This window comes from Paraburkholderia fungorum, assembly GCF_003610895.1.
GTDB classification, from domain to species: Bacteria; Pseudomonadota; Gammaproteobacteria; order Burkholderiales; family Burkholderiaceae; genus Paraburkholderia; species Paraburkholderia fungorum_B.
The window spans coordinates 56,112-113,288 of sequence record NZ_MCAS01000056.1; the positions used below are offsets into that span (position 1 = coordinate 56,112).

Sequence of the window (57,177 nt, forward strand, 5' to 3'; positions counted from 1 at the left end):
TATCAGCGCCGATGTGTCGTGGGATCTGCAAGACCCGGCGACCGATGCGAACTACCTGAACGAACAGGAAGTGACGACGCTTATCAATCACGATGGCTATCGCTTCTGGGGTTCGCGTACCTGCTCGGACGAACCGAAGTTCAAGTTTGAGAACTACACGCGCACCGCGCAGGTTCTCAAGGATTCGATCGCACAGGCGCAAATGCCGGTCGTGGATGGCCCGCTGAATCCGTCACTGATGCGCGACATTATCGAAAGCATCAACGGCAAATTCCGCAGCCTGATTTCGCTCGGCTACCTGATCGGCGGCACGTCATGGTTTGACCCGGAGCCGAACACAACGGACGAACTGCAGGACGGTCACGCCTACGTCGATTACGACTACACGCCGGTTCCCCCGCTGGAAAACCTCACGTTGCGCCAGCGCATCACCGACCGCTATCTCGCCGATTTCGCCGCCCGCGTGAACGCGTAAGCACCGGCACAACCAGGAGAAAACAAACATGGGTATGCCTCGCAAACTCAAGGGCTTCAATCTGTTCCAGAACGGCAACAACTTTCGCGGGCAGGTAGCCGAAGTGACCTTGCCCAAGCTCACGCGAAAAATGGAGGATTACCAGGGCGGCGGCATGAGCGGCCCGATCAAGGTTGATTTCGGCCAGGAAGGTATCCAGATGGAGTGGACATGCGGCGGCATCATGGCCGACGTGCTGAAACAGTACGGCATCACCACACACGACGGCGTGCAGCTGCGTTTCGCCGGCGGCTACCAGTCCGAAGATTCCAGCACTTACGACTCGGTCGAAGTAGTCGTTAAGGGGCGTCACATGGAGATCGATCCCGGCACCGCCAAAGCGAAGGATGACACCGCGTTCAAGGTGACGACCGTCGCGAGCTATTACAAGCTGTCCATCAATGGTGAGGACATTATCGAAATCGACTTTGTCAACATGATCGAAAAGATCAACGGCACCGATCTGCTGGCCGCATTGCGTACCGCGATCGGCCTGTAACCCGGCCACCATCCCTTGCCGGCCTGCCTGATTGATCGGGCAGGCCTCACCACCATCACTCACTACAGAAGACCCGACCATGAGCAAAGCCAACACGACTCTGACCGCAAACAACATCACGCAAGCCGACGACCTCGCGGCCGCCGGCGTCACCGAAGTGCAGGAAGACCCGAACAGCTACACCCTCGACGAGCCGATCGTTCGCGGCAGTCAGACCATCACGAAAGTGACGTTGCGCCGGCCGAAGTCGGGCGAGCTGCGCGGCGTGACACTGTCGGACCTCGTCAATCTCGACGTTGCGGCGCTCTCGCGCGTGCTGCCGCGTATCAGCTCGCCGACGCTCACCGAACAGGACGTGGCAAACCTTGACCCGGCTGATCTGGTGCAACTGGGGGGCATCTTTTCCGGTTTTTTAATGACGAAGGCAATCGCCTCGAAAGTGGCATCCCTGACCGCGTAGAAGACCCGATGGCCGATATCGCCACGGTATTCGGCTGGATGCCGGCGGCGATGGATGAGTTTCACCTCGACGAGTTAATGGAGTGGCGCGAACGTGCGCGCCAACGAAGCGGAAGCGAATAACGATGGATAACGCCCTGAAACTTCGCGTCATGTTCGACATGATCGACAACATGACGAAGCCCCTTAAAAACATGCTGGCCGGTCATAAGGGGCTTGCCAACTCGCTCAAGGACACCCGGCGCGAGCTGGCCGAAATGGGCAAGACTCAGAAGGCCGTCGCCTCGTTCCGAGAAATGCGTACCGGTCTCGACGCCACCGGCACGCAGCTCGCCACGGCGCGCGGCAATGTGAAGAAGCTGGCCGACTCGCTGCGCGCGATGGGGCCGCCATCGCAAAGGATGATTGCGGACCTGCAGGGCGCACGCGAAGCGGCCCGCGCTGCCTCGCAGCAACACAAGGCGCAGACACAGGCCGTCAACGATCTGCGCACCAAACTCGAATCCGCCGGCATCAACACGCGGAACCTGTCACGGCATGAGCGCGAGCTGCGCGCCAACATGGCCGCGACCACCTCGACCATGAGCGCGCAGGCCGCAAAGCTCGAGCAAATCAGCGAGCGCGAGCGGCGCGTCGCGACCGCGCGAAAAAGCATGCAGACCATGCAGGGCGTGGCCGCCGGGATGGCGGTCGGCGGCTATGCGGCGAAAGCCACCGGCATGCACCTTTTCGGCGATCTGCGCGAGACGCTGGACGAATCGAAGAAGGCGGAAAACGAAGGGATGCGCATCAAGGCGCTCGGTCTCGGAGATCATGCCTCGGCCGACGCGGTCAAGTACGCCCGCGCCATGAAGGTGTACGGCACCAGCACGACCGACAACCTCACCATGATGCGCGATTTCCTGACGATTTTCGCGGACGAACATCACGCGCAGATGGTGATGCCGACTCTCGGCAAAATGAAGTTTGCCAATGAAGCCATGTTCGGCGCTGAGGACGCGCACGCGAACGAAGAAAAGTTCATGAACATGCTGAAGGTGATCGAGCTGCGAGGCGGCACGAAGAACGAAGCCACGTTCAAGGACGAAGCGAACATGGTGCAGAAAGTCCTGACGGCCACCGGCGGCCGCGTGGGCGGCGACGAGTGGCGCAACTTCATCCAGACTGGCGGCGTCGCGGCCAAACAGATGCGCAAGGACGCGTTCTATTACCAGATGGAGCCGCTTATTCAGGAAATGGGCGGGCACGCTGTCGGCACCGGTTTGATGTCCGCTTACAGCAACGTCTACCAGGGGAAAACAACCGTCAAGGCCGCGAAGGTCATGATGGGTCTCGATCTGCTCGATAAGAAAAAAGTTGAATACAACAAGATCGGCATGATTAAACAGATTCGACCGGGCGCGCTCGCCGGCGGCGACATGCTCAAGGCTTCGCCACTTGAATGGCTTGAGAAGGTTCTGCTGCCGAAGCTGGCGAAGAAAGGCATCACCGACCCTGACAAGGTCAAGGACATGATCGCGACGATTTTTACGAATCGCACCGCGGCGAATCTGTTCACGACGATGTACATGCAGAAGGAACAGATTCACAAGAACGAAAAGCTCAACGCCGGCGCGGATGGCATCGACGAGCTGAACACCAAGGGCCAGCAAATCACGGCCGGCCGCGAAATCGCAGCGCTCGCGCAACTGCGTAATCTGAAAATGGAGATCGGTGAGAAAGTCTCCCCGGTCTATAACGCGGGCCTGCAGGCCACGGCCGCCGCGACAGAGAAAGTCGTCGGCTTCATGCATGAACACAGTACGGCCGCGAAAGCGATCATCGTCACGCTGTCCGTGCTGGCGGCGTTGCTCGTCGTCGCTGGCACGCTGACGATTGCCCTCGCTGGCATTCTCGGCCCGATGGCGATTCTCAAATTCAGCATGACCACACTCGGCATGCAGGGCGGCATTCTCGCGCGCGTGCTTGGCCTTGGTGCGGGCGCGTTCCGCATGCTCGGCTCGGCACTCATGTTCGTTGGCCGGATGATGCTGATGAACCCGATCGGCCTGATGATTACCGGCATCGCGCTCGCCGCATTCCTGATCTATCAGTATTGGGAGCCGATCAAGGGTTTCTTTGGCGGCCTTTGGGATGGTGTCCGCTCGACGTTCGCCACGGCGGCCGCATGGTTCGGCGCACTGCCGGCACAGTTCGCGACATTCGGCTCGAACATCATTGCCGGCCTCGTAAATGGCATCACCGGCGGGCTGGGAGCGGTGAAAGACACGATCGTCGGCGTCGCTGACTCGACCGTTGGATGGTTCAAGGAAAAGCTTGGCATCCATAGCCCGAGTCGCGTTTTCGGCGAGCTGGGCGGGTTCGTCAGCCAGGGCGCGGCGATCGGCATGGAGAACGAACAGGGCAGGGTAGCCAAGGCCGCGATCGGCCTTGCTGCGGTCGCCGCGACCTCGTTCGCCTCGCCGGCGATCGCGGCCGGCGCGCAGCTCGCCAATACGGCCGCCGTGCCGCTCGTTCGGCCCACCGCGCCATTTGATGCCCGGCCACCCCTCAGAACGGCGCCAGCGGGCGGTAATGCGGCCGGCGCTGGCGCTGCAGGGCAAACCATCATCAATATCTATCCGGCGCCAGGCGATGACCCGGCCGCGATCGCGCGCGCGGTAGAGGCTGCGCTGGATCGCCGCGATCGTGCGAAGCAATCGCGCATTGGCTCGCGCCTGTCTGACAAGGAGTAATCCGACATGATGCTGTCACTCGACCATTTCGTTTTCAGTCTCACGACCGTCCCGTACAAGGAGCTGCAGCGTCAGCGCAACTGGAAGCACGCCACCAGCTCACGCGTTGGCGTCCGCGCGGCGAGCCAGTATGTCGCGCCCGGTGATGACACGATCACGCTTAACGGCATGGTCGCGGCGGACAACAAAATCGGGACGCGCGCCTCGCTCGACGATCTCGCCAAAATGGGAGACGTAGGTGATGCGTACGTTCTGGTCGATGGGGTGGGAACGGTGTTCGGCGCGTTCATCATCGATGGCCTGAACGAAACGGCCACGTATCACACGCCCGAAGGCATCCCCCGCAAGATCGAATTCAGCCTGACATTGAAGCGCGTCGCCGATGAAACCCTGGCTGCACAGCAGGGCGACGGAAAGGAAACGGAGAGCGCGGCCGCAAGCCGGCTGAACGATATCAAGGCCGTTTCTCGGGTGGCATCCGATGCGGTGGACAGGGTCAAAAACCTGTCGCTCAACAGCATCAAGGCGGGCGCGATTACGGTGGCAGCAACCATGGCGCCGGGAGCCGCAGAAGCCACAATCAAGGGGCTATCCACCGGCAATGGCGCAGCGCTCGACAAGGCGCTCGGCGCGGCCAAGGATATTTCGTCTGGTAATGGCGAAGCAATTGCCGGCGTCGTTTCCTACATCCTCGAAAAATCGGGCGGCGCATGACCGACCAGACCCCCGCGATCGCGCGGCGGCAACCGCAAGCCGATTACCGTATTACGCTCGATGGCCGCGATCTGTCCCGCCTGATCGCCCCTAGCCTTATTAGCCTGTCGCTCAGGGAATCACGCAGCGAAGAAGCCGATACGATCGATCTCGTCATCGACGACTCGAAAAACACATTCGCCATTCCGAAGCGTGGTGCAAACATCAAGGTCGCGATCGGATGGATCGGCGAACCGCTAGTCGATAAAGGGACGTTTTCCGTCGACGAAGTCGAGCATAGCGGCACCCCTGATATCCTGACGATCCGCGCGCGGTCGGCGTCGATGACAAATCAGATGCACGAGCGGCGCGAACAGAGCTGGCACGCGCAGACTATCGGCTCGATCGTGCGCGCCATTGCCGGCCGCCATTCGCTCAAAGCTGCGGTGGCCGATGCGCTCGCCAAGGTCGTGATCGCGCACATCGACCAGACGCACGAAAGCGACATGTCTTTTCTGACGCGGCTCGCCAAGCGTTACGACGCCGTGATGAATGTGAAGGATTTGAACCTGCTGTTCATGCCGATCGGCAGCGGCAGGACGGCGAGCGGCAAAGCGTTGAGCGTGCTGAACCTGACGCGCGCTGACGGAGACTCACACCGCTATCACGTCGCGCAGCGTGAGAGCTATTCGGCCGTGCGGGCGCACTACCACTCAAACACCAAGGGTAAGCGTAAGTCGGTCATCATCGGCGGCGACAACAACCGCAACGTGAAAGTGCTGCCGGAAGACTATGCGACCGAAGCCGAAGCGCGGGCGGCCGCTCAGGCCGAGTTTGCACGCACGCAGCGCAGTCAGGCGACGCTGTCTTACCAGCTCGCGCTCGGTCGGCCAGAGATTTTCCCGGAACTGCCTGTGAACGTCGCCGGATTCAAGCCAGAAATCAACGAAACGCCCTGGCTTGTGAAAGAGGCAGCGCACACGCTTAACGGCGATGGCGGCCTTAGCACGTCGTTAGAAATGGAAGTGCGCGACGACCCGACCACTGACCGGCACCGATCACATTTTCGCAAGGGCGGTTAGTAAATCCTCTGGTAAATTATCGGCCATAAAATAGCAAATCGAGGCCGTTTATGCCTGTTGCATGCACCTTTCAGCTAAACGCCAAACCGACGTCTGTCCTGCAGTGCGCAGGCATTGGCAACTTTGTTGCGTTCTCTGGCCGCGATAGCGGTAGAGATAATCCGGCCGCCGTCGAAAAGGAAATGATTGGGCCTCTGCCGCCGGGGCGCTATTACATCGTTGACCGGCAATCCGGCGGCCATCTCGGCTGGCTTTACGACGTTGTCCGGAAATACGGCTATGGCACCGATCGAGATCAATGGTTTGCTCTCTGGCGAGAAAAAACCGGCGATACGACAATCATTAATGGTGTCCACCGCGGCCAGTTCCGTTTGCACCCGATCGGGCCACAAGGCTTGAGCGAAGGTTGCATCACGCTCACCAGCCCACATAGTTTTGCGCAGTTTGCGGCGTCCCTGAGGAAGCAGGGCGCAACGTGGCCAGTCCCAGGCAGCTCTCTTAAGGCGTACGGTTGGGTGGACGTGCAATGAAAAGGCTCGCGCGCGTGGCCGTTTACGTCGTGGTAACTGTGGTTCTCGGTGATCTGTTAGCCCGTTACATCGCCGGCTTGCCATATGAGATGACTCCGCTTACCGATGCGATTCAGTTTGTCTTGCGAGCTCTGGGCCTTAGACAACTGGACAATGTTGACGATATGGAAACGTTGACGCTTATTTTCATATTGCTCGCATCAATCGCATCGACTGCCGTGGTTATCTGGCTTGCGATACGTGGCGGTCGCGCGCTGTTGGCCCGTGTGGGGAAATAGTTTCTGGGTCGCATAGATGATCGACTTGAGCAACCTTGACAACGAAGCCCGCGCTGAACTGCTCTGCTATCTGGTGGCAGGGCAACTTGTCGCGCGAGCGCGTACTGGCGATTGGCTGCGAACCGACCATGTGGTGGAGCTGCTGAACATCTGGCTAAGAGGCAACGGCGCTCACACCAGCTGGCTGGATCGCGTACATCTTGGCGCCCTGTCGGAAAGGGTAGCGCTGGATTTTGCCGAGCTGCCCGAATCCGCAGATTCGAATTCGCTGGCGCAACTGTTCACTGATGGCTGGCGCATGGACTACCGGTCGCCGATTGTGCGAACGATTCATGCAGCGTGCGAACTCAAGTTGAAAGGAGGCTAGGGCGGTTTAATCTCGGTCGAACCTCAAGAGCGACACAATCAAAAATCGCCCCCGCAAAAGACGATGAGTAAACTTATAGACGATGGTCCACTGGCCCGCCGAAGGGCTCTCGCCACCGAGTTGCTGTTGAGTGGTGAAGGTATCAGCGCCGTATCCAGGAAGACCGGGCTGAGTCTTCCGACCGTAAGTAAATACAAAAAACTGTTAGAAAAAGACGGACCTGAAGCACTGGCACAGCTTCGTTTTCATGGGAGCTTTCCGCGTCTGGATGATGCTTCGCAAAGCTGGCTCGTTAGCGCGATCAAGCATTCGCCCGGCCTTCACGGCTATCCGGGGCCGACCTGGACCATAGCGCGGCTGCGTGAATTGATATTTCAACACTTCGGTGTCCAGTTTTCAGCGACGCATGTTGGCAACCTGGTTCGGGGCTACGGCCTCGCATACCGGCTCACCTATTCAACGACGGAAACAACGCCGGCCACTACCGCTCACACGTCACAGAGCGACGTCTATGCCGAGCGCCGGAAGATTGCTGCAAAAATGTTGCTGAATGGGGAAACTGTTGAGCACGTTTCGAAAGCGCTGAACATGAGCACGCGCACCATTGCAAAATACAAATCAATGGTGGTTGCTGACGGAGTCAAGGCTCTTGACCGGCTCAGGTCATCGGGGCGCAAAGCCACTCTTGGCTCAGAGGCTCTCGGGTGGTTAGGGGCAGCATTGGAAGGCTCCCCCATGGTCCACGGCTATGAAACCGAACTCTGGAGAAACGGGGATGTTCAGAAGCTGATCAAGGAAACGTTCGGTGTTTACCACTCCAACGGGCATGTGAGAACGCTCGTCGGGAAGCTCGGGTTGACCCACAGAATGCGACCGAGGAAGGAGCGCACGGAGAAGAAGCGCCTCACGATTAATGCTGAAATGCTGGTATGGATTGCCGCGACAGTCAAACAGTCGCCTCGTCTGCAAAGCATAGACGCTGACTACTGGACGAATGCACATTTGCGCGCCGCAATTCATCGGCGAGTCGGCGTCGAATATTCCAGCGGGTATATCTGGGAAGTTGCCACCCGTGCGGGGGTGGCGGATCTGCTTGCCAAACGCCGCAGATGATCAATTCATTCTGGTCCTGGCGCCTCGTCATGTGAGGCTGTAGCGGCAGCGCGGAAGCGCTGCAATGCATCGCGAACAGCGTTCAAAGCTTCGATCGACGGCAGCACTAGCAGATCAATCGAAGTCGTTTTGTCCGCTGATCGGCTGACTATGAATGAAACAGATCATCGACGATCCGCTGTGCCGCGCTGAAACCGCCCATGAGCGCATCTGCTTCACTTGGAAATGGCTTACCGTGGGACTCCCCAAAACGCATGGGGGAGAAAACGGCTACCGCGGCACCAGCCTTGCAAATCCTCACGATCGCAACGTACCCCGCCTCTCTCGTAGGGGGCTGCCTTTCCAATGGAAGTCTGGATTCAACGGCCACTTCGACGTCGAACCCCTGATAACGGTATGTGCGGCTCATGAGGGCTCAGCTCCGACTTGCTCCAATATCTGTTGCAAAGCGTCGTGTTTGACAGCGGCCATGTGTCGAAAAAGAAGCTCGACGATTTCCGTGGTCGGTATGCTTGTAGAAAGCGTCCTGATCTTGACCGGAGCGAACCATTTGCATCTGGCTATCTCATTGCTAGCTTGCGCAACCGAGTGATGCGCCACGTCGGCGAAAAATACATGGTGCAGCGTGTTAAATCCGCTGAACTGGAAAAGATACGTCAGTTCGGTTGCGACGAGTGTCGTTTCCTCCTCAAGCTCACGCAGCGCGGCTTCATGAGGCGCCTCACCTCGACGGATTCGGCCGCCCGGAAGCGCCCATCTTGACCTCAGTCTTGCAACCAAGAGGATACGGTCGTCCCGGACACATAAAACGGTTGCCCTTTCTTTCATTGGTGTCTGTCTGTTTGATCGCAAAACTCTAAATGGCCTTAGTGGTAATTTAGCTTATTGATGACGACCTTTTGACCGCGTAAGCTTTTCTCAGACCGTGCCAATGCGGAACTCGCAAGTGCGGCAACAGAAATGTCGGTGCGGGACGGGGAGTATAACGATGAAAATGTCTCACAGATTAGGAAGCTCCGATACGGCGGGGCCGGTGTGGGGGCTTATCTTTGGCATATTCATGACGACAATCGGAATAGGCCTCTGGTTCTATGCGACGTCGTCGGTACCCCACGGACGGCAAGACGAAGCGTTGGCCGTAGCTGCCTTGCTCATTGGCCTGTTTGCCGCCACATACGCAGGGCGTGAACTCCACCACAAACGGCGATAGATCGCTGTCAGGATTATGGATGCTGGCGATCAAGTCGCGCGATAGTGGCGGCCAGGCAGCTTGAGGCGCTCTCCCGGCTTCATAGTGGATTTGCCAAACTACTGTGTAAACGTGCAGTATCGCGAGTTTCGCGTAAACGCCTAGACTGATTATTCCGATATGAACGCGGAGCACACCATGGTCAGCAAGACCATCCGCCGGACGTTTTCAGGTCTGACCTTGACGTTTTCGCCAGATCCGAAAGGCAAGCAAGGGGTGGCATATACCGTTAAGGCGGCCCAGCAACGCGCCGACGAGGCTTGGATCCGCACGACACAAGCGGAGCCCCCAGCTCTCCATTCAGTAAAGATTCACAAGCGTGATTTTCGGTAACCAGAAGCAAAACCGAGCCTGTCGTCCGAATTGACTGTCATCGAAGTCGGAGACGAACTATGACTGCGCCGCAAAAACTTTACGGTGTGACACTGAAGCTCCGCGCCAGGACTCCGCGCAAGCTGATTGAAGCCCCCGCCCCTGAAGCACACCTCGACCTTCTGGAAGCCGTTCGTCGAGCCGTAGCTGAGAATCGGGAAGCAGGGGAGAGACGACTCCGAGAATAATTCGGTAGAGGAAAAGGAAAAAGCCCGCCGAAGCGGGCTTTCGTTACATCATGCCGTGCGATCTGGCGTAGTCGCGCAGGGCGTCATTCATCCGTGTCTGCCAGCCTTCACCGGTCGAGCGGAAAGCGTCGAGCACATCGCGATCGTAGCGAACACTCGTTGCAACCTTGGTCACGTCGGCCGGCGGTCGGCCGCGGCGTTTCAGCAGTTCGGCCGCAGCACCTTCGCCGATCCGCTGCGGAAGCGTCTCACGTGCTGGTCGCATGCGCCGAATTTCTTCAGTGCTCAGCTCGCGCGCATCGGGATCTGCCGCGATGCCGCGATTGATCGCCGCGTCTTCCTCATCACTCGGCATCACGATAGTGCGCTTGCTCAACATAATCATTCACCTCCCGTTTGTTTGCCTTGCGAAGGCTGATGGCTCGTAGCGTTTCGCCACGCAATGTATAGACCAGACAGTAAACGCGATCGCTGATCAAGCCGTAAGCGATGAAGCGTGGTTCTCCGTACGCATATCGGTCGTCAAGCGCATCGAGTGCGCTGTCCCATTCGAAGCTTTCGGCGAGCGCGAGTGAAACACCATGTTTGCTGCGATTGATCTGGTCTTTGGCCGGGTCGAATTCGATCCCATTTGATTTATTGTACATACGGTAAATAGCAGATGCAAGGTCAGGCGACGCGCGGCGACATTTCCTGTTCGTCCGCAGCCGGTTTGGTCGATTTGGAGTCAGTCACGAGGTTGTCACCAATCAACGGGCGTAAGCGCGAGACATTTGAGGGTGGCTCGCCAACGACGCCAAGGCGCGGAGCGAGGCGACCTATGTTCATTTGACGAAGGCGTAGGTCATGTTCCATGTCGCGGAGCCTCAAAAGCTCTGGCACCCACCAGGGCACGCGCTCCCGGCCAGACAGCCAGTCGCGCACGCTGCGCTCGGATCGGCGTAACTCACGCGCGAGATCTTTAAGGTTGCGGCCCTGCGCGTAGTACGCCATTTCGCGTGGGTTGCCATATCGGAGGTTCGGATATTTCATGGTGCTTTTCTTGTAAGAGATTGAAGAAGGCACGCCCCTGAGGTGCCCACGCATACCTTACATAAAACATACAAATACCAAGCGGAAAGAGCCGGCGTGAGCCAGCTCTCTTATTTAACTAGCCACTTAATTGTTGATAATTTATCTTATGTCAAATTAACTTAGAACAACCGCAAACAAAACCAATACACGACGGCGTCACCGACGCCGTCCACAACTCCTCTGCGCGCTGGAGCCTTCACGTTCGGCGGCTCGATGCCGGTTATGGATCGTTATCAAGTTACCAAGACGCATGCGAGCACGCAGCCAGCGCGTCGGTCCTCAGACGCGCAGCGCCGGCCCGGCGGATAAAATGTGATGGCAACCTCGATAAGCCCGAGATTCATTTTCTGCTTATGCCCAGACACACGCGAAATTCGACCAGGTTCCTGTTTTGCTCCCGACATTTTCGTCATACCGCAACACTTTAAAGGACCAGCCGCCGTGAACGCGATATCCGAAAACCAGCGCTCGATTTCCACCTTCGTACGATTGACCCTTATTGTTAGTGCTGACTGCCGCCAAATAATCGTCTAAATCTCCTGTGGTACTGGTGAACGACAATTTCCTCCTGTATTTAGGTGCACCGCGTTTTTCGGGGGCGTAACCTAGTTTGTGATATTCCGAAAGATCGCGCCGATCCTGGGTTCCAATGCCATTTTCCCTGTCCCCTCCGGCGCTCCATGCAACGTGAGCCACGCCGACATCGGTGACAACAAAACGGCATCCCGAAAACTCTGAAGTCAGGAAATAATCGAAATTATTCAGCGTCTCGAAAGTTACCTTCGTCACATCGTCAATCGCCCATGACAGAAAGTAGACCGATTTTTCTTCTAACAGATAATTCTTATTAAGATCATTCGACAAACAATAATTCTGACCATCCCAATATGTCGCCATGGTCAACCCTGCTACCCAACCGTCGTCATCTTGGGCTAGAGCCAATTTATCCCAAAGTTGTACGCCAAAACGCGTTGGGCCGATATAGCTTGCAATGTTTTGCCAAAATGACATGTCATCCTCTTGATAAAATTTCAATACGGGTTTGCAAGGTCATCGCGACGACACTACGGGGCAAGCGTTTCCCAAACGTTTCCACGCCGAACAGCGCAAGCTGCGCGTATCAAGTAGCTGTTCAATGGTCGTATCTGGATCGCTTCGATTGCAGGAGTTGCTTGCGAAGGGCTGCGGCCTTCGCTTTCGAGCATCCAGGCAAGAGGATCAGCTTTCGCTGCTACGCGGTCGGCTCCCGCGCTGTCGATCGCCGATTGGCGACGCGTCACTTCGGCCGATTCAGCGCAGTGACATCTTAAGTTTCCCGCCTCAGCGCAATAAAACTCCAGGTCACATCACCCCGGCCAAGCATATCTTCACGAGTGCTGTAATGATGTTTTTGCAAGCCGGCTTGCACACCCAGAGCGATCGTCTCGTGTGCCGACACATCGAACATTCGCCGCCCAGCCGGTACGGGACCGTGCCGAAGAGACATAACGATCAAGCCGCCAGCGCTCACTAATTCGGCTAGAGCGGACATCGCAGTCTGCCGCTCAATCTCGTCAAGATGCATCCAGACAGCAGTCAGGAGAATCAGGTCAAAGCGCTCTGATCTGCTTCGCATCGCGCGCAGCGTCGGCAAATGATCATCAACCCATTCGAGATTGGGCAATGAATGAAGTCTCTCCCCTTCGTACCTTAATTCGGGCGTTGGCTCGACTGCGACAACCCGATGTCCGCGCGCAGCGAGTGCGGCAGCATCGCGGCCAGAGCCCGCTCCTATGTCGAGAATATCGGCCTGCCTCTGTGGAAAGAGATGGATTACGTCCCGATGAACAGCTTCAAACGTAATGCTTTCGTACTGCGCAGCCAGCTCAGTTGCACGGCTGCGATACCCGGCTGTACCAGCGGGATCATTCATGAAGTCTCCTGGAGCGCAACGGACAACCAACTCGACTCGCGACTCGCCTTCCGAAGGTGTCGATCAGTCTGCACGAAACGCATTCGATAACCAACGGCTCCAACGGAAATGGCGCCGCGTTTTCGGGTGCCCGGACCGGTAGCGCTCCCCTTTCAAAATGCTTGGCTAAAGTCAGCTACCTTATACTAGCGCGAAAATATCAGCATTCGTTCGGGGAAGTTAATGGCACTGGCCAAGCGCAAAGAATTCAAAAAGGGGTTGCCAGTCGGGCAAAGGCTAAGCCGCATTGTGGGGTTCAGACTCCGGCGTGAGAAGAAGAGCACGCCCTCCTCGGCTCTGGCGGTGGTCAAACGAACCGCCCTGATGCTTCTGAGCGGTCAGCAACTTCTGATAGCCAATGATGCCCCCCAGAAAGTCCGGAAATTGCTGTGGTATTACGACTGGGCCACGATCGGGGACTCCATCATGGACCTGTCACAAAGGTTTCTGATCGACCCGCGCATCTCCATCGATCTCTGCATGCCCCACGGTCCGCTAGAACTGTTTACCGGCGACGACCGGTTCCGGCGCGTGGTCCGTTCGCTGAACGATTGCGATGCACGATATGACATGGTGATCGTGCAAAGCCTCAGCACCAAATCCATCCTCAAGAAGCTTCAATACCATCCGTTCACGCCGTGGTTTTCGATCATGGGACATCGTAGGGATGAGCATTTTTCGAGAATTCATCTCGCGTACGAGCAGATTGCCCGCGTGTTCCAGCCGAAGCACGAATCCGGCCCGATCGAACCCACGCTAAGGGTGCCGTGCCAAAGCGCTGGGCGTTCCAATGAATTCACGATTTCGATCGCGGTGGGCGGCGGCGACAAGCGCCGCAGGTTTGAAGATTGGGCGACGCTGATCCGGCTGATTGCTTCGAACTGGCCGAAACAGGTCCCGAGCCCGCGGTTCGTCCTCCTGGGTACCGGCGAAAGTGCGTTCGAGGCCGTCAAGGCGATTCGTGACGCAGCGGATTGCCAGCATATCGATTCGTACGTAGACCTACCAAATATTACGGCTGCGGCCGAGTTGATAGAACGAAGTTGCTTTTTTGTCGGAGCGGACGGAGGGCTTATGCATATTGCCGCAGCCCTGGGGAAACCGGGCGTTGCCATGTTCTGCCAGATCAAGCCCGAGTGGCGTCTCCATGCCGAATCAAAAATGCGGACCATTTTCGCTGAGCAGGATATCAACAGCATTCCGACCGAAACGATCGCGAATGAGGTGACTGATTACTGCCGCAAACTGCTGCCGTTCAGCCTGGAGTGAATCTCGACGACGCGCTCAGCAGCGCGTGCCATCCGTATCATCGACTACGTGCCGGCCGACATCGACTGGCCAAGCCAGTCCTTCACGGCGGATAACGGCTTTTACCTGTGGACGCCGCCTCCACCGGAGGACTTTGCTCACGACTATGAGGAGCGTCACTCGACGTTGACGTCTGCTCGCGAGGACCGGTTCAAATCCCTCCCCGCGCGGCGGCTGGCGACGCTCCTTTATCCGCTTCGCCCATCCATGCGGGCTGCCACGCCTGCAGCGTTAGAACACGCCCAACCGATTCATTTTCCTTGAAAAGCGGTTACCTAAAATTAGGTAAAACCGGTTATTTCATAATGCCAGTTGAACCTCTAATCTTCACTCACCGGCCGCTAATCGGGTCCAACCAGCCAAGGAGTGAATCATGGAACAACGTCTCGACTTCTACAAAGCCAGCCCCGCCGCCATCAAGACCCTGCTCGGCGTCGAAGATCGCATCAACAAATCGGCCCTCGAAAAATCGCTGACCGAACTGGTCCGTCTGCGCGCCTCGCAGATCAACGGCTGCGCGTTCTGCGTCGATATGCACACCACTGACGCCCGCAAAGGCGGCGAGTCCGAGCGGCGTCTGGCCACCGTTGTCGTGTGGCGTGAAACGCCCTTCTTCACCGACCGCGAGCGCGCTGCGCTCGAATGGACCGAAGCGCTCACGCTGGTGTCACAAGAACACGTACCCGACGCCGTATGGCAAGCCGTCCGCCCGCACTTCAGCGATGAGGAACTGGTCGATCTGACGCTGCTGGTCTCCGCCATCAACGCGTGGAACCGCTTTGCGATCGCGTTTCGCAAGCTGCCATCCTGAGTGCACAGCGGCCGTGCTGCCGCGAACTCTATTTCTGCATCAACCCTGAAGGAAAGAAGCCATGAAGATCATGCATGTCGACGCGAGCGCCAAACGCGAGCGATCCAACTCGCGCGCGTTAAGCCGATATTTTCTCGAGCGCCTGCGCGAGGACGGTGTGGATATCGAAGTCGATTATCTTGACGTCACCGTCGATACGCCGCCGCATGTGGACGAAGCATTCGCGATCGCGACCTACACGCTGCCGCATGCGCGCACACCCGCGATGAAGGCGACGCTGGCCGTATCGGATGCGCTGTGCAAGCGCCTGCTCGAGGCCGATGCGTTGGTCTTTGCGATGCCCATGTACAACTGGTCGATGCCGTCCGCGTTCAAGGCTTTCATCGACAGCATCACACGTGCCGGCGTGACCTATGTGAATACGGAAGACGGCCGCATAGAAGGCCAGCTTGTGCGGCAGAAGGTGCTCTTCATCACGAGCCGCGGTGCCGATCTGCGTGCCGGTTCACCCTACGCGTCGATGGATGCGCTGACGCCGGCGCTCAGGGCTGCCTTCGGATTTATCGGCGTGGCGGCGCCCTCTTTCGTCGACGCGCAGCCGTTGCAGTTTGCAGATCAGGAGGCTCGGCTCGAAGCGCTCGAACGCGCGCGCACCGAACTTGCAGCGGTGGCGGCGAACTGGGCCAATCAGGCGAAGTTGGAGCCGGCCTCGACAGTGGAATCGAACAACAACGTCATGGCATGAAGCCAGGAGCAATTGCATGAAAATTCGTACCCTAATCGCAACGGCGGCGCTCGCCGGTTTGTCCATCGCGGCAGTCTCTCAACCTGTGTTCGCCGCCGATCCGGCCGCTGCGCACGAGACAATCACACCTGCGTTCGCCGAGGCCATTGCCAACGTTCCGGGCAAGACGATGACGGCATTGGTCGTCGACTATGCGCCCGGGGGCAAGTCGCTACCGCATCGCCACGGACAAGCCTTTGTGGTCGGCTACGTTCTGTCCGGTGCGATCCGCAGCCGGGTCAACGACGGCGAGACGCGCGTCTTTCACGCGGGGGAACACTGGATCGAAAAGCCCGGCGCGCATCATGCGGTCAGCGAAAACGCGAGCGATACGGAACCCGCGAAGCTGCTGGCCATTTTCGTGGCCGATACGAAAGATAAAAATCTGGTCACGTTCGACAAACAGTGAGCGTCTCGCGTGAGAGGCAGGCGGTTCATGCCCCTCTCACGCGGGCTGACTCCATTTCCCCGCATCCCTAGAACTTCGGATGACATTCGAAATTCACTGACGATGCATGCTCGGTCATCATCTGCACGCCGCTCACCGTTTCGGTCGTGACACTGCTCTGCATGCCGCGGCGCTCGCAGAAATCGCGCGCCTCGCTTACCGCCTGTTCGTGCGCGCGGGCCCAAGCCATCCGGCCACCGGTCGCGCTCGCCGCCACCGTGTACGTGCCGGGCTTGTCGGTAGCGACAACGTCGGTCGCCGATGCACACCCGGCGAGACTGGTGAGACTGGCGCAGGCGGCAAACGCCGCGATGAGCGCGCGCGCCCGGCTGGACAGTGGGTTTCGGCGCTGCGGTGCTATCGAGGCCCGTTCCTGAGCGGGCACGTGATCTGAAATGTGGTTGAACCTGTTCATCTACGTTTTTTAACTATTTTCCAATCCCAGAATTATGCGCAATCAGGCGCACGAGATCAGCACCCTCAACCGAAAACACTGTTGCATACGCCCGAACAATAACCTGCAAGCCTTGTCAGGACGGGAACGCCGGGAGACCGCGGCGTAACGGGCATAACGGGCGGAGCGCGCATTCCTGCCGCCCCGGGCCGGGTTTTTCCGGCCTGCCCCTGCCATGCAATATCCGCACTCTTCTCATAAAAACAATGCACTGGCTTTATCCCGTCGGTTGGCTTGAAATTAGCACGGTCATTCCATTTTTGCCTCGACCGGTCGAGGTCGCCGGGGTCGATGAAGTCAGACCACGTTCGCCCTCGCATGAAGACTGTGCAATCAAGTCCGCAGCAGGCGGATATAAAAAGAGGAGACATGCATGCGTTTTATCAATCATGGCGTTTGCGGAGCCACGCTGATTCTTGCTGCCGGTGGCGCCGCGGCCGCCGAGTCGAGCGTGACGCTGTATGGCGTTGTCGATGCCAACATTCAGTATCTGGATAACGGCGGCGTTCATTCGTATGCCGAGAAAAGCGGCGGCTCGACCGGCTCCCTGTTTGGCCTGAAGGGCACGGAAGATCTGGGTGGTGGTCTGAAGGCGCAGTTCAACGTCGAAACGGGTTTTAACGTGAACAACGGCGGGTTGTTCGCCGACACCTCGGCGCTCTTCTATCGTCAGGCGTGGGTCGGCCTGAGCGCCGACAAATACGGTTCCTTGACCATGGGCCGTCAGTACGAACCAAGCTTCCGGGTCATCTATCCGTCCGATCCGTTTCGCGCGAACGAAGTGCTTTCGCCCTTTTCAGCCGCAGTTCTCGCAGTCGACCGGAACACGCTCTCGACGCAATACGATTCCGGCCGAGCCAGCAATTCGGTCATGTATCAATCGCCGAATCTCAAAGGCCTGCAGTTCTACGGCATGTATGCGTTCGCCGCCACGGTGAGCCAGCCCGTGCCGGCGACGACAGGCAACATGCTGAACGTCGCGGCGACGTACTCGGGCTACGGTTTCTACGCAGGTCTTGCGTACGTCAACCAGCATCCGGGACAGGAAACCATCACCGGCCTGCCTGCTTCGCTGAGCTTGCTGGGCACCGAGCATTTCATCGGCGCGCTCGCTTACCGGATCGGCATCGTGAACTTCCAGTTCAACTATTCCTATAACCGCGCGCAGGATCCGGCGCCGGGGTCGCTGGCCGCGCATCTGGGCACCGGCCATTCGTTGAGCATTGCGGAGTTGGGCGCGACGATCCAGGCCACGCCGATCGACGTGATCGAGATTGCGGGTGTTCAGCGCAACGTGCGCGGCACGCATGACAACGCGCCGGGCATCGAGCTGGGTGTCGATCATTCGATATCGCGACGCACGAGCCTGTACATGCGAGCGGGCTACGTGAAGAACAACGGCACCGCCACGGTAAGCTGGCCGGGCGTCACCGTCACGGCCCCTGGAACCAGGCAGATTCTGGCGACAGTGGGTATGACGCATCGCTTCTGAAGCGAATCGCCGCGGCCGGGTGGCGTGGGAACTTCGCTGCCTGGCGGCGGGCGCTCCTCGCGGATCCCGCGCGAATCGTGACCTGCCGCATGCCCGTCGGGCAGCGGCAGTCAGGGCGACGGTGACGGCGACGAGATCCTGGCGGGATACTCGTGAACCTCTCAGGGCGAGGCGCTCGCGCCGGCCGGTGCGCTCGGGAGTGAGCTTGCCGCGCTGCCGCCTGCATCCGGTGGCGCGATGTCGTCCGGCGTGGGTGTCGGCGCGAGAGCGGGTTCGCCGCTGCCATGCGTCTGACCGTCGACCGATCCATTCGCTGCGCCGCTCACTACCCCGCTCGCCGGCACAGGTGCCTGAAGCAGGGGCGGCTGCGCCGCGAACGGCTTCCCTTCGACATCCGCAGCGGATGCAGGCGCCTGCGCCGGTGCAGATACAGGCGCAGGCGCGGTCGCGGCAGGTGTGTGCCGCGTCGTATTGCGCGTGACGACAGGCGCTTCAGTCTTCGTGGACGACGCCGCGAACAGATGCTCGAACCACTCGCGCAACCTGCCCGAGCGTTCCGCAAACCAGCCCGGCTGCTGATCGGTCGCGAATCTGACGCGACTGTCGATCAGTTTCGAGCGTTGCGCGCGCTGGAAAAAGTCGCCGACGATCGGCAACGCGCTGTGCGCCCCCTGGCCCCAATAGTCGCTGCGCAAGGTCACCCGGCTATCGTTGAAGCCGACCCACGCGCCTGCCACGAGCTGCGGCTGGATCAGGATGAACCAGCCGTCGGCATTACCTTGCGTGGTGCCCGTCTTGCCGGCGACATCGCCGCGCACGCCAAAGCGGCTGCGAATGCTCGAGCCCGTGCCCCGGGTCACCACGTCGCGCATGACATCGACGAGCGTGCGGGCGGCGTCGACCGGCAACTCCTGTTTGGGCGCCACCGGCGCGAACTCGGCCAGCACCTCGCCGTTGCGGTTTTCGATACGCGTGACCATCACCGGCTCCACGTAAGCACCGAGGTTGGCGATCGTGCCATAGGCCGAGACCATCTCCTTGAGTGTCACCGGACTCGTGCCAAGCGCGAGCGACGGCACCGGGTCAAGTTCGCTGTCGCGCACGCCCATGGCACGCGCCAGTCTCGCGACCTTGTTCGGACCGACGGTTTCCATCAACTGGGCGGTGATCCGGTTGCGGGAATACGCGAGACCGTCGCGCAGACTGATGGCCCGCTCGCTCGGTTCATCCTCGTCGTTTGGACGCCAGACTTCGCCGCCCGCCAGCGGGATCTCGACGGGTTTGTCGACAAAGGTATCGCCAGGTTTGGCGCCGTCTTCGAAAGCCGCCGCGTAGACGAACGGCTTGAAGGTCGAGCCCGGTTGCCGCCGCGCCTGCTGGACGTGGTCGAACGGGTCCTGGCTAAAGTCACGGCTGCCGACCCATGCCTTGATCTGGCCGTTGCGCGGGTCCATCGCCAGAAAATCCGCCTGCACCCGGGTCTTGGATTCGCACACCGACTGCACCAGGCTGCGATCGGACGAAACGCGCTTGAGCGCCTCGTCGTCCGTCAGGCCCGCGTCTTTCGCGGCGCGATAGTCGGGCGTTTCGCGCAGGAAAGTCTGCAGCAGATCGCGGCCGCCCGCACAACCCGCGCGCGTGCCCCAGGCCGAGTTGGCGATGCCTTGCAACTGGTTGCCCTGCAGGGTCACGGCCTGGGTGGCCATGGTCTGCATGCGCGAATCGATGGTGGTGCGCACCACGAGCCCGTCCGAATACATGTTGTAGTCGTTGCGATCGGCCCAGGCCGCGAGCCACTTACGCAGTTGCTGTGCGAAGTGCGGTGCGGGTCCGGGCGGCTCGGTCTGCCGCTCGAAATCGATGCGCAGCGGACGGCGCGAGAGCGTCGCGTAGGCCGCGGGCGTGAGCTTGCCGTACTTGACCATTTGCGCCAGCACCGTATTGCGCCGCTGCAGGGCGCGTTCGGGGTTGAGCACCGGGTTGTAGTAGCTGTTGCCCTTGAGCATGCCCGTGAGTGTCGCGCTTTCCAGCACGTTTAGCTCGCCGGCCGATTTGTCGAAATAGGTTCGTGCCGCCATCTCGATGCCGTAGGCGTTGTAGAGGAACGGCACCGTGTTGAGGTAGGTCTCGAGGATCTCGTCCTTGGTATAGAGCGCCTCGATCTTGAAGGCCGTGATTGCCTCCTTGATCTTGCGGGTCAGCGTGGGGGCGCGGCCGATCTCGTCCGGATAGAGATTGCGGGCGAGTTGCTGGGTGATGGTCGAGCCGCCCTGACGGTCGCCGGAAAACGTGTGCAGCGCGGCCGATGCCGTGCGGCGCCAATCGAGGCCGAAATGCTGATAGAAGCGATGGTCTTCCGTGGCGATGAGCGCGTTGACTACGTTCGGCGAGATGTCCTGAAGTTTGACCCACTCACGGTTCGAGGGTTTGAATTCGGCCAGCAGTTTGCCGTCTGCGGAAAGAATCTGCGCGGGCTGCTCGATTTTCGCCTTACGGATATCGCCGATGCTCGGCGTGAATGGGATCAGCGCCAGCACGTACACGACGAAAAGCGCCGGAATCGCGGCGCAGGCCCATGCCATGCCGCGCAGCGTGGGATGGCGTAGGTGCCAGAAAGCCCGGGCGATGGGCTGGTTTGCCAGGGTTAGCCCTTTTTCAAGGGTCTCCAGGAATTTGGGGATCAGACGCTTCACTCGGGGTTACCGTTCGGGTTCTGCTTGACGAAGGCAGCATCGTAGCAGGGTGTTGAGGTGGGTTTGTTTTGTTTGCCTTCGCGGCGCTTGCTTGTCTGTATGCCTGTGGCTTTGGCCTTTCCTTGCTGTGTTAGTGGTTTATTAGCGTTGCCCCTGTGCGGGGCGGCACTTACTTTCTTTGCCGCCGCAAAGAAAGATAAGCAAAGAAAGCGGCGGCTCACCCCGCCAGCTCATAAGCGGGTCCCCCGCACAGTTGCGGTAGTGGTGCATCTGGAATCTGTGCCCTCGCACATTCCGCGCGAGTGACAAAGCACTCATTCGCTCCCACTCCGCACTGCGTGCGTCGCGGATGAGTCTGCATGGGAAACCAGAGGCTTCGTTTCGCGTAGCGGGAGCCATCGGCTTCGCCTCGGCGAGGTGCTCCCATCTCACTAGCGAACCCCACTTCAAATGAACCGTCGATGCGGTGCATTAGTTGGCGGATGGTTTTATGAAGAACCGTTCGGCGCGCGCAGCGCCGCCGGAAGAATGACGCCCTTGTCACTAACGCGGAGTGCGCGAGAACACGGATTCCAGATGCACCACTACCCCCTCCAAGCCAGGGGACCCACTTATGAGCTGGCGGTGTGAGCCGCTTTCTTTGCTTATCTTTCTTTGCGGCGGCAAAGAAAGTAAGTGCCGCCCCGCACAGGGGCAACGCTAATAAACCACTAACACAGCAAGGAAAGGCCAAAGAAGCCAGAACGAGGAAAGACCAAACCCACAAACAAAACAAAACCCGCCGAACAGGCAAAAACCCAACCCCACTATAATGTCGGCAATTCCGACAAGAGGTGCTTCATGATCATCAAACCGCGCGTGCGTGGCTTCATCTGTGTATCGACTCATCCGACCGGCTGTGAAGCCAACGTCAAGGAACAGATCGAATACGTCAAGGCACGCGGCCCCATCGCCAATGGCCCGAAGAAAGTGCTTGTGATCGGCGCCTCCACCGGCTACGGCCTCGCTGCCCGCATCAGCGCCGCATTCGGCTCCGACGCCGCCACGCTCGGCGTCTTCTTCGAGCGCGCCGGCAGCGAAACCAAAGCCGGCACGGCTGGCTGGTACAACACCGCCGCCTTCGAGAAATTCGCCACGGAAAAAGGCCTGTACGCGACCAGCATCAACGGCGACGCCTTCTCCGATGAAGTCAAGCAACGCACCATCGAAATCATCAAGCGCGATCTCGGTCAGGTCGACCTGGTCGTCTACAGCCTGGCAGCGCCCAAGCGCACGCATCCGAAAACCGGTGAAGTGTTCACCTCGACCCTGAAGCCGGTCGGCAAGGCCGTCAACCTGCGTGGCCTCGACACCGACAAGGAAGTCATCAAGGAAACCGTCCTCGAACCCGCCACGCAAGCCGAAATCGACAACACCGTCGCGGTGATGGGCGGCGAAGACTGGCAGATGTGGATCGACGCCCTCCTCGACGCCGGCGTGCTCGCGGACGGCGCGAAGACGACCGCGTTCACCTACCTCGGCGAAAAGATCACGCACGACATCTACTGGAACGGCTCGATCGGCGCGGCCAAGAAAGATCTCGATCAGAAGGTGCTCGGCATTCGCGAGAAACTCGCAGCCAAGGGCGGCGATGCGCGCGTTTCGGTGCTCAAGGCGGTCGTCACGCAAGCCAGCTCCGCGATCCCGATGATGCCGCTGTACCTGTCGCTGCTCTTCAAGGTCATGAAGGAAAAAGGCACGCACGAAGGCTGTATCGAGCAGGTCTACGGTCTCTACAAAGACAGCATGTACGGTGCGACGCCGCACATCGACGAAGAGGGCCGTCTGCGCGCCGACTACAAGGAACTCGATCCTGAAGTGCAAGCGCGGGTCCAGGCACTCTGGACCCAGGTGACCGACAACAACATTTACGAACTCACCGACTTCAGCGGCTACAAGACCGACTTCCTGCGTCTGTTCGGCTTCGAAATCGCCGGCGTGGACTATGAAGCCGACGTCAATCCGGACGTGCAAATTCCCGGGCTCGTGCAGATCTAAGCTTTCGCGGAGCCCTTCTCGCCCCGCTCGCCTGTTGTCCCGTTTGCAGAATTCGCAGGCGGTGTAGCGTCTGTAGAGCGGTTTGTGGAGCGATCGGCAGCCCATCCCCGGGCTGCATACACGAGGACTGCGCGCGATGAAGTTCGAGGCGGGCGAAGCGGCGATGTGGCAGCTCGTGCAGCGTTATACGGGCCAGGTGGGATACCGGCGCGGCGTCAAGTCCGAAGGGCTTTTCGCGAACCCGCCGGTCATCGATTGCTCCGGGTGGACCGCCCTGCTTCTCACGCAGGCGCTGCGAGCGGAGAACGAGGCCGCCGCCCGCGCGGTGTTCGCCGCCGACGACATGAAAGCGCTGCACGTATGGTCCGATCGGATCATTCACGAAATCGGACACCGCACAGGGTTCATGCTCCAGGGGGCCGACGTCACGGCCCACGCCCTGCCGCGCTGCGCAACCATTGGCTTGAAGATGGGCAACCCGGCCTGGGCGGCCAACCATCCCCGGCTGCGCGGCATCACTCATATCGTTCAGATCGTCCGCCGCCCGGACGAAGATGCGCCATTCGTTTCCGAGGCTTTCGGCGCTTCGGTTGAGCCAGGCATCAGCCTGACGCCGCTCGCGGAGTGGCTTGCCCGCTCGCAGCCGTCTATTCTCGCGAACGAGGTGTGGGCGGTGGACGCGTTTCGCCTCGCGCCTTAGCCGGTCGGCGTGTCAGCAGGGAAACGCCGACTGAAGCGAGCGCAGAATCGCGAGCCCGATCGGAAAGTCGTCTGAAATACTCGGATGATTGGCGAAAAACTGATCGAGCAACGGATAGACATTCTGGTTGCCGATAGCGAGGTTCTGCGGCGGACAGAACAACGGCGGACGCTTTTTCGACACCAGATCCCCGTTCGCCCACCCCAGCGCGTTGATCGTGCCCGTGATATAGGCCGCGTAGACCGAGTTGTTGTCGCTATGCGCCCATAGCCTGTACTGCGCAGCCGTCATTTCGGCGCTTGCGTTGAGCGTAAAACAGGCCGCCAGCACAGCCAGTGCAAATTTCAATACCCGCATGTTCAAACCTTCAATCCGTGTTGCTAAACCGGCCATTGTAGGCGAGTCAGGTCGAGCTACGCAGAAGCATCCCGCATTCTGCATTTCGTAAGTATTTCGCAGGTATTTTTGTAAGCATTCATCTGCGAACGAGCCCCATCACCTCAATATCGCCGCCGTGCGGCAGTGCCGGCCTCTCCTCCGATGTCGCTGCACGCGGCCGATGCCGCACGCCGCGCCTCAAGTTCTCCTCTTTTCCGCCGTAGTCCGTGAAGGTAGTCCTAAAACCGTGGCCCGGCTCGAGTCGTGCCGAGGTGTCGCAACCCGCGTTCCGATTCGTGCAGCACCCCTCCACTCTTCACGGAAACCATGATTTCGTCACTCCGCACCCGTATTCTGATCATTTCTTCCGCGACCGTCATCGGTGCGCTCGCGCTCTCGGGCGCCACCGCCTACGTCACGGTGCGCGCCAACACGATGGAGAGCATCGCGCAGAATCTGAACGCCATCGCCGGCGCCAACGCGCTGGCCATCGACAAGTGGGTGGCGGCCAAGGCGCAGGCCGTGAAGACGACCGCTGACGAGGTCGAACACGGCGATCCGCAAGGCTTCGTCAAGCACATGAGCCACGCGGACGGCTTCCCGATTACGACGGTCGGCTGGACCGACAAGACCTTTTTCTCGACCAGCGGCACGCCGCCGGACTACGACCCGACCGCACGCCCCTGGTACAAGGCGGCGCTCGCTGCGGGCGGACTGGTGGTCACGAAGCCTTACGGCGATGCATCGACGGGCGTGCCTTTCGTATCGTTCGCCGCGCCGATGATCCGTAACGGCCAGCCGGCCGGCGCGGTGAGCGGCGCCGTGCCGCTCGACGGGGTGCGCGAAGTGGTCGCCACCGTGCACCCCACACCGTCGAGCCTCGCCTTCGTGGTGGCGCGCGACGGTCAGGTTATCGCGCATCCGGATGCCAAGCTGATTCTCAAGCCGGCGTCCGACATCTCCGCCGCCCTCACGCCAGACGCGCTGGCTTCGCTCGCGCAAGCCGGTGCGCCGATGGAAGTCGATCTGGGCGGCGCGGCGAAACTGCTCGAGGCGCAGCCGGTGCACGGCACCGACTGGTATCTGGTGATCGCACTCGACAAGGCCGAGGCAACGGCAGGCCTCGCCAACGTCCTGCGCGCGCTCGGCGTGGCCATGGTGCTGCTGACGCTGGCGGCCGTGGGTATTGCCGCGTACTTCACCTCGCATTCGTTCCGCAGCCTCTCGCAGGTGCGCGATGCGATGGATACCATCGGCTCGGGCAGCGGCGATCTCACGCAGCGTCTGCCGGTGGTCGGCAATGACGAAGTGGCACAGATTTCCGCCTCGTTCAACGCGTTTGTCGACAAGATCGGCACGGTGCTGCTGGAAGTGCGGGCCGGCGTCGAAAACATGAAGATCGCGACCAGCGAAATCGAAATGGGCAACCGCGATCTGTCACAGCGCACGGAAACATCCGCCAGCAACTTGCAGAACACGTCGGCTGCCCTCACGCAATTGACGGCCAGCGTCAAGCAATCGGCCGAATCCGCCGTGGAGGCCACACGGCTTGCGACCTCGGCGAGCCAGGCGGCGGCGCGCGGCGGCGAAGTCGTGACGAGCGCGGTCAGCACGATGGACGACATCGCCAGATCCTCGGCGCGCATTACCGAAATCATCAGCGTGATCGACAGCATCGCGTTTCAGACCAACATCCTCGCGCTCAACGCGGCTGTCGAAGCGGCGCGCGCCGGCGAGAATGGCCGCGGATTCGCCGTAGTTGCAGGCGAAGTGCGCACGCTGGCACAGCGCTGCGCGACGGCAGCACGCGAGATCAAGGACCTGATTCAGGCATCGGAAGCGAGCGTCGGCACGGGCGCCCAGCGTGTCCAGGCGGCCGGCGCGGCGATGCAGGAAATCGTTGCGGGGATCGACCGCGTGAATCGTGTGATTGGCGAAATCGACGGCGCGATGAACGAACAGAGCGCCGGCATCAGCCAGATCGACCGCAGCGTCGCCGAGATGGACCAGGCGACACAGCAGAACGCCGCCCTCGTGGAGGAATCGACCGCCGCCTCCGCGACGCTGAACGAGCAGGCCCACGGCCTGTCGCGCATCGTGGGCCTGTTCAGGCTGGCTCACGCCGACGCTCGCGCGTAACGCGCACTGAAGACGGCACGGCGGCCACCCGGCGCCGCCACACGCCGCGGTTGCAACATGGGCCAGATCGCCGCTCCGGCACCCGTACGGACGCGCTGGATGCGCGGCTTACGGCGTGCCGTTGCGGCAGTAGTCCAGATAGCCCCGCCGTGTGGCAAGGCGCGCCATATAAGCCGTCAGCGCGGGAAAATCGGCATGATGCAGTGGCGTTTCGAGCCAGCGGTTAATCGAGAGCGCGATCGGAATGTCCGCAAGCGAGAACGATGTCCCGGCGATGAAGGCGCCGGTTGTCTCCAGTTGCCGGGCGACGATGGCAACATGCCTCGCCCAGTTCGCGCACGACAGATCGATCTGCTGAGGATCCTGATGAGCCGGCGAGTGCCGGACGAGCGCGAGAAACGCGTAGCTCCATGCCCGGTTCAACTCGCTCGCCTGCCAGTCGATCCATTGATCGCACTTCGCGCGCTCGCAAGGATCGGCCGGATAGAGCGACTCGCCGCCATAGCGTCCGGCCAGATAACGGATGATCGAGTTGGACTCCCACAACACGAATTCACCGTCCCGGATCACCGGCACCATCGCGTTGGGGTTCAAGGCGAGGAACTCCGGCACATTGGGGGTCCTGAATCCGGAACCCCAGTCCTCCCGCTCGAACGGCAGGCCGAGTTCGGCACACGTCCACAGTACTTTGCGCACGTTGATGGATGAAGCTTTGCCTAGTATCTGAAGCATGGGTCGTCGCCGCTCGTTCGGTCGCTATGGATGAGTTTCACCGGAAATCCGCTTTGAATCCTAGCGTATTCCTGTGGAGCCCGTCACACCGACTCAAAACCCGTCAGCACATTCACCGCGTTCACCCCGATCGCCGCGACCGCATAACCGCCCTCCATGACGAACAAGGTCGGTTTTCCCAATCGTCCGATCGCCTCGCCGATACGCAGATAATCGGCGCTGCGCAGCTTGAACTGCGAAATCGGATCTTCTTCGAAGGTATCGACGCCGAGCGACACGACCAACGCATCCGGGGCGTAATCGGCGACGCGCGCGCACGCCGCGTCGAGCGCCACCGCATAGTCGGCCCACGCCGTACCCGGTTGCAGCGGAAAATTCGCGTTGTAGCCGAGGCCCGCGCCCGCGCCGGTTTCGTCGGCGTGGCCGAGAAAGAACGGATACTCGGTGCGCGGATCGCCGTGCAAGGATGCGAACAGGACGTCCGGGCGCTGATAGAAAATACTTTGTGTGCCGTTGCCATGGTGATAATCGACGTCGAGAATCGCCACGCGTTTCGCGCCCGCGTCGAGGAACGACTGCGCTGCCACCGCCGCGTTGTTGATATAGCAGTAGCCGCCCATATAGTCCGCCGCCGCGTGGTGTCCGGGCGGCCGGCACAACGAGAACGCGCTGCGCGCCCCTTCCCTCACGCGGCGTGCGCCGGTGAGCGCGACGTCCACCGCGTCGCTGACCGCCGCCCAGGTGCCCGCGGTGATCGGCACGCCCGCATCCATGGCGTAGTAGCCGAGCTTGCCGTCGATATCTTCCGGCACGCGATCTTGGCGCATGCCGCGCACCGGCCACACGAGCGGCAGCGCGTCATGCGTGCGGCCGATCGCGCTCCATTCGTCCCATGCGCCGCGCAGAAACGCAATAAAGCCCTTGTCGTGCACACGATGCACCGGATCGAGCCCGAACGCCGCCGGCGCAATCACGTCGCCGAGCTTCGTTTCGCGCACCCGCTCAAGGATGAAATCGGCGCGGCTCGGCATTTCGAAGCACGGCTTCATTTCGCCGTCGATCAATTCCGCATGGCCGTGGTGCAGCCGGTGCAGATCGCTATATACAGTCAACATGCAATGTCTCCTCAGGATGCTTGCTGCTCGAATCCGCTCAGCAGGTTGGTTACGTTGAGGCCGATCGCATCGAGCGCGTAGCCGCCTTCCATCACGAAGTGCGTCGGCAGCGCCAGTGCGGCGAGCCGTTCGCCGATGCGCGAATAGTGTTCGTGGCCGAGCCTGAACTGCGCGATAGGATCGCCCTGGTAGGTGTCGACGCCCAGCGAGATCACCAGCACGTCCGGCGCGAACGCGGCGAGGCCGGCGCAGGCCGCTTCGAATGCTTCGCACCATTGCGGCCATGCGGTGCCGTGCGGGAGCGGGTAATTGCGGTTGCAACCGGCGCCCGTGCCCTCGCCGGTTTCGTCGGCGAAACCGGTGAAGTATGGGAAATCGACCCGCGGATCGGCGTGAATCGATATGAACAGCACGTCGTCGCGTGTGTAAAACAGGTCCTGCGTGCCGTTGCCGTGGTGATAGTCCACATCCAGGATCGCCACGCGCCGCGCACCATGATCGAGCGCCGCCTGTGCCGCGATGCCGGCGTTGTTCAGGTAGCAATAGCCGCCGCCGTAATCGCGCCCGGCGTGATGACCCGGCGGCCGGCACAGCGAAAAAACCGCGCGCTCGCCGTCGCGCAACGCGGCGGCGCCCGATAGCGCCACCTGTGCCGACATGTAGACCGCCGGCCACGTCGTCGGTGTCAGCGGGGTCACGGTGTCGAACAGGTAGTGGCCGATGCTCGCGTCGAGGTCGAGGTTCGCAGGCGTGCGCGAAGTCGGCGCACGACGGGGCGCGCGCAGCGTGGCCGACAGCGCATGCGCGTTGCCGCGCGCCTGCCACGCCGCGGCGGCTTCGCGCAGAAAGCGCACATAGGCGTCGTCATGCACTTTCAAAATGGCTTCGAGGCCATGGTCATCCGGCTCGATCACCGGCCCGAGACCAATCTCCCGGATCCGTCCGACGATGTTATCCGCGCGCGCCGGCCGGTCGAAATTCGCCTGCAGCGCGCCGAACACCAGCACGCGGTCACCGTCATGGTCGTGATGGCGATCGCTGTACACGGTCAGCATGTTTCAACACTCCTTTGACGGCGATACGCTGCCTGAACAGGGGCATTCACGCCTTTACTCCCTCGCTGCGGCACGCGTCGAAGCCGGCGAGCACGCCACAAACGTTGCGGCCGATCGCCTCGATCGCATAGCCGCCTTCCATGACGAACTGGGTCGGCAGACCGAGCCTCGCGAGCCGGGCGCCTATCTCGCGATAGTCCTCGGTACGCAGTTTGAAGCTGGAGATCGGATCATCCTCATAGGTATCCACGCCAAGCGAAACGATCAGCACTTCGGGGCGATAACGCACGATCGGCTCGCACGCCGCGCCAAGCGCGCAGAACCACGCCGACGCGGTGCTGCCTGACGGCAACGGATAGTTGACGGTGTACCCGTCGCCCGCTCCACTACCCCGTTCTTCGGCGAAACCGGTAAAGCGCGGATACGCCTCGCGAGGATCGGCGTGCAAGGACACGAACAACACATCGTCGCGTGTGTAGAAAATGTCCTGCGTGCCATTGCCGTGGTGATAGTCGATATCGAGAATCGCGACGCGTCGCCGGCCGCCATCGAGAAAGGCCTGCGCGGCAATCGCCGCATTGTTGAAGTAGCAGTAGCCGGCCATATAGTCGATGCCCGCATGATGTCCGGGCGGGCGGCACAGCGAGAACACGGCGCGCTCGCCTGCGTCGATCCGGGCCTGGCCACTCAGCGCGACGTCGGCGGCCGCGCACGCTGCCGTCCATGTCCCCGCGGTGATCGGCGCATAGACGTCGCAACTGAAGTAGCCCAGTTCGCCGTCGAGGTCGGCGGGCCGGCGCTGCTGCATGCGCGGTCCGGGCCACACATACGGCAGCATGTCCGCCGTGCGCCCGGCGGCCTGCCAGCGCGCCCACGCGGTGCTCAGAAATTCGACGTAAGCCGCGTCGTGCACGCGCTCGATCGGCGCACGCCCGAACCGGCGCGCAGCGATCACCTGGCCGATGGCGTTCGTTGTGATGCCGGCCAGCACCTGGTCGGCCCGTTGCGGCGTCTCGAACGCGGGCACCTGTTCGCCGCCCGCCCATTCGAAGGCGGCGTGATGCAGGCGGTGGTCGTCGCTATGAATGGTCAGCACGCGCGCGTCTCCGGCTTACTGCTTGAACTTGACCCATACCTTGCTGCGCAACGCGAGCGCGGCCGGCGAGCAGAGCTTGAACGGACGGAAGCGGCTCGTCATGTCCTGCGGCGTATTGATCGCCGGGTCCTTGAACAGGGCGGCATCCATGAACTTGTCCGAACCGGCGATCGCATTGTTGTACTTGGTGAAGTTCGACGCCAGCGCGATATTCTCCGGCTGCATCATCCAGTTGATGAAGATATACGCCTCTTTCACGTTCTGCGCCTTCGACGGGATCGCGAAGTTGTCCATCCAGAAACGTACGCCCTCCTTAGGGTACACGTAGACAACCGAGGGCTTCTTTTCCTTCACGCGGAAATAGGCGCCGTTCCATTGCTCGTGCATGATCACTTCGCCCGCGATCATCCGCTCGATCGTGCCGTCGTTGTTGTAGGTCGCGACCGAGGGTTTCTGCTTTTGCAGCAAGGCGAGAATCTTCTTCGCGTCCTCGGGGTTTTCCGTGCATTCGTTCAGACCGAGATACCACGCGGCATCCATGTAGACGTCTTCTTCCGAGTCGAGCATGCCGATCTTGCCCTTCAGTTCCGGAATCGGTTCAAAGAGGCTCTTCCAGCTGTCGGGCAGCTTGCCGCCGGGCACGCGCGCGGTGTCGTAGCTGAACCCTGTGGTGCCCCACATATACGGCATCGTGTAGTCACGCTTCGGATCGAACGACGGCGCATTGAACGGCGCCTTCACGTTCTTGAAGTTCGGCAACTGGCTGTGATCGAGTTTCATCAGCAGGCCGTCTTTCGCGAGGATCTGGATGTAGCTGTCGCTCGGCACGATCACGTCGTAGTTGCCGCTGCCGGCTTTGAGCTTCGCGGTGAGGGTGTCGTTGCCGTCGTAGGAATCGAGTGTCGCCTTGATGCCGGTGTCCTTCTCGAACTTCTGCAGCAGTTGCGGCGGATAGTAGTCGGACCAGTTCGCGAAGTGCAGCACGCCGGCCGCCTGACTCGCGCTCGCCACGCACAGTAGTGCCGCGCCCAATAGCTGTTGCTTGATGAATCGCATTGTTACCCTCTTTGTTTGTGATGATCTGGCAGCGCCATGATTAGCGGGCGGCGGCTCAGCGTTCCTTCCGCTTACCGACGAAATACGACAGCACAACGAAGACAATCGAGACCGACAGGATGATCGAGGAGATCGCATTGATCTTTGGCGAGATGCCCATCTTGAGCGCGCCGAAGATATACACCGGCAGCGTGGTAGCGCCCGCGCCGGCAACGAAATAGGTAATGACGAAATCGTCCATCGAGGTGATGAAGGCGAGCATCGCGCCCGCCGTAATGCCCGGCAGCAGCAGCGGGAACGTCACGCGCCAGAAACTGCGCCACGGGCTCGCGTAGAGATCGGCTGCGACTTCGCGCAAACGCGGGTCGAGCGTGGTGAGGCGGGCGTGAATCGGCAGATAGGCAAACGGAATGCAGAACACCACGTGCGCGATCAGCACGGTGAACAGGCTCAATTCAAGTGAAACGAATGAGAAGAACATCAGCGTGGCAACGGCGGTGACGATCTCCGGCACCATCAAGGGCAGACCGATCAGGCTCTTCACCGCATCCTGCCCGCGTAGCGGGCGGCCATTGAGCGCAAGAGCCGTGAGCGTGGCGACGGTCGTCGAGATGAGCATCGCGAAGCTGGCGACGATCAACGAATTCTTCGCGGCGCGCACGATGCCGTCGTCCTGCCAGACCTGGGCATACCAGCTAAAACTGAAACCCTGCCAGACGGTTGCCGACTGCCCGCTATTGAAACTGAGCAGCACCAGCACGACGATCGGCACATACAGGAAGGCGAAAAAGACCCATGCCGCCGGCCGCACCCCGGTAAAACGCCATAACGGATTGCTCGTCATACGCGCCCTCCTCGCACCACGCGGCGCGCTCGCATGCTGTTGTAAAAGAGCGCGAGCAGCACGAGCGTCAGCAGCGTGAACGAGAGTGCCGCGCCGAACGGCCAGTCGTGCTGCGAGCCGAACTGCAACTGGATCAGGTTGCCGATCATCAGCGATTTGCCGCCGCCGAGCAGGTCCGGCACGATATACGCGCCGAGCGCGGGCACGAATACCAGCACGCAGCCCGACACGATGCCGGGCATGGCGAGCGGTACGACCACCCGGCGCAACGCGAGCCAGCGGTTCGCGCCGAGATCGAACGCGGCTTCCACGAGTTTCCAGTCCATCTTCTCGAGCGTCGTGTAGATCGGCAGCACCATGAACGGCACGAACGAATACAGCAGGCCAATCGCGACCGCGGTGTCGCTGTAGAGAATGCCGAGCGAGCCATGAAAACCGAACAGGCCGCGCGCGCTGTCAATCAGGCCACCGTCGCGCAGCAGCAGCATCCATGCGTAGACGCGCACCAACTGGTTGGTCCAGAACGGCACCGACACCAGCATGAGCAGCGTATTGCGGCGCTTTTCCGGTTGCAGCGCGATGTACAGCGCGGTCGGAAAGCCGATCAGCAGGCAACCCGCCGTGGTGAAAAGCGACAACAGGATCGAACGCTGGAAGATCCGCAGATAGTCGGCGTTGAAGACCATCTGATCGTCGAAATCGCGCTCGTAGAGAAACTTGATGTAGCCATGCGGCGAGAACTTGCCCCACACGACGCCGCCGTAATCGCCGGACACGGAAACCGACACTACGGCCATGATCAGCATCGGCAGCACCATCCCGCCGATCAGGATCACGAGCGCCGGACTGAGCATGCGCCAGCGATGTCCGTCACGCGCGGGCGCTGCCGAGGCGAAAGCGCTGCTGGGCGTCGTAACCGCGGCCGGTTGCAAGGGGTTGGCGCTCATGCCTGCATCACGCGCAATGCGTCCTGCGGAATGCACACGTCCACCTGCGCGCCGATCGTGAAACTCAACTGTGCGCCGGGACGATTCTGTGCCCGCACGCGCAGCAAGGGCTGCCGTTCGCAGACGACGTGATACAGCGTGTCGGTGCCCATATAGACGATGTTGTCGATGCACCCGGCAAGGCTGATCACGTCGGCCGTAGCGCCCCTGCCCTGCTCCGCGAGCCACATATGCTCCGGGCGCACGGCGAGCGTGAGCGTGCCCGCTGCCGGCGCGTCGCCGTTCAACGCAACGCGTTGTCCGCCGGCCAAAGCGATTTCGCCGCCGCGTCCCGCCTGCGCCTCCAGAAAATTCGTGTCGCCGATAAAATCCGCCACGAAGCGATTGAGCGGCCGGTCGTAGATGTCCGTCGGCGTGCCGATCTGCTGCACGCGCCCGCCATGCATCACGGCGATGCGGTCGGACATGGTCAGCGCTTCTTCCTGATCGTGTGTCACGAACAGGAATGTGATGCCGGTCTCGCGTTGCAGGCGCTTCAGTTCCACCTGCATTTCCTTGCGTAGTTTCAGATCGAGCGCGGAGAGCGATTCGTCAAGCAGCAGCACGCGTGGCCGGTTGGCGAGCGCACGGGCCAATGCCACGCGCTGCTGCTGACCGCCGGACAATTGATGCGGCTTGCGCGCGCCGAACTCGCCGAGCTTCACGAGATCGAGCATCTCGCGCACCGTCTGCGTGATTTTTGCTTTCGGCTGACGCTGCATCTCCAGACCGAACGCGATGTTCTGCGCGACGGTTAAATGCGGGAACAGCGTATAGCTCTGAAACACCGTATTGACCGGCCGCTGAAACGGCAAACGGCCAACCAGCGATTGACCGTCCAGCAGAATCTCGCCTGCGCTCGGCTGCTCGAATCCGGCGATCAGGCGCAGCAAGGTGGTCTTGCCGCAACCGCTCGGCCCAAGCAGGGTGAAGAATTCGTTTTCCTGAATGTCGATCGAGACGTTATCGAGCGATGGTGTGGCGTTGCCCGGATACACCATCGTCACGCCGGACACTTCGACGCAACGGTTGGCCGCCGTTTTCGCGATGACCCTGGACACCGAAGCGGCTTCACAGGACGCGTCATCGTTCAGCCCGTCGAGCCCGGTCACATTCGTGGATACGATGTTCAAGGTGCACCCTCCTGGGTCCGGTGTTCGCCATCGCTCGTCGCGAGGATGCCGTAGCAGGCCGGACGCCGGTCGCGAAACACCCCCCAGGCATGACGCGTTGCGGCGAGCGCATCCAGATCGAAACGATGCAGCAGGATCGCGGGTTCGTCGCGCCCGGCTTTCTGCACCTGTTCGCCATACTGATCCGCGATGAACGACGAGCCGTAGTAGCGCTGCGGGAAGTCGCGGCCCTGCTCGCGGCCGGTACGGTTCGCCGCGATCAGCGGCACGAGGTTCGCGCCCGCGTGACCCTGCATCACACGCTGCCAGTGCGCGCTGCTGTCGAGCGAGGGGTCTTGCGGTTCGCTGCCGATCGCAGTCGGATAGAACAGCAGTTCGGCGCCGAGCAGCGCCATCGCGCGGGCCGTCTCCGGGAACCACTGGTCCCAGCAGATACCTACGCCAAGCGTGCCGTAGCGCGTCGGCCAGACGCGAAAGCCGGTGTCGCCGGGCGTGAAGTAGTACTTCTCGCTATAGCCCGGGCCGTCGGGGATATGGGTTTTGCGGTAGCGGCCGAGCACGCGGCCATCGGCGTCGATCATCGCCATCGTGTTGAAGAAGACGTTGCCGGCCCGTTCGAAGAAGCTGATCGGCAGGACCACGTTCAACTCGGCCGCGACCCGGCTAAAGCGCGTGATGGCCGGATGGCCCTCGAACGGCAGCGCATGGCGGAAGTGCTTTGAGTCCTGTTCGGTGCAGAAGTACGGCAACTCGAACAACTCGGGCAGCAGAATCACCTGTGCGCCCTGTGCCGCCGCTTCACGCACGAGGTGCTCAGCCTCGGCGAGATTCGCCTCGCGATCCCATCCGGGTACGGCCAACTGGATTGCCGCCACGCTGACAGCGCGCATCTCGTGTCTCCCATGTATTCGTCTGGGAAAATTCTGCCCGAGGTGCGCGAGTGAGCGATAACGGAGAAGCGGTCATTGAGGGGATAAATGTGGCCAATGTGGCCAGGGCCGTTGAAGGTCGGCGGCGCAGCGCGTAGCCGTGCCGCCGGGGTCCCGGCCTCGAAGTGAGTTTCGACAGAACCGCCCGCTAGGCGCAGCGGTAATCACTCGGGCAATGGCCGGTCCAACGGCGGAACGCATGCCGGAAGCCTGCCGTTTCGCTATAGCCGAGCCGCTCGGCGATATCCGACATCGACAGCCGCGTACGCACCAGGTAGTCGAGCGCGAGATCGTGGCGCACGCGGTCGAGCAGCGCCTGGAACGCCGAGCCGCTGCCCGCCAGACGCCGCCTGAGGGTGCGTTCCGACACGCACAGCGCATCGGCGAGCGCGCGCAGCGAACCGTAGCGGCAGGGGTCGGAATACAGCAGGCGCAGGCTGCGCGCGGTGACGTCATTGCCCGCCGCGGTGGCCCATTCGCGCTCGAGTTGCGCGCATTGCTGGCGCGACATCAGATAGCTCACCGGCTCGGCCAGCGGCAACGGTTCGTCGAGCCAGCTGGCCGGAAAAATCAGGGCGTTTTCGGCGGCGTCGAAAGTGGCGTGACGGCCGATGCGCTCTTCATAGGCATCCGCATGAGCCGGTGCGCCGAACGTCACTTCCAGTGCGGCAGGCGCGCGCCGCGCCGACAGCACGTCACAGACGATCGCCCACATCGACGCGAGACACATGTCGGTATTGATCACACCGAGGTCCGGCCGGTAGTGATAATCGGCCGCGACGATCGCCGCGTCCTGCGCGTTGCGCCGCAGCGAAACCTTGAAGTAGCTCCCGAGCAGTACGGGAAAGTCCTGGGCGCATTGCAGTGCGTCGCCCAGCGTCGGACTTACCAGCATGGCGTAACCGAGGATGCCGTAGCTCGAAATATGCATGGCGCGGCCAATGTCGAGACCAATGCGCGTATCGCCGCAGGCGCGCAGCGCGTTGGCGAACACGATCAGCTCCTGAGCATGTGTGACAAGCCCGGACGGCTGCCGCAGATCGCCCGCGCCCACGCCGCTTCCCGCCAGCAGCACGTCGGCGTCGATCCCCTGCCGTTCCAGCAAGGAGACGGCAGCGGCAATCGTATGCAGGGTCGCGACGCATTGGGCCGGCGACGGGCGTTGCGAACACGGTGCATCGGTCATGGGCGGCTCTCAGGTTGCCTCGATGAACCGATGATATTTGATCAAATTTCCCAAAAGAAAAAATCCGTGTCATGATTTGATCAAATCTCATGATGCAAAACGTCCAGCTTTCCCGAACGGGCAGCGCGTCGCGCACGGTTTGCCGCCACGCTTCGCGCCGTCTTCATCAACCGACTGGAGTCAACCTTGCAAAGCGACCTACGCGACGATCTACGTGAATTCCTGGAACATCACCACATCCACGAGGTGGAATGCGTGATACCGGATATGACGGGCGTTGCGCGCGGCAAGATCGTGCCGAAGAACCTGTTTCTCGCGGAAGGCAAGATGCACATGTCGAACGCGCTCCTGATGATCACGGTCAACGGCGAGTTCGCGGATTTCGAGCGCTTTGTCGGGCCGAGCGACCCGGACATGGTCTGCATTCCCGATCCCAACACGGTGCGGCTCGTGCCGTGGGCCATCGAGCAGGTCGCGGTGGTGATCCACGATTGCGTCGGACTGGACGGCGCGCCGATCGGCATTTCGCCACGCGCGGTGTTGCGCCGGGTGCTGAAGCTCTATGAGGAAAAAGGCTGGCGTCCGGTGGTCGCGCCCGAGATGGAGTTCTACCTGATCGCGCAGAACAAGAATCCGCATGAACCGCTGCGCCCGCCGCTTGGCCGCGCGGGGCGTCACGAAGCCGGGCGCCAGTCGTTTTCGATCGACGCCGTCAACGAATTCGATCCGTTCTTCCAGGACCTCTCGCGCTTTTGCGAGACCACGCGTCTCGGTGTCGAAACGCTTGTGCACGAAGTCGGCGCGGGGCAAATGGAGATCAACTTTTCTCACGGCGACGCGCTCGATCTCGCCGACCGCGTGTTCCTGTTCAAGCGCGCGGTGCGGGAAACCGCCTTCCGCCACGGCATTTTCGCGACTTTCATGGCCAAGCCCATGGAGCACGAGCCGGGTAGCGCGATGCACATTCATCAGAGCATCGTCGATCGCGAAACGGGCGCGAACATCTTTTCGCTGCCCGATGGCACGGCCAGCCCGCTGTTTTTCAACTATATCGGCGGCCTGCAGAAATACATGCCGCAAGCCATGCCGATGTTCGCGCCCTACGTGAACTCCTACCGGCGCCTGTCGCGTTTTACGGCGGCGCCGATCAACGTGCGCTGGGGTTACGACAACCGCACCTGCGGCATCCGCGTGCCGAATTCCGGCCCGGACGGCCGGCGGCTCGAAAATCGCGTGCCGGGCGTCGACGTCAATCCGTATCTGGCAATGGCGGCTACCCTCGCCTGCGGCTATCTCGGCATGGTCGAAAAGCAGGAAGCGTCGGCGCCGATGGTCGAAAGCGCCTACGACCTCGAATATGAATTGCCGCGCGGTCTCGAAGATGCCCTCAAGGCGCTCCTGAAGTGCACCGAACTCGCGGATGTGCTCGGCGAGAACTTCGTACACGCCTATTGCTCGGTGAAGGAAAAGGAGTTCGAGACCTTCTCGCAAGGCATTACCGCGTGGGAGCGCGAACATCTGCAACTGCTCGTCTGAGCGCGGGCGGCCGATAGGAACACGATGGCAACGTCACTGGAGAAGCAGGATTTGAATACCCGCCATGGCATCAACTGGGAGCGCGCGCAAGCGCTCGTCGAACGGGAACGCCGCGCATTCGCGCAGGCCATGCCGACTTCGCGCGTGTTATCCGAACGCGCCGCGCGCCACCTGTTGTTCGGCGTGCCGCTGCACTGGATGAACGACTGGTCGACGCCCTTCTCGCTTTACGTCGATCAGGCGCGCGGCGCCTCGTTTACCGACGTGGACGGCCATTGCTATGCCGACTTCTGCCTTGGCGACACAGGTGCGATGTTCGGCCATTCGCCGGCTCCCTTGGCGCGCGCACTGGCCGCCCAGGCCGAGCGCGGCTTGACGACCATGCTCCCGGGCGAGGACGCGGCGTGGGTCGGCGAAGAACTCGCCCGCCGTTTCGGGCTGCCCTACTGGCAGTTCGCGATGACGGCGAGCGACGCCAACCGCTTCGCGCTGCGCTGGGCACGCGCGGCGACCGGGCGCCGTCAGATCGTGATTTTCAACGGCTGCTATCACGGCACCGTGGACGACGTGTTCGTCGATCTCGTCGACGGCAAGCCGCAGCAACGCGACAGCCTGATCGGCCAGGTGCACGACCTGCTTGAAGGCACCCGCGTGATCGAATTCAACGATCTCGCCGCGCTGGAGAACGTGCTGAAAGACGGTGACGTGGCCTGCGTGCTGGCCGAACCCGCAATGACCAACATCGGCATGGTGCTGCCCGAAGCGCACTACTGGCGCGAGGCGCACGCGCTCATGCGCCGCTACGGCACGCTGCTCGCGATCGACGAAACCCACACCATCAGCTGCGGACCGGGCGGTTACTCGAAGGCCCACGGCCTCGAACCCGACCTGTTCATCCTCGGCAAACCGGTGGGCGGCGGCTTTCCGTGCGCGGTGTACGGTTTCAGCGCCGAGCTGGCGGCCCGCGCGCAGCACGCCAAGCGCAGCGCACCGCCGGGCCACTCCGGCATCGGCACCACGCTGACCGCCAATATGCTGGCCATGAGCGCGATCCGCGCAACGCTCGCCGAGGTGATGACCGACGCCGCCTACGATCACATGTTCGCGCTCGCGGAGCAGATCGAAGCCGGCCTGAAAAGCGCGATCGCGCGGCATGGTCTCGCGTGGTGCGTGACACGCGTCGGCGCCCGCACCGAATTCCAGTTCTCGCCGACTCCGCCGCGCAATGGCACCGAGGCCGGCCGCCAGCTCGATCCGGAACTGGAACATGTCGTGCATCTGTATCTGCTTAATCGCGGCGTACTGATCACGCCGTTTCACAACATGATCCTGGTATGCCCCGACACGTCGGCGGCCGACGTCGACAAACTGGTTTCCACCTTCGACGCGTGCCTCGCCGAACTGACCTGAGCCTGACCGGATCGAACCCGATCGAGCACGGCCGACGCTAAACTGTCGGCCTTGCTGCTGCCTGTATGTTGCCTTTGCGTTGTATATTTCCGGCCCCTGCTTCGAGCTTTATGAAAACTTCGCGCCATCACACGCTGCAGGACCAGACCTACGAAACGCTGCGCCAATGGCTGACGATCGGGCGCTTCGTGCCGGGCGAACGTATCAAGATCCGTCACGTGGCCGCCGAGCTCGGCGTGGGCGAGATGCCGGTGCGCTCCGCGTTGCAGCGCCTTGCGGCCGAATCGGCGCTGGTCAACGTGCCCAATTGCGGCGTGACGGTGCCCCGTCTGTCGAAAGAACAATTCGACGATGTGCTGCGCGTGCGCCTGATTCTCGAAGGCCAGGCCGCCGAACTGGGCACGCCGCATCTCGGCGCGCACGATCTGGAAACCCTGGAACAACTGAACGACAGGATGGAACACGCCCTGCGCGCAGCCGACGCCAAGGCTTATCTCGACGCCAACGAAGCGTTCCATCTGATTCTGTATCGCGCGGCCGGTTCGCCGCTTCTGCTGGAGTTGATCGAGACCGTGTGGTTGCAGGTCGGGCCGATTTCGAATCTGCTGTTCGGCGATGCGCAGTTTGCCGGCACCTTGAACGATGCGCACGACGAATTGCTGAGCGCTGTCAAGGCGCGCGACGCGGCCGGCGTGCGGCGCGCGATCGAGCACGATCTGAGTCATGCGGCGGGCTGTTTGCGGGCCCAGTGTTTGTAGAGCCCGGGCTTGAATCAGGCCTTCAACGTTGCCTGTTCGAGAATCATGTCGTACAACGCCTGTGCTGCCGGCGATAAATGGGCCGTCTTGCGCGCCACGAGCACCAGCGTGCGTGAGACCACCGGATTCGTGAGTTCGACGGTGCGCACCGTCGGATACGCGCCCTTCTGGATGGCGAGCGCCGGCACCACGGCTGCGCCCACCCCCTGGGCGACCAGGCCGACCGCGGTCGAACTGCGCTGCACCTCATAAAAAGAGCGCAGCGACAGTTCGCTCTTCTCCAGCGCGACATCGAGCAAGGCGCGGTTGCCGCTGACCTCGCCGGCAAAAATCAACGGATACGGTTGCAGTTGCGGCCAGGCGATCCGCCGCCGTTTTGCCAGCGGATGATCCTCATGGCAGATCAGCACGTAGCGGTCTTCCGTCAACGGCACGCTGGCGAGATCCGGATGATGCTCGCCGGCGATATTGATGCCGAATTCCACTTCCCGGCGCAGTACGGCCGCCTCCACCGCGGACGACGCGTGATCGAGAATCTTGATGCGATTATGCGGATGACGCGCCGCATACGCCTGCAGAATGCGCGGCAGATACTGCACGCCGACGGTCGGCACACAGGCGATCGAGACGTCGCCGCGACGGGCCACGCCCGTCTCGCGAATCTCCACCAGCGCATCGGCAAGCTCGCCTAACAAACGGCGCGCTTGCGGCAGAAAACTGCGCCCTATTTCCGTCAGCGCCATGGAACGGGTGGTCCGCTCGATCAGCGTGACGCCGAGAAACGCTTCGAGCTTACGCAGACGTTGCGTAATGGCCGTTTGCGTGACGTGCAGCGAATCGGCGGCGCCCTGGAAGCTGCCGCGATCCGCAATCGCGACGAACGCCTGGACGCCCAGCGTGTCGATTTTCATTAGAAAAATGAAGGAATAGGAATGATAAATTCATTTTACTCCGCCTTCGTCACCGCACAGAATGAGCGGATTGGATCGGGTCGGCATCGCAGGCGGCGAGTGGATGCCGGCGAATATGGCTTGGTGGCCAGAATGGCGGGATAAAGGAGCGAGAAATGACTTCATCGACGGATTGGGCGGCAAAACAGTACGTGTTGTTCGAAAACGAGCGCACGCGCCCGGTCAGGGATCTGCTGGCGGCGGTCCCGTCAACGGACGTGCGGGTTGCCGTGGACATCGGTTGCGGCCCCGGCAACTCGACCGAGGCGTTGGCGGCCCGCCTGCCCGGCGCGGCGGTCAGCGGGCTGGACAGTTCCGCCGACATGATCGAGGCGGCCCGCAAACGCCTGCCGCAATTCCAGTTCGACGTGAGCGACATTACGACGTGGGATGCACCGGGCCCTTACGATCTGATTCTCGCCAATGCCGTGCTGCAGTGGGTGCCGGATCATGAGCCGCTGTTTGCCTCGCTGGTGAAGAAACTGGCGCCGGGCGGCAGCCTCGCCGTGCAGATGCCGGACAACCTCGACGAACCCGCGCACCGCCTGTTGCGCGAAATCGCGGCGGACGGCCCCTGGGCCCACAAGCTCAAGGGTGTGGAGCGCACCATGCGCTACGACGCCAACTGGTATTACGGGCTGCTCAAGCCGTTGTGCGCGCGGGTCGACGTGTGGCGCACCGTCTACCATCACCCGCTCGCGGGCGGCGCGGACGCAGTGGTCGAATGGTTCAAGGGCAGCGCGCTGCGGCCGTTTCTGGCCGAGCTCGACGAGCGCGAGAAAAGCGCTTTCCTGGCGCGCTACCGGGATGCAATCGCGCAGGCGTATCCGACGCTCGCTGACGGCACGGTGCTGTTGCCGTTTCCGCGGTTGTTCATCGTCGCGACGCGCTAGCGGAGCCGGGCCGGCCGCCGGTTGCCGGCCGCTGCCGCGCGCTGCTGCTGGTGCCGGCGTTGCCAGGGTCAGTCAGGCATTGCCGCTCCTGAATTCTGCGTGATATTGTGTAACGGAAAGCGGGGGACGGCCAGCCGTCCTCACCGGAACGCAATTTACAGCAGCGAGCGTCGCCATGAGTGATGTACGCCATCATCTGAGTCCACGGGACCGTTTGGAGCTGTTGTGCTGGCTCACCTGCGGCTGCCTTGGCGCTTACTACCTGAATGAGGACTGGCCCGACGCGGCCTTTCACGTGCAGGCCGCCCATAAGTGGCTCGACCATCGGTCCCGGGAAGCGGACTGGCTGAGCATCGCCAGATTGTCGGCTACCGCGCTGGAGATTGCGCGGCGGCACGCGAAATTTGTCGAGACCGACTGGGCACGGGACGCCGTCGAGGAAATTCTCGATACGGACGAACTCGACCCTCAGGCACGGCTCGTCAAACAGGTGCTGGCGGATTGCCAGAGCGCGCTTGCGGACAAGCGCCTCGCGGATTGAAGGCAGCGGTTGAAAGAGACCCAGCGCAGATTAAAAATTGTGCCGTATGCCGACGATCACGGAGAGCTGTTTGTCCGTATCCGAGTTGACGATATTCGGAATCTGCGCGAGGTTCTCAGTCTGCCCGGTCGACGGATTAATCCCCAGTCCGGCGCCTGACGATTTCTGCCCGATCGCCACGGCATAGACCGCCGTCCGCTTCGACAAGCTGTACACCGCCCCCAGATTGATCTGATGCACGCGCGTCGAAGCCGCGCTGCTCGGTTTCGCATCGTTGAAGATATACGCGAGACCCAGCTGCAAATCCGGTGCGAGCATGTAAGTCGTATTCAACTCGGCTATGTCGAACGAAATATCCGCGCCGGCAGGTGTCGCCGCGCTCGCGAAATACTGGCTCTGCGACAAACGCGTATGGGTATAACTGAGCGCCACGTTTGCCTTGCCGAATGAGTACGAGCCCCCTGCTCCGAAAATCCGCACCTTGCTCGCCTGCTGCAGCAGACAATACGACGCATCGGCATTCGAGCAACTGAAGTCGCCGATATACCCGGCCGTCCCGCCTAAAGCCGCCTGCAACGGCTGATTCAACTCGAGATACCCCGCGCTCAGCGACAAGGGCCCCTGTGCGTAATTCGCCGCCAGCGCCCAGCCCTTGTTCTGCGAAAAATTCCCTGCCACACCGCCCAGACTGAACAGCCCGCCAACCGTCAAGCCACCGAAGCTCGGGCTGATGTACTTGATCGAGTTGTTGAAGTTGAACGCCTCGTTGAGATTGTCGACGTCGCCGAAATGCGAACCGTACAGCGTCGCCCAGTTATTGCTCGATGCGTACGCACCCATGTAGTCGGAGAACGGGTCGTATTGACGGCCGAATGTCAGCGCGCCGTACGTTGCGTTGTTCAAACCGACCCACGCGTTGCGGTTGAACAGCGTGTTCGATTGCAGCATCGTGCCGCTGCCGATCAGGAAGCTGTTCTCCAACGTGAAGTTCACCGTAGTGCCGCCGCCGATATCCTCAGCACCCGTCAGGCCCCAGCGCGACGGCACAAGGTTGCCCCCGGCCAGTTGGTAATTCGCGTGGCCGTTGGTGCTGCCGTTAGCGAGCGTCGTCTGCTGATTGGTCGTGTAGACGAGGCCGGCGTCGACCGTGCCATAGAGCGTCACCGAGGATTGCGCATGTGCGCCCATCGCGAGGCCGCACGTGGCCAGCGCAAGCGCCGAGCGCTTGACGAATCTGTCTGCCATATTGTTTTGTCGAAAGTTAGGTGGTGAAATCAGCGCGAACAGCGTGAACAAACGGGACGAACCAAACACACGGGACGAACGGCGCCGCTCCCTCGGCCACAGCCCGGGAATGAACGGCAACAGTCGATCGTTGGAACGTCACCAGGTGGGGCGCGCTGAGTGCCTTGCGCGCCGTTCGATTACTGCCCGAAGCGTGCGTAGATATCCGGGCGCTTCTGGCGCAAGATAAGACCGATCGCGACGCCGATGAGCGCCACCGCGAATACGATCCAGGGGAAAGACTTGACGATCGGGCTATCGGAGCCGCTGAGCGCATCGAGATTGCGCACCAGAATGACGCCGATATACAGCAGGCCAATGCCGCCCAGCAAAGGCGCGGCAAACGAGTGCCACACGCGCGTGTCCTTACGCGTCTTGCGGAAGAATGCGATAACGGAAAAACTCGTCACCGCTTGCAGCATCACGATACCGATCGTGCCGAGCGCCGAACTCCAGCTGAATACGATGTTGAAAGCGTCGCTGCCCGCCGCGATGAAAAGCCCGAGCAGCACGCACACGGAGAGCGTTTGCAGATAGCTCGCCACATACGGTGAACGGTATTTTTCGTGCACCCGATTGAGCACCCGCGGCAGGATGCCCTCAAGGCTCAGCGCATGGATATAGCGCACCAGCGTGTTATGGAACGACAGCAGACTCGCGAAGATACTGCTGAGCAGCAGGAAACTCATCACGGTCGTTACCGTACTGCCCAGATACTTGCCGGATTGAATGAACCAGAAGTCGCCCGGCTGTTTCGTTGCGACGTCGACCACATCCTTCAGTCCGTACGCACAGACAATCGTCCACGTGACGAAAGCAAAGAACACGAGAATCAGCACCACCGATACATACGTCGCGCGCGGTACCGTCACCTTCGGATCGCGGCACTCCTTGCCGTAGATCGCCGTCGCTTCAAAGCCGATAAACGACGCGAAGGCGAACATCACCGCGATGCCGAGGTGGCCGCTGAACACATGTTCCGGCGTGAGCGGCGCAAGCGTGAGGCCATTCGGGCCACCGCCATGGATGACGATCGCAATCGCGAGCAACAGCAGGATGCCAAGTTCGAGACACATCAACACGCCGAGCAGCCGGCTATTCAGATCAATACCGCGGATACCGGTGAATTGCACGACTGCCACGCAGATCAACGAGTAACCATACCAGGGCATCGCGGTGTGCAGCAGCGGCGAAAGAATCACCGTGCAGAAGAATCCAAACAGACCGTATAGCGCGATCTGGATGAAGGTGTACGACATCAAGGCAACCAGTGCGCCGGCCATGCCCAACGGCCGTCCGAGTCCGGCGGCGATATACGCGTAAAACGCGCCGGCGCGCACGACGTGCCGGCTCATCGACGCAAAGCCCACGCTGAAAATCAGCAGCACGACGCCGGCAATCACGAACGCGCCCGGAATGCCCGCGCCATTGCCGAGGCTAATCGCGGGCGGCACCGCACCGAGCATGCCGGTAAGCGGCGCAGCGGCGGAAATGACGAGGAACACGATCTGCCACAGGCCCAGCGTATTGCCCTTCAATTCCACGGGATTCTCCGCGTCGATCAGACGGGTCGGAGAGTAGGGTTCATTCATCGCTGCCTCTACTTGTGTTGGCTAGTCTGGAACTCGCCTAAACCCGGGGAATACTGGTCCAGACGCTCGGTTGACCGACGTTCGATGATTCGGTGTGAGCGCATGGTAGGTAGCTAAAAAATAAAGCGTCTTCGCGAACCGCGCCAATTTTTCGATAATTTGCGCCAATACCGCTCGACTCTGTGAGGCTCTGCGATTCGCGGTAAATACTTAGGATGCTGAAGTTTTTTGTGTGACGATTGCGCCTCTCGGGTTCTTTCAAAACGAAAGAAATTGCCGCCCTGCCACCGCTTACTGTTTTTTCCAGTTGCGCGTGGCACGCCACAAAACGGTGGCATCGGCATAACCCACGGCACGCGCGATCGCCGCATTGGTGAGCCCGTCGCGTTCAAGCAGTCCTTCCACGCTACGCTGCCGCTCTTCGCGCACGATCTGCCGCACGGAGGTCCCCGCCTCGGTCAGATGCCGCTGCAACGAGCGATGCGAGAGTCCGAGATCTTTCGCGATGTCCGCGACAATCAGCTTTTCGTGCGCAAGCCGTCGCGTCACCAGATCGCGCACCTGTTCGACGATGCTGTGAGGCATCGCATCGCGCGCGATCAGGTCGGTGGCATGGCGCTCCATCATGCGCGCCATTTGCGTGTCGGCGCTCTTGAGCGGTGCATCGAGATCCTGCGGGCGCAGGATTACACCATTGAAAGGCTGCTGAAAGCGCACGGGTACACGAAAAATGCGGGCATACGGTTTGAGGTCGGCGGGCGCCGTATGTTCGAAATGCACTTCAACCGGATTCCATGCCGCGCCGCGTATGGCCCGGATCATATGGCACATCGTCGACAGGCTGTACTCCGCATCCTGCCGGCGCGGCCAGATCTGCGGATTGGCAATCTGATAGTTCCATACCGGCCATTCGCCATCGCGCAGCAACTCGCAGGTCGTGGTGTTCTGCCACGACGCGAGCGCGAGCGAGAACTTGCGCACCGCCGCATTCAAGGTGGGCGACGATAGAAACACGAGACCGGCCGGCCCGAGTTCCGTGACTTGCAATTCGCTGCCGAGACGCAAGCCGAGCAAGGGTTCATCGAGAACTTCCGCCGCGCGCTCGAATGCCGCCACATAACGTGTGAGCGGCAGGATTTCATAGGGATTCGACAGGAGCTTGCGGCTCATGCCGAACGCTTCGAGCAGGGCGTCGCAATTGGCGCCTGATGCATCGAGCGCGCGCACAACCGGCCCCATCACCGCCGCGCGGATCATCGGAAAACTGCCGTTGAGCGTGACTTTTTTCATGCTGAGCGTCTCCTCTCAAGTCTTCGCTGGTGTGCTGCCGTGTCATTGCACCTGGCGCACTTTATCGTTCATTTGGCGCGATAAGCAAGCGCGAAAATAATATTGGGTTCCTACGATTTGCCATCGACTCAGCGTTTGCCGCGCTCGGCTCTTCTGCGCGGGACCGCGGTCCGGTTCAGCACACTCCTTACGGGAACCTTATGAACACGAATGCCACGAAAGCCGCTCATGCACCCGTTCATCCACTCGATCCGCTGAGTCCGGACGAGATGCAGCTTGCCTGCGATCTCGTGAAGGCCGCCGAAAAACTCGACGCGCAGGTGCGCTTTCCGATGGTCGAATTGCGCGAGCCGCCCAAGGCCGAAGTGATTGCATTCAAGACCGGCGAGTACTTTTCGCGCACGGCTTTCGTGCTGGCAATCGACCGCACGAACGGCACGACGATCGAATACAACGTGGACCTGAGAGAAAAGAGAATCGCCTCGCGCAACGCGCTGCCGTGTGACCGGGCGCCTTACGGCCAGCCGCCGATCATGATCGAAGACTTCATGAACGCCGAGCAGATCGTCAAGAACGACGCCGCCTGGCGCGCGGCGGTATTGAAGCGCGGCCTGACCGAGCAGGATCTGGAGCGCGTCCAGGTCGATCCGTTTTCCGCCGGCTGCTTCGACCGCGAGAACGAGAACGGCCGGCGCCTCGTGCGCTGCGTGAGTTACTACCGCGAGAGCGTGACCGATAACGGTTACGCGCACCCGATCGAAGGCGTGGTGGCGGTGGTCGATCTGCTCGAGAAGCGAGTGATCGAACTGGTGGACGACGGCCGCATCATTCCGATCCCGCGCGCGAAACACAACTACGACACACCGAGCCTCGGCGAGGCGCGCAGCACGCTCAAGCCGTTGTCGATCAGCCAACCCGAGGGCCCGAGCTTTACGATCGACGGCTGGCATGTGAGCTGGCAGAACTGGAACTTCCGGGTCGGGTTCACGCCGCGCGAGGGGCTGGTGCTGCATCAGCTGTCATGGGACGACGGCAAGAGCGCGCGGCCGATCATCTACCGTGCGAGCGTGACGGAAATGTGCGTGCCCTACTCCGATCCGAGCACGAACCACTACTGGAAAAGCGCCTTCGATGCCGGCGAATACGGCCTCGGGAAACTTGCGAACCAGCTTGAACTCGGTTGCGATTGCCTCGGCACGATCCGCTATTTCGACATCCCGTCTGCTGACGATTTCGGCAATGCGTTCCTGATGAAGAACGCCGTGTGCATGCACGAAGAAGATTACGGCACCTTGTGGAAACACTATGAGTTTCGTACCGGCGTCTTCGAAATGCGCCGTTCGCGTCGCCTCGTGATCTCCTTCTTCGCGACGGTTGGCAACTATGACTACGGTTTCTACTGGTACCTGTATCAGGACGGCACGATCCAGCTCGAATGCAAGCTGACCGGTATCGTGCAAACCTCCGCGGTGGCCGACGGCGATACGTATCCATGGGGAGGCATGATTACCGAAAACCTTGGTGGCCCGACCCATCAGCACTTTTTCAACGCGCGGATGCACATGATGGTGGACGGCGAGCGCAACACCGTAACCGAACACGAATTCGTGCCGCGCCCGATGGGTGAAACGAATCCGTACGGCAATGTTTTCGACACCACGAAGCGCGTGTTCAGAACCGAGAGCGAAGCCGCGCGCGTCGCGAACGGCAGCACCGGACGTTACTGGAAGGTGACCAACCCGAACGTGAAGAACGCGGTCGGTGCGAATCCCGGCTACAAGCTGATCGTGAACGATTCCCCGCTGATGCTGGCCGACGCGCGCTCCAAGGTCCGTCAACGCGGCGGTTTTGCGACCCGTCACGTGTGGGTGACACCGTTCGATCCGGCCGAGCGCTACGCGAGCGGCGACTATCCGAACCAACACGCGGGCGGTGACGGTTTGCCCCGCTACATCGAGGCGAACCGCAGCATCGAGAATGAGGACATTGTCTTGTGGCACAGCTTCGGTCACACGCATGTCTGCAAACCCGAGGACTTCCCGGTGATGCCGGTGGAATACGCCGGGTTCATGCTGAAGCCGAACAACTTCTTCTCTGCCAACCCGACGATGGATTTACCGTCCGAGCGTGATCAGAACAGCGTTGAAGACGGCAAGTCCCCGGATCATGGCTGCTGCAAGCGCTGACCCGACACCGCGCGGCGCAACGCCTGCTGCCGCGCGCGCGGGCGGCGCGATACACGCGCGCCCCGCGATCGCGCGCAGCGTGTCACGGCAACCGGTCACAAACGAGGGCGGCGCAACACGCTGGCTGATAACTGGCGTGCGTAGCGTTGCCTGTGTGCTGCTTGTGAGCGGAGCTTCGACGCTGATTGCGCGAACCGGTCTCAGCACACGAGCCGACGCGCTATGGATGAGCGCGCTGGCGTTAGCAACGATGACAATTGTGCCGCTGCTGATATCACGTGTGGCCCGATCGCGCAGCACGCTTGCGACGACGGCGACACTGATGACCGCGATGACGGCAATGAGCTCGGCGCCAGCATATGTGGGTGGTTTAGAGCATGACATCGCAATAGCAGGGTTGTTGTTGGTGGTGGGTGGCGCATTGCTGTTTTACCGATGGCATCTTGTCAGCGCACCGGACTCGCCACCTGAGGATTTCGATCGAAATCGCTACACGAATCAAAGCACAGACCGGCCAAACGAAGCCCTCCATGCGACTGGGGCGATGGTGCTGCTCGCATTGTTTGCGGGCTTATCGAGCGGCCTTCTTGCACGCTTCCAGCTGTATGCGATTTGCGGCGTGGGTGGCGCACAGCCGATCTGGCAGATTGTGCTTTCGCTGGGTGCTGTTTGCGCACTGGCATTCATGGCGGACCGATCCGACAAAAACAGCCGGATGCTGGTTGTGCTTTACGTGCTACGTGCGACATCGATTGCGGGGCTTGCAGCCTCAGACAGCCCGACGGCGGCCTTGTTTGCGGCAAAGATATTTGTGATTCTCGACTGCCTGACGATCCCGGCGCTGACGAAACTGCGTGGCAAATCGCACAGCGCGATGAGTGCGAGCTGCCCTGGCGCGGCACACCACATCGGGATGGCATTGGGTGCGACGTTATCGACGACGCCCTACTTTTTCGGCGCCGGATTCACGACGTTGTATGTACTAGGCGCGATAGCAAACGTGACATGCGCCGGCACCTTAGCAGGCAAATGGTTCGCAAGAAGACAACCGCGCCATCGCACAACCGACCCCACCGCTGTGCAAACCGTTCCGACGCGCACGAGGTGCGAGTCGGGAAGTATGACTGCCTTGTCACCGGGGCGGAGTGTGCGAGAACACAGATTCCAGATGCACCACTACCGTGGCTGCGCGGGGGACCCGCTTATGAGCTGGCGGTGTGAGCCGCTTTCTTTGCTTATCTTTCTTTGCGGCGGCAAAGAAAGTAAGTGCCGCCCCGCACAGGGGCAACACTAATAGACCAATAACAATTCAAGGAAAGGCCAACCCGACAAGCAACCAGCTCCCAAAAAAAGCCAGCAAACCAAACACCACCACCATCACCGGAGACACCCCAAAAATGTCCAACAAACAAACCGCCCCCCACCTCCCCACCACTATGTTCATCAACGGCGAAAAAACTTCAGGCGCCGCAGGCAAAACCTTCCCCATCTACAACCCGGCAACCGGAGAAGAACTAACCCAACTCCCGGACGCCTCGGAAACCGACATCGACCACGCGGTCAAAACCTCAAAATCGGCATTCGAATCCGACGCCTGGCGCAGAATGCCGCCAGCCACCCGCGAGCACCTGCTACTAAAACTGGCCGACCTGGTAGAAAAGCATACGGACGAACTAGCCACGCTAGAAACCCTGAACCAGGGAAAACTCATCGCATTCTCAAAGATGCTGGAAGTCTCAGGCAGCGTGCAATGGCTGCGTTACATGGCCGGCTGGGCCACCAAAATCGAGGGCACCACTTTCGACCTCTCGATCCCCTTCCCACCCGGCACCCGTTACAACGCGTCGACCAAACGCGTCCCGGCGGGCGTAGTCGCCGCAATCGTCCCGTGGAATTTCCCGCTGCTGATGGCGGTCTGGAAAATCGCCCCGGCACTCGCATGCGGCTGCACGGTCGTGCTCAAACCCGCCGAAGAAACCCCTTTAACAGCAATCCGCCTCGCCGAACTGGCCCACGAAGCCGGCTTCCCGCCGGGCGTATTGAACGTCGTCACTGGCCGCGGTGAAACCGCCGGTGCGGCGCTGGTCAGGCATCCGTTGGTGAACAAAGTCACTTTCACCGGATCGACCGAAGTGGGCCGCATCATTGGCCGTCAGTGTGCTGAGGATCTGAAACGGGCATCGCTGGAGCTGGGCGGCAAGAGCCCCGTGATCGTGCTGGACGATTGCGACCCGAAGAAAGCAATTGAAGGCGCGGCAGGCGCGATTTTCTTCAACCACGGACAGGTTTGTACCGCCGGTTCTCGCCTGTACGTTGCACGATCGATTTACGACGAAGTCGTCCAGGGCATTGCAGCGGTGGCCGACGGTATTGCCTTGGGTTCCGGTTTCGATGCGGCAACGCAGATGGGCCCGATGGTTTCCGCGCGGCACCGCGACAAGGTCATGGGCATGATTGCGCAAGGCAAACAGGAAGGCGGCGAGATTCTGTCGCGTGATGCCGCTGTTGACGCGGATGGCTTCTTTGTCCGGCCGACGGTGATTGCCAATCGCGCGTGCAAGCCGCTTTCCGTTGTCAGGGAGGAGGTGTTCGGACCTGTGCTGGTGGCGATGCCTTATGACGATATCGATGAGGTGCTGGCGCAGGCCAACGCGTCGGAGTACGGTCTTGGTGCGAGTGTGTGGACGAATCAGCTGGACAAGGCGCTACGACTCGTCGATGGGATCGAAGCTGGGACGGTTTGGGTCAATACGCACAATATGGTTGATCCGGCGATGCCGTTTGGCGGGTTTAAGGCGTCCGGGATCGGGCGGGAACATGGGAAGGCTATTGTTGATTCTTATACTGAGAGTAAGTCGGTTTGTATTGCTTATTGATTGGGGTTTTTTGCCTGTTCGGCGGGTTGGTTGTGGTTTTATGATGTTGGACTTTTCTTGCTGTGTTAGTGGTCTGTTTTGGTTGTGGTTTTATGGTGTTGGCCTTTCCTTGATTTGCTATTGGTTTATTAGTGTTGCCCCTGTGCGGGGCGGCACTTACTTTCTTTGCCGCCGCAAAGAAAGATAAGCAAAGAAAGCGGCTTACACCGCCAGCTCATAAGCGGGGCCCCCGCACAGCCACGGTAGTGGTGCATCTGGAATCGGTGCTCCCGCACATTCAGCGCTAGTGACAAAGGCGTCATACTTCCGGCGGCGCTGCGCGCGCCGACGCGTCATTCACAAAACCATCTGCTATGTTTTCGTCCCCGCGGTTTGCTCAGTTCCCGCGCTCGTCGTTGCATCGCCGCCGCGCGCACAGTTGCGACCGTGCAGTGAATACAGCGCGCGACATTTCAAGCGTTCGCTCCCACAGTTGTTCAGTTCCTCAATTCGTCGCTGCATCGCCGCAGCGACCACAACTGCGGCCGCGCAACAAATGCAAGGCATCGACATTTCATTTGAGGTGGGGTTCGCCAATAAGAGCGAAAGCATCTCGCCGAGGCGAAGCCGATGGCTCCCGCTGCGCGAAGCGAAACCGCTGGTTTCCCTGGCAGACCCATCCTCGACGCACGCAGTGCGGAGTGGGAGCGAATGAGCGCTGTGTCGCTAACGCGGAATGTGCGAGAACACAGATTCCAGATGCACCACTACCGTGGCTGTGCGGGGGACCCGCTTAAGAGCTGGCGGTGTGAGCCGCTTTCTTTGCTTATCTTTCTTTGCGGCGGCAAAGAAAGTAAGTGCCGCCCCGCACAGGGGCAACGCTAATAAACCAATAACAAATCAAGGAAAGGCCAACGCCGCAGCCGCACAGACAGAACAGACCACAAGGAAAACAAGGAAAAGCTAAAGACGTCAGAACAAGAAAATACCAACACCATAAAACCACAACCAAAGCGCCGCGCAGGCAACCAGATGAGGAAAAGGCCAAAGAAGCCAGAACAACGAAACCCCAACACCCCGTGTGCAACACAGTAAAATACACCACCCGCGCCCCCGGGCGCACCACACCGGCCCCGATCTTGAAACGCAAAATGCCCGCGCTAAACGCGCTAAAAGCCTTCGAAGTCGCTGGCCGCACGGGCAGCTTCACCCGCGCAGCGGAACTGCTTAACGTGACTCAAAGCGCGGTCAGCCGGCAAGTCCGGCAACTCGAAGCCCAACTCGGCGAAACCCTGCTTCAGCGTCACCATCATCACCTGGAACTCTCGGCCGCCGGCCGCATCCTCCTGCAAGCGCTGCAACAATCATTCGACCGGATCGAACTCACCGTCCGCAGCCTGCAAGAGAAAACCCACCGCAACCGCCTGCGTATCAACGCGCCTCCCACCTTCACAAGCCGCTGGCTGATGCCGCGTCTCGGACGTCTGCGCGACGCGCACCCGCATCTGGAACTCAGTCTCTCAACCCGTATCGACGACAATCTCGCCGAATCGGGCGTGCTCGACTGCGCCATCCGCTTCGGCAACGGCGAGTGGGAAGGCTTCGACAACCGTCTGCTGATGAACGAACGGCATATCGCCGTCTGCTCGCCCGCTTTGCTGGCACGGCAGGTCGGTCGCGCGGGAATCGATCTGAACCAGTTCACGCTGTTGCATGTGCTCGCAAGCGCGGATCAGCGCTATCTGACCTGGCAACACTGGTTAAAAGCCGCCGGCATCGACAACGTCGACACCCGCGGTGGCTACGAATTCGATCTGCTCGATCACGCGATCCGTGCGGCCGTCGACGGCCTCGGCGTGACGATCGCCGATCGTCATATGATCGGCCGTGAACTCGCGGAAGGCCAACTCGTGCAGGTGCTGAACGTGCACGTCGACGGGCATCAGTCGTACTGGCTCGTCACGCGCGCGGAACAGGACGAGCTGCCGCACGTCGCGCTATTCCGCGACTGGCTGCAGCAGGAGATCTGGTTGACCGAACGCGCACTCGATTCGTCGGAGTCGGCGCCGTTAGGCTGAGAATACCGATTCAGCCAGCTCCTTCGCCTCAGGTTCAAAAGCGGCTTCGACAGCCGCGTCCATGAGAATCATCTCGGCGCCCTTCTCCGCCACCATCATGACCGGTGCATTGATATTGCCCGACGTGATGTTCGGGAAGATCGAGGCATCGACCACGCGCAGGCCGGCAACGCCGTGCACCCGCAAACGTGCATCGACCACCGAGGTATGGGGATCGTCGCCCATCGCGCACGAGCCGCACAGGTGGTAGATCGAACCCGATTGCTCACGGAAATACTGCAGGAAACCCTCGCGTGTGTTCACCTGCGGGCCCGGTGAAATCTCCTCGACGGTGATCTCTTTCAATGCCGGCGATGCCATCACCTTGCGCACCAGTTCGCACCCCTGAATCGCCTCGTCGATGTCCTTCTCCGTGGTCAGCGCGTTGATGCGGATTTTCGCGGCGTCTTCCGCACGGTTCGACGCGATCTCGATCGATCCGCGGCTCGTCGGCCGGCACGGGTTGAATGCCAGCAGAAAGCCCGAATAAGGTTCGGGTTCCAGGCTCGCCTTATTGCTCTTTGGAATCCGGTACGACAGCGGATTGAAGTACAACTGCAGATTCGGCTGTGCTTCCTGATCGTTGCCCTTGAAGAACCCACCCGACTGATTCACGCTCATCGCGAGCGGTCCCTTGCGCGTCAGCAGATACTGCAGGCCGAGCTTGAGCTTGCCGAGCAAGGGCCGCAATTCGTCGTTCAGCGTCTTCACGTTCGCGCGATAGTAGAAGCTCACGCACAGATGATCCTGCAGATTCTGTCCTACAGCGGGCAGTTCCTTGACCATCGCGATGCGATGCTTTGCCAGCAATGCACTGTCGCCTACGCCCGAGAGTTGCAGCAGCTTGGGCGAATCGACCGCGCCTGCCGACAGGATCACCTCACGATTCGCCATGAATTGCCGCGTCACGCCGTTCTGCGTGACGCTCACGCCGATTGCCCGCTGCTTGCCGTCGAATAGCACGCGGTTCGCCAGAGTGTTACGTTCGATCGTCAGGTTCTTGCGCGTCAGCACGGGATGCAGATACTCGAAGCTGCTGGACGAACGCTGCCCGTTACGTGTACTCACGTCGTAGATACCCGCGCCTTCGAATCGCGCGCCGTTGAAGTCGTCGCTGCGCTTATAGCCGGCCTGGTCACAGCCTTTCAGGAACACGTGACAGATTGGATGGACCGCGTCCTTCATCGGGGAGATCCGGATCGGGCCGTCCGCGCCGTGATACTCGGTGTTGCCGAGCGGATGCGATTCGAGCTTGCGGAAATACGGCAGCACGTCGTGAAACGCCCAGCCCGGGTTGCCCGCCGCGGCCCAGTCGTCGAAGTCGTGCGGCTGGCCCCGCACATAGATCATCGCGTTGATCGAGCCGGAGCCGCCCTGCACTTTGCCGCGCGGGCAATAGATCGGCCGGTTGTCGAGCTCCTTTTCGGGCTCGCTGTAGTACATCCAGTTATAGGTTTCGTTGTAGTACGTCTTGGTGAAACCCACCGGGATCTTGAACCAGAACGAGCTATCCTTGCCGCCCGCTTCGAGCAGCAGGACTGAATGTTGGCCCGACGCCGAAAGGCGATTGGCGAGAATGCAGCCCGCCGAACCCGCGCCGACGATGATGTAATCGTAGTTCATGCTCTATGTCGCCAGACGGCGTCCAATCCATTGAATGCGTAAAACGGGTGAATCCGGGAGGTTCAGCCCTTGGCCGGCGCGAGATCTTTCACGTCGGCGGGACGAGCCGCCATTTGCAGATGCAGACGCTCGCCGGTGTACGGCGTGTGCTGCCGGACCACGTCCATGTTCAACTCCACGCCGAGTCCCGGTTCCTGCGAAGGAATGATGTAACCGTCTTCCCATTGAATCGGCTTCTTCAGCACCTCGGCATGGAAACCGTCCCACGTGCCGATGCTTTCCTGAATGAGGAAGTTCGGCGTGCAGGCGGCAAGCTGAATGCTGGCTGCGGCGCCGATCGGCCCGTTGTACAGATGCGGCGCGATCTGCGCGTAATACACCTCTGCGATCGCCGCGACTTTCTTCGCTTCGAGCAGACCGCCCACCCGCGCCACATTCAGTTGCAGGATCGACGCCGCGCCCGCTTCGAGCAGCTTGAAGAATTCATACTTGGTGGTCAGGCGCTCGCCCGCGGCAATCGGAATACTCGTGTGCTGCGCGACTTGCGCCATCGCGCCTTCCTGTCCCGGCGGCACCGGCTCTTCGAACCACAGCGGATCGTATTTCTCGAGCCGTTTGGCGAGCCGGATGGCCGATGACGGCACCATCTGCCCATGCGTGCCGAACAGCAGATCGGCCTTGCTGCCGACTGCTTCGCGCACGCGGCGGCAGAACGTTTCGCAACGGTCGAGCACTTCCATCGACAGCTGGTGGCCCGAGTAGGCCGTGTACGGCCCAGCCGGATCGAACTTCACCGCGGTAAAACCACGCTTCACGTTTTCAACGGCGCATTCGGCGGCAAGATCCGGATCGTCGTAGTCGTACTCGCCTTTGCTGTTCTTCGGATACAGGTACGTGTATGAACGCAGACGGGGGTTCACCATGCCACCCAGCAGTTCGTACACCGGCTTGTTCGCCGCCTTGCCGATGATGTCCCAGCACGCCATTTCCAAGCCGCTCACCACGCCCATCATCGTCAGATCGGGACGTTGCGTGAAACCGCTCGAATACGCTTCGCGCCAGAGCCGCTCGATATGGTGCGGATCGTGGTCGAGCAGATAGCGGCCGAAGACATCGTCGATGATGTGGGTCATCGCTTTCGGGTGGAAGGTCGCCGAATAGATTTCGCCGACGCCTTCAATGCCGCAGTCGGTCTTGAGCTTGACGAAAATCCAGTACATGCCGCCCACGTGCGGCGGCGGTACGGCGACGATATGCGTTTCGAGCGAGACGACTTTCATTTACGCAACCCCTTTCCTTTTAAGCATGTTTCTCAGCGCGAGCCCGGCAAAGCCGCCAAGCGCCGCCATCGCGGCCACGTAGCCGAAGTAAAGCTGGTAACCGAAGACACCCGGGAAGTTCTGTGTCAGATAGCCGTTGATCAACGGCAGGAACACGTCGGGCGAATAGCCGAGCACGGAGATCAGGCCGATGGCGAGGCCCATCGTTTCGAGCGGGATATTGCAGCGGTCCAGCAGCGACCAGTAAAGACCGCGAATCGCGTACGTCAGAATGCCGATGAACAGCACGAGGAACACCAGCACCACATGGCTCGAGATACGCGGCGCCGCCATCAGGCCCAGCAACGACAGCGCGGCGAGGAACAGCGCGATCACCAACACT

Annotated in this window: 55 protein-coding genes (2 of these 55 running past the window's edge); 29 read left to right on the plus strand and 26 right to left on the minus strand. The window is 61.0% G+C overall.

The window, feature by feature from the left end; translation table 11 throughout:
- The 11 genes from BCY88_RS34210 to BCY88_RS34260 all read left to right on the plus strand — a co-directional run.
- Positions 1-475, plus strand: the end of a protein-coding gene (locus BCY88_RS34210) for a phage tail sheath protein (RefSeq protein ID WP_120348520.1). 701 nt of this gene lie to the left of the window's left edge; the window shows 475 of its 1,176 coding nt (coding positions 702-1,176); its start codon lies off the left edge, out of view; the stop codon is at positions 473-475.
- 28 nt (positions 476-503) lie between these two features.
- Positions 504-1,013, plus strand: coding sequence for a phage major tail tube protein (locus BCY88_RS34215; protein WP_183081524.1), 510 nt, complete (start codon positions 504-506; stop codon positions 1,011-1,013).
- A 79-nt stretch (positions 1,014-1,092) separates the two neighbouring features.
- On the plus strand, positions 1,093-1,473 hold the full coding sequence (locus BCY88_RS34220; protein WP_120348521.1) for a phage tail assembly protein: 381 nt from the start codon (positions 1,093-1,095) through the stop codon (positions 1,471-1,473).
- A gap of 8 nt (positions 1,474-1,481) precedes the next feature.
- Entirely contained in the window at positions 1,482-1,595 is a 114-nt protein-coding gene (locus tag BCY88_RS34225; protein ID WP_120348522.1) for a GpE family phage tail protein, read from the plus strand.
- Between the two features lie 2 nt (positions 1,596-1,597).
- On the plus strand, positions 1,598-4,207 hold the full coding sequence (locus BCY88_RS34230) for a phage tail tape measure protein (RefSeq protein WP_120348523.1): 2,610 nt from the start codon (positions 1,598-1,600) through the stop codon (positions 4,205-4,207).
- A 6-nt stretch (positions 4,208-4,213) separates the two neighbouring features.
- A complete protein-coding gene (locus tag BCY88_RS34235; RefSeq protein WP_120348524.1) occupies positions 4,214-4,921 on the plus strand; it encodes a phage tail protein in 708 nt (235 codons plus the stop codon).
- Entirely contained in the window at positions 4,918-5,982 is a 1,065-nt protein-coding gene (locus BCY88_RS34240) for a phage late control D family protein (protein ID WP_120348525.1), read from the plus strand. Before BCY88_RS34235 ends, BCY88_RS34240 begins: the two co-directional genes overlap by 4 nt.
- 50 nt (positions 5,983-6,032) lie before the next feature.
- Entirely contained in the window at positions 6,033-6,512 is a 480-nt protein-coding gene (locus BCY88_RS34245; protein ID WP_120348526.1) for a DUF2778 domain-containing protein, read from the plus strand.
- Entirely contained in the window at positions 6,509-6,790 is a 282-nt protein-coding gene (locus BCY88_RS34250) for a hypothetical protein (protein ID WP_120348527.1), read from the plus strand. The genes BCY88_RS34245 and BCY88_RS34250 overlap by 4 nt, the downstream gene beginning before the upstream one ends.
- A gap of 16 nt (positions 6,791-6,806) precedes the next feature.
- Positions 6,807-7,157 carry a hypothetical protein gene (locus BCY88_RS34255; protein ID WP_120348528.1) on the plus strand — a complete coding sequence of 117 codons (351 nt, stop codon included), beginning with the start codon at positions 6,807-6,809 and terminating at the stop codon, positions 7,155-7,157.
- A gap of 63 nt (positions 7,158-7,220) precedes the next feature.
- Entirely contained in the window at positions 7,221-8,270 is a 1,050-nt protein-coding gene (locus BCY88_RS34260) for a winged helix-turn-helix domain-containing protein (protein ID WP_120348529.1), read from the plus strand.
- 405 nt (positions 8,271-8,675) lie between these two features.
- Here BCY88_RS34260 and BCY88_RS34270 read toward each other — a convergent pair whose 3' ends face one another.
- Complete coding sequence (locus BCY88_RS34270) at positions 8,676-9,098, minus strand: NUDIX hydrolase (protein WP_120348531.1); 423 nt, start codon at positions 9,096-9,098, stop codon at positions 8,676-8,678.
- 559 nt (positions 9,099-9,657) lie between these two features.
- On the opposite strand from BCY88_RS34270, the gene BCY88_RS34280 reads away from it, so the two are divergent.
- Positions 9,658-9,852 carry a hypothetical protein gene (locus BCY88_RS34280; RefSeq protein ID WP_147408597.1) on the plus strand — a complete coding sequence of 65 codons (195 nt, stop codon included), beginning with the start codon at positions 9,658-9,660 and terminating at the stop codon, positions 9,850-9,852.
- A 270-nt stretch (positions 9,853-10,122) separates the two neighbouring features.
- Here the strand turns inward: BCY88_RS34280 and BCY88_RS34285 are convergent, their stop codons facing one another.
- The 5 genes from BCY88_RS34285 to BCY88_RS34300 form a co-directional block, all read right to left on the minus strand.
- A complete protein-coding gene (locus tag BCY88_RS34285; protein WP_120348534.1) occupies positions 10,123-10,458 on the minus strand; it encodes a BrnA antitoxin family protein in 336 nt (111 codons plus the stop codon).
- Positions 10,424-10,726 (minus strand): BrnT family toxin, encoded by a 303-nt coding sequence (locus BCY88_RS34290; RefSeq protein ID WP_120348535.1) that lies wholly within the window; start codon positions 10,724-10,726, stop codon positions 10,424-10,426. The genes BCY88_RS34285 and BCY88_RS34290 overlap by 35 nt, the downstream gene beginning before the upstream one ends.
- A gap of 22 nt (positions 10,727-10,748) precedes the next feature.
- On the minus strand, positions 10,749-11,111 hold the full coding sequence (locus BCY88_RS34295) for a hypothetical protein (protein WP_147408598.1): 363 nt from the start codon (positions 11,109-11,111) through the stop codon (positions 10,749-10,751).
- A 393-nt stretch (positions 11,112-11,504) separates the two neighbouring features.
- The gene (locus BCY88_RS39695) at positions 11,505-12,164 is read right to left on the minus strand and encodes a hypothetical protein (protein WP_147408599.1); all 660 of its coding nucleotides are present in this window, start codon (positions 12,162-12,164) and stop codon (positions 11,505-11,507) included.
- A 295-nt stretch (positions 12,165-12,459) separates the two neighbouring features.
- Entirely contained in the window at positions 12,460-13,065 is a 606-nt protein-coding gene (locus tag BCY88_RS34300; protein ID WP_120348537.1) for a class I SAM-dependent methyltransferase, read from the minus strand.
- Between the two features lie 222 nt (positions 13,066-13,287).
- Between BCY88_RS34300 and BCY88_RS34305 the strand changes: the two genes are divergently transcribed.
- The 4 genes from BCY88_RS34305 (at position 13,288) to BCY88_RS34320 (ending at position 16,416) form a co-directional block, all read left to right on the plus strand.
- Complete coding sequence (locus BCY88_RS34305; RefSeq protein WP_120348538.1) at positions 13,288-14,373, plus strand: glycosyltransferase family 9 protein; 1,086 nt, start codon at positions 13,288-13,290, stop codon at positions 14,371-14,373.
- 412 nt (positions 14,374-14,785) lie between these two features.
- A complete protein-coding gene (locus tag BCY88_RS34310) occupies positions 14,786-15,223 on the plus strand; it encodes a carboxymuconolactone decarboxylase family protein (protein ID WP_120348539.1) in 438 nt (145 codons plus the stop codon).
- Positions 15,224-15,284: 61 nt separating this feature from the next.
- Positions 15,285-15,968: an FMN-dependent NADH-azoreductase gene (locus BCY88_RS34315; RefSeq protein WP_120348540.1), complete on the plus strand. Its 684-nt coding sequence runs from the start codon at positions 15,285-15,287 to the stop codon at positions 15,966-15,968.
- A gap of 16 nt (positions 15,969-15,984) precedes the next feature.
- On the plus strand, positions 15,985-16,416 hold the full coding sequence (locus tag BCY88_RS34320; RefSeq protein WP_120348541.1) for a cupin domain-containing protein: 432 nt from the start codon (positions 15,985-15,987) through the stop codon (positions 16,414-16,416).
- A 67-nt stretch (positions 16,417-16,483) separates the two neighbouring features.
- On the opposite strand, the gene BCY88_RS34325 is transcribed toward BCY88_RS34320, so the two are convergent.
- A complete protein-coding gene (locus BCY88_RS34325; RefSeq protein WP_259461605.1) occupies positions 16,484-16,870 on the minus strand; it encodes a hypothetical protein in 387 nt (128 codons plus the stop codon).
- Between the two features lie 412 nt (positions 16,871-17,282).
- Between BCY88_RS34325 and BCY88_RS34330 the strand changes: the two genes are divergently transcribed.
- Positions 17,283-18,401 carry a porin gene (locus BCY88_RS34330; protein WP_120348542.1) on the plus strand — a complete coding sequence of 373 codons (1,119 nt, stop codon included), beginning with the start codon at positions 17,283-17,285 and terminating at the stop codon, positions 18,399-18,401.
- Positions 18,402-18,562: 161 nt separating this feature from the next.
- On the opposite strand, the gene BCY88_RS34335 is transcribed toward BCY88_RS34330, so the two are convergent.
- Positions 18,563-21,094 (minus strand): penicillin-binding protein 1A, encoded by a 2,532-nt coding sequence (locus tag BCY88_RS34335; RefSeq protein ID WP_120348543.1) that lies wholly within the window; start codon positions 21,092-21,094, stop codon positions 18,563-18,565.
- Positions 21,095-21,934: 840 nt separating this feature from the next.
- On the opposite strand from BCY88_RS34335, the gene fabV reads away from it, so the two are divergent.
- Together fabV and BCY88_RS34345 are read left to right on the plus strand one after the other, a co-directional pair.
- Positions 21,935-23,131 carry an enoyl-ACP reductase FabV gene (gene fabV / locus BCY88_RS34340; RefSeq protein ID WP_120348544.1) on the plus strand — a complete coding sequence of 399 codons (1,197 nt, stop codon included), beginning with the start codon at positions 21,935-21,937 and terminating at the stop codon, positions 23,129-23,131.
- Positions 23,132-23,267: 136 nt separating this feature from the next.
- Complete coding sequence (locus tag BCY88_RS34345) at positions 23,268-23,831, plus strand: hypothetical protein (RefSeq protein ID WP_120348545.1); 564 nt, start codon at positions 23,268-23,270, stop codon at positions 23,829-23,831.
- Between the two features lie 12 nt (positions 23,832-23,843).
- Here the strand turns inward: BCY88_RS34345 and BCY88_RS34350 are convergent, their stop codons facing one another.
- A complete protein-coding gene (locus BCY88_RS34350; RefSeq protein ID WP_120348546.1) occupies positions 23,844-24,188 on the minus strand; it encodes a hypothetical protein in 345 nt (114 codons plus the stop codon).
- 348 nt (positions 24,189-24,536) lie between these two features.
- Between BCY88_RS34350 and BCY88_RS34355 the strand changes: the two genes are divergently transcribed.
- Positions 24,537-26,348 (plus strand): methyl-accepting chemotaxis protein, encoded by a 1,812-nt coding sequence (locus BCY88_RS34355; protein ID WP_259461606.1) that lies wholly within the window; start codon positions 24,537-24,539, stop codon positions 26,346-26,348.
- 108 nt (positions 26,349-26,456) lie between these two features.
- Here the strand turns inward: BCY88_RS34355 and BCY88_RS34360 are convergent, their stop codons facing one another.
- From BCY88_RS34360 to BCY88_RS34405, 10 genes are all read right to left on the minus strand, one after another.
- Positions 26,457-27,080, minus strand: coding sequence for a glutathione S-transferase family protein (locus BCY88_RS34360; RefSeq protein WP_120348547.1), 624 nt, complete (start codon positions 27,078-27,080; stop codon positions 26,457-26,459).
- Positions 27,081-27,163: 83 nt separating this feature from the next.
- Positions 27,164-28,195, minus strand: a complete 1,032-nt coding sequence (locus BCY88_RS34365) for a histone deacetylase family protein (protein WP_120348548.1) — start codon at positions 28,193-28,195, stop codon at positions 27,164-27,166.
- Between the two features lie 11 nt (positions 28,196-28,206).
- Positions 28,207-29,250, minus strand: coding sequence for a histone deacetylase family protein (locus BCY88_RS34370; RefSeq protein WP_120348549.1), 1,044 nt, complete (start codon positions 29,248-29,250; stop codon positions 28,207-28,209).
- 46 nt (positions 29,251-29,296) lie between these two features.
- Positions 29,297-30,346 (minus strand): histone deacetylase family protein, encoded by a 1,050-nt coding sequence (locus BCY88_RS34375; protein WP_120348550.1) that lies wholly within the window; start codon positions 30,344-30,346, stop codon positions 29,297-29,299.
- 15 nt (positions 30,347-30,361) lie between these two features.
- On the minus strand, positions 30,362-31,402 hold the full coding sequence (locus BCY88_RS34380) for an ABC transporter substrate-binding protein (RefSeq protein WP_120348551.1): 1,041 nt from the start codon (positions 31,400-31,402) through the stop codon (positions 30,362-30,364).
- A gap of 55 nt (positions 31,403-31,457) precedes the next feature.
- On the minus strand, positions 31,458-32,246 hold the full coding sequence (locus BCY88_RS34385; protein WP_120348552.1) for an ABC transporter permease: 789 nt from the start codon (positions 32,244-32,246) through the stop codon (positions 31,458-31,460).
- Positions 32,243-33,193 carry an ABC transporter permease gene (locus tag BCY88_RS34390; protein ID WP_259461607.1) on the minus strand — a complete coding sequence of 317 codons (951 nt, stop codon included), beginning with the start codon at positions 33,191-33,193 and terminating at the stop codon, positions 32,243-32,245. The genes BCY88_RS34385 and BCY88_RS34390 overlap by 4 nt, the downstream gene beginning before the upstream one ends.
- Positions 33,190-34,365, minus strand: coding sequence for an ABC transporter ATP-binding protein (locus BCY88_RS34395; protein ID WP_259461608.1), 1,176 nt, complete (start codon positions 34,363-34,365; stop codon positions 33,190-33,192). Before BCY88_RS34395 ends, BCY88_RS34390 begins: the two co-directional genes overlap by 4 nt.
- Positions 34,362-35,255 carry an N-carbamoylputrescine amidase gene (gene aguB / locus BCY88_RS34400; RefSeq protein ID WP_120348553.1) on the minus strand — a complete coding sequence of 298 codons (894 nt, stop codon included), beginning with the start codon at positions 35,253-35,255 and terminating at the stop codon, positions 34,362-34,364. The genes BCY88_RS34395 and aguB overlap by 4 nt, the downstream gene beginning before the upstream one ends.
- 187 nt (positions 35,256-35,442) lie before the next feature.
- The gene (locus tag BCY88_RS34405) at positions 35,443-36,480 is read right to left on the minus strand and encodes an AraC family transcriptional regulator (RefSeq protein ID WP_120348554.1); all 1,038 of its coding nucleotides are present in this window, start codon (positions 36,478-36,480) and stop codon (positions 35,443-35,445) included.
- Positions 36,481-36,666: 186 nt separating this feature from the next.
- Between BCY88_RS34405 and BCY88_RS34410 the strand changes: the two genes are divergently transcribed.
- The 3 genes from BCY88_RS34410 (at position 36,667) to BCY88_RS34420 (ending at position 40,184) form a co-directional block, all read left to right on the plus strand.
- A complete protein-coding gene (locus BCY88_RS34410) occupies positions 36,667-38,016 on the plus strand; it encodes a glutamine synthetase family protein (RefSeq protein ID WP_120348555.1) in 1,350 nt (449 codons plus the stop codon).
- A gap of 51 nt (positions 38,017-38,067) precedes the next feature.
- A complete protein-coding gene (locus BCY88_RS34415; protein ID WP_120348720.1) occupies positions 38,068-39,426 on the plus strand; it encodes an aspartate aminotransferase family protein in 1,359 nt (452 codons plus the stop codon).
- Positions 39,427-39,536: 110 nt separating this feature from the next.
- Complete coding sequence (locus BCY88_RS34420) at positions 39,537-40,184, plus strand: GntR family transcriptional regulator (RefSeq protein ID WP_120348556.1); 648 nt, start codon at positions 39,537-39,539, stop codon at positions 40,182-40,184.
- A 14-nt stretch (positions 40,185-40,198) separates the two neighbouring features.
- Here BCY88_RS34420 and BCY88_RS34425 read toward each other — a convergent pair whose 3' ends face one another.
- Positions 40,199-41,095 (minus strand): LysR family transcriptional regulator, encoded by an 897-nt coding sequence (locus BCY88_RS34425; protein ID WP_120348557.1) that lies wholly within the window; start codon positions 41,093-41,095, stop codon positions 40,199-40,201.
- A gap of 155 nt (positions 41,096-41,250) precedes the next feature.
- Between BCY88_RS34425 and tam the strand changes: the two genes are divergently transcribed.
- Both tam and BCY88_RS34435 read left to right on the plus strand, forming a co-directional pair.
- Positions 41,251-42,027 carry a trans-aconitate 2-methyltransferase gene (gene tam, locus BCY88_RS34430; RefSeq protein ID WP_120348558.1) on the plus strand — a complete coding sequence of 259 codons (777 nt, stop codon included), beginning with the start codon at positions 41,251-41,253 and terminating at the stop codon, positions 42,025-42,027.
- 175 nt (positions 42,028-42,202) lie between these two features.
- Positions 42,203-42,568, plus strand: coding sequence for a hypothetical protein (locus BCY88_RS34435; protein ID WP_120348559.1), 366 nt, complete (start codon positions 42,203-42,205; stop codon positions 42,566-42,568).
- Positions 42,569-42,598: 30 nt separating this feature from the next.
- Here BCY88_RS34435 and BCY88_RS34440 read toward each other — a convergent pair whose 3' ends face one another.
- From BCY88_RS34440 to BCY88_RS34450, 3 genes are all read right to left on the minus strand, one after another.
- Positions 42,599-43,813: a porin gene (locus BCY88_RS34440; protein WP_120348560.1), complete on the minus strand. Its 1,215-nt coding sequence runs from the start codon at positions 43,811-43,813 to the stop codon at positions 42,599-42,601.
- Between the two features lie 179 nt (positions 43,814-43,992).
- Positions 43,993-45,444 carry an APC family permease gene (locus BCY88_RS34445; RefSeq protein ID WP_120348561.1) on the minus strand — a complete coding sequence of 484 codons (1,452 nt, stop codon included), beginning with the start codon at positions 45,442-45,444 and terminating at the stop codon, positions 43,993-43,995.
- Positions 45,445-45,735: 291 nt separating this feature from the next.
- Positions 45,736-46,734, minus strand: a complete 999-nt coding sequence (locus BCY88_RS34450; RefSeq protein ID WP_120348562.1) for an AraC family transcriptional regulator — start codon at positions 46,732-46,734, stop codon at positions 45,736-45,738.
- A 200-nt stretch (positions 46,735-46,934) separates the two neighbouring features.
- Here BCY88_RS34450 and BCY88_RS34455 point away from each other — a divergent pair, with 200 nt between their 5' ends.
- The 4 genes from BCY88_RS34455 (at position 46,935) to BCY88_RS34470 (ending at position 53,853) form a co-directional block, all read left to right on the plus strand.
- On the plus strand, positions 46,935-48,920 hold the full coding sequence (locus BCY88_RS34455; protein ID WP_120348563.1) for a primary-amine oxidase: 1,986 nt from the start codon (positions 46,935-46,937) through the stop codon (positions 48,918-48,920).
- A gap of 226 nt (positions 48,921-49,146) precedes the next feature.
- Entirely contained in the window at positions 49,147-50,214 is a 1,068-nt protein-coding gene (locus tag BCY88_RS40015) for a hypothetical protein (protein WP_183081525.1), read from the plus strand.
- 103 nt (positions 50,215-50,317) lie between these two features.
- A complete protein-coding gene (styD, locus tag BCY88_RS34465) occupies positions 50,318-51,796 on the plus strand; it encodes a phenylacetaldehyde dehydrogenase StyD (protein ID WP_120348721.1) in 1,479 nt (492 codons plus the stop codon).
- A gap of 1,130 nt (positions 51,797-52,926) precedes the next feature.
- On the plus strand, positions 52,927-53,853 hold the full coding sequence (locus BCY88_RS34470; protein ID WP_120348564.1) for a LysR substrate-binding domain-containing protein: 927 nt from the start codon (positions 52,927-52,929) through the stop codon (positions 53,851-53,853).
- On the opposite strand, the gene BCY88_RS34475 is transcribed toward BCY88_RS34470, so the two are convergent.
- The 3 genes from BCY88_RS34475 to BCY88_RS34485 form a co-directional block, all read right to left on the minus strand.
- Positions 53,845-55,515 (minus strand): GMC family oxidoreductase, encoded by a 1,671-nt coding sequence (locus BCY88_RS34475; RefSeq protein ID WP_120348565.1) that lies wholly within the window; start codon positions 55,513-55,515, stop codon positions 53,845-53,847. The two genes, BCY88_RS34470 and BCY88_RS34475, sit on opposite strands and share 9 nt — an antisense overlap.
- 62 nt (positions 55,516-55,577) lie before the next feature.
- Positions 55,578-56,795 (minus strand): mandelate racemase/muconate lactonizing enzyme family protein, encoded by a 1,218-nt coding sequence (locus BCY88_RS34480; protein ID WP_120348566.1) that lies wholly within the window; start codon positions 56,793-56,795, stop codon positions 55,578-55,580.
- Positions 56,796-57,177: the end of an MFS transporter gene (locus BCY88_RS34485; RefSeq protein ID WP_120348567.1), read on the minus strand. It continues 938 nt past the right edge of the window; the window shows 382 of its 1,320 coding nt (coding positions 939-1,320); its start codon lies off the right edge, out of view; its stop codon occupies positions 56,796-56,798.

Excerpts from the sequence above, each read along its gene's own strand:
- BCY88_RS34215 (WP_183081524.1), top strand. The coding sequence starts at position 504 with ATGGGTATGCCTCGCAAACTCAAGGGCTTCAATCTGTTCCAGAACGGC.
- BCY88_RS34220 (WP_120348521.1), top strand. The coding sequence starts at position 1,093 with ATGAGCAAAGCCAACACGACTCTGACCGCAAACAACATCACGCAAGCC.
- BCY88_RS34225 (WP_120348522.1), top strand. The coding sequence starts at position 1,482 with ATGGCCGATATCGCCACGGTATTCGGCTGGATGCCGGCGGCGATGGAT.
- BCY88_RS34230 (WP_120348523.1), top strand. The coding sequence starts at position 1,598 with ATGGATAACGCCCTGAAACTTCGCGTCATGTTCGACATGATCGACAAC.
- BCY88_RS34235 (WP_120348524.1), top strand. The coding sequence starts at position 4,214 with ATGATGCTGTCACTCGACCATTTCGTTTTCAGTCTCACGACCGTCCCG.
- BCY88_RS34240 (WP_120348525.1), top strand. The coding sequence starts at position 4,918 with ATGACCGACCAGACCCCCGCGATCGCGCGGCGGCAACCGCAAGCCGAT.
- BCY88_RS34245 (WP_120348526.1), top strand. The coding sequence starts at position 6,033 with ATGCCTGTTGCATGCACCTTTCAGCTAAACGCCAAACCGACGTCTGTC.
- BCY88_RS34250 (WP_120348527.1), top strand. The coding sequence starts at position 6,509 with ATGAAAAGGCTCGCGCGCGTGGCCGTTTACGTCGTGGTAACTGTGGTT.
- BCY88_RS34255 (WP_120348528.1), top strand. The coding sequence starts at position 6,807 with ATGATCGACTTGAGCAACCTTGACAACGAAGCCCGCGCTGAACTGCTC.
- BCY88_RS34260 (WP_120348529.1), top strand. The coding sequence starts at position 7,221 with ATGAGTAAACTTATAGACGATGGTCCACTGGCCCGCCGAAGGGCTCTC.
- BCY88_RS34270 (WP_120348531.1), bottom strand. The coding sequence starts at position 9,098 with ATGAAAGAAAGGGCAACCGTTTTATGTGTCCGGGACGACCGTATCCTC.
- BCY88_RS34280 (WP_147408597.1), top strand. The coding sequence starts at position 9,658 with ATGGTCAGCAAGACCATCCGCCGGACGTTTTCAGGTCTGACCTTGACG.
- BCY88_RS34285 (WP_120348534.1), bottom strand. The coding sequence starts at position 10,458 with ATGTTGAGCAAGCGCACTATCGTGATGCCGAGTGATGAGGAAGACGCG.
- BCY88_RS34290 (WP_120348535.1), bottom strand. The coding sequence starts at position 10,726 with ATGTACAATAAATCAAATGGGATCGAATTCGACCCGGCCAAAGACCAG.
- BCY88_RS34295 (WP_147408598.1), bottom strand. The coding sequence starts at position 11,111 with ATGAAATATCCGAACCTCCGATATGGCAACCCACGCGAAATGGCGTAC.
- BCY88_RS39695 (WP_147408599.1), bottom strand. The coding sequence starts at position 12,164 with ATGTCATTTTGGCAAAACATTGCAAGCTATATCGGCCCAACGCGTTTT.
- BCY88_RS34300 (WP_120348537.1), bottom strand. The coding sequence starts at position 13,065 with ATGAATGATCCCGCTGGTACAGCCGGGTATCGCAGCCGTGCAACTGAG.
- BCY88_RS34305 (WP_120348538.1), top strand. The coding sequence starts at position 13,288 with ATGGCACTGGCCAAGCGCAAAGAATTCAAAAAGGGGTTGCCAGTCGGG.
- BCY88_RS34310 (WP_120348539.1), top strand. The coding sequence starts at position 14,786 with ATGGAACAACGTCTCGACTTCTACAAAGCCAGCCCCGCCGCCATCAAG.
- BCY88_RS34315 (WP_120348540.1), top strand. The coding sequence starts at position 15,285 with ATGAAGATCATGCATGTCGACGCGAGCGCCAAACGCGAGCGATCCAAC.
- BCY88_RS34320 (WP_120348541.1), top strand. The coding sequence starts at position 15,985 with ATGAAAATTCGTACCCTAATCGCAACGGCGGCGCTCGCCGGTTTGTCC.
- BCY88_RS34325 (WP_259461605.1), bottom strand. The coding sequence starts at position 16,870 with ATGAACAGGTTCAACCACATTTCAGATCACGTGCCCGCTCAGGAACGG.
- BCY88_RS34330 (WP_120348542.1), top strand. The coding sequence starts at position 17,283 with ATGCGTTTTATCAATCATGGCGTTTGCGGAGCCACGCTGATTCTTGCT.
- fabV (WP_120348544.1), top strand. The coding sequence starts at position 21,935 with ATGATCATCAAACCGCGCGTGCGTGGCTTCATCTGTGTATCGACTCAT.
- BCY88_RS34345 (WP_120348545.1), top strand. The coding sequence starts at position 23,268 with ATGAAGTTCGAGGCGGGCGAAGCGGCGATGTGGCAGCTCGTGCAGCGT.
- BCY88_RS34350 (WP_120348546.1), bottom strand. The coding sequence starts at position 24,188 with ATGCGGGTATTGAAATTTGCACTGGCTGTGCTGGCGGCCTGTTTTACG.
- BCY88_RS34355 (WP_259461606.1), top strand. The coding sequence starts at position 24,537 with ATGATTTCGTCACTCCGCACCCGTATTCTGATCATTTCTTCCGCGACC.
- BCY88_RS34360 (WP_120348547.1), bottom strand. The coding sequence starts at position 27,080 with ATGCTTCAGATACTAGGCAAAGCTTCATCCATCAACGTGCGCAAAGTA.
- BCY88_RS34365 (WP_120348548.1), bottom strand. The coding sequence starts at position 28,195 with ATGTTGACTGTATATAGCGATCTGCACCGGCTGCACCACGGCCATGCG.
- BCY88_RS34370 (WP_120348549.1), bottom strand. The coding sequence starts at position 29,250 with ATGCTGACCGTGTACAGCGATCGCCATCACGACCATGACGGTGACCGC.
- BCY88_RS34380 (WP_120348551.1), bottom strand. The coding sequence starts at position 31,402 with ATGCGATTCATCAAGCAACAGCTATTGGGCGCGGCACTACTGTGCGTG.
- BCY88_RS34385 (WP_120348552.1), bottom strand. The coding sequence starts at position 32,246 with ATGACGAGCAATCCGTTATGGCGTTTTACCGGGGTGCGGCCGGCGGCA.
- BCY88_RS34390 (WP_259461607.1), bottom strand. The coding sequence starts at position 33,193 with ATGAGCGCCAACCCCTTGCAACCGGCCGCGGTTACGACGCCCAGCAGC.
- aguB (WP_120348553.1), bottom strand. The coding sequence starts at position 35,255 with ATGCGCGCTGTCAGCGTGGCGGCAATCCAGTTGGCCGTACCCGGATGG.
- BCY88_RS34405 (WP_120348554.1), bottom strand. The coding sequence starts at position 36,480 with ATGACCGATGCACCGTGTTCGCAACGCCCGTCGCCGGCCCAATGCGTC.
- BCY88_RS34420 (WP_120348556.1), top strand. The coding sequence starts at position 39,537 with ATGAAAACTTCGCGCCATCACACGCTGCAGGACCAGACCTACGAAACG.
- BCY88_RS34425 (WP_120348557.1), bottom strand. The coding sequence starts at position 41,095 with ATGAAAATCGACACGCTGGGCGTCCAGGCGTTCGTCGCGATTGCGGAT.
- tam (WP_120348558.1), top strand. The coding sequence starts at position 41,251 with ATGACTTCATCGACGGATTGGGCGGCAAAACAGTACGTGTTGTTCGAA.
- BCY88_RS34435 (WP_120348559.1), top strand. The coding sequence starts at position 42,203 with ATGAGTGATGTACGCCATCATCTGAGTCCACGGGACCGTTTGGAGCTG.
- BCY88_RS34440 (WP_120348560.1), bottom strand. The coding sequence starts at position 43,813 with ATGGCAGACAGATTCGTCAAGCGCTCGGCGCTTGCGCTGGCCACGTGC.
- BCY88_RS34445 (WP_120348561.1), bottom strand. The coding sequence starts at position 45,444 with ATGAATGAACCCTACTCTCCGACCCGTCTGATCGACGCGGAGAATCCC.
- BCY88_RS34450 (WP_120348562.1), bottom strand. The coding sequence starts at position 46,734 with ATGAAAAAAGTCACGCTCAACGGCAGTTTTCCGATGATCCGCGCGGCG.
- BCY88_RS34455 (WP_120348563.1), top strand. The coding sequence starts at position 46,935 with ATGAACACGAATGCCACGAAAGCCGCTCATGCACCCGTTCATCCACTC.
- BCY88_RS40015 (WP_183081525.1), top strand. The coding sequence starts at position 49,147 with ATGAGCGCGCTGGCGTTAGCAACGATGACAATTGTGCCGCTGCTGATA.
- styD (WP_120348721.1), top strand. The coding sequence starts at position 50,318 with ATGTCCAACAAACAAACCGCCCCCCACCTCCCCACCACTATGTTCATC.
- BCY88_RS34470 (WP_120348564.1), top strand. The coding sequence starts at position 52,927 with ATGCCCGCGCTAAACGCGCTAAAAGCCTTCGAAGTCGCTGGCCGCACG.
- BCY88_RS34475 (WP_120348565.1), bottom strand. The coding sequence starts at position 55,515 with ATGAACTACGATTACATCATCGTCGGCGCGGGTTCGGCGGGCTGCATT.
- BCY88_RS34480 (WP_120348566.1), bottom strand. The coding sequence starts at position 56,795 with ATGAAAGTCGTCTCGCTCGAAACGCATATCGTCGCCGTACCGCCGCCG.